Raw genomic sequence first — 57,671 nt, forward strand, 5'->3', positions numbered from 1 at the left:
GGCGTACAGCGCGGTACCCACGGGAGCAAGAACGGAGCGAGGGAACCCCGGAGCGAAGCGTAGGGGCCGTATGAACGGAGCCGAACGGTTTTGCCGACTTTTGCCAAGACAAAAGTCGGCCGCCGTAAGGGCGGAAAGGTGACTAAATGTCGATATCGTCTACGAATACGCACACAAAACCAAAAACAATCACCCTCAAGCCCCAGCGACACCTTTATGCGCCAAAACACTATAAATGCACGGTAAAACAAACAACGTAAACAAAGTCCCCACCGACATCCCGGTAGCAATCACCATCCCGATATCAAACCGGCTGACCGCCCCGGCCCCGGTTGCCAAAATCAAGGGCACCATGCCAAACACCATGGCCGCCGTGGTCATCAGCACCGGCCGCAGGCGAATCGCAGCGGCTTCTTCGATCGCCTCACGTACCCCAAGCCCCCGCTCGTCCCGTAGCTGATTGGCAAACTCGACAATGAGAATCCCATGCTTGGTAATCAGCCCGATCAGTGTCACCAACCCCACCTGGGTATAGATGTTCATGCTCGAGACCCCAAGGAACAGCGGCAAGAGCGCCCCGCAGATGGACAACGGCACGGTCACCAGAATCACCAGCGGATCGCGGAAACTCTCGAACTGCGCCGCCAGCACCAGGAAGATGATCGCCAGCGCCAGGCCGAAGGTCACCCACAACGCGCTACCCTCCTGGACGAACTGCCGCGCTGTCCCGGCATAGTCCAGCGAAAAGCCTTCCGGCGCCTCTTCGCGGGCAATGGCGCGCACGGTTTCCAGTGCTTCACCCATGCTCACCAGCGGAACGCCCTGGATGATCGCCGAGTTCAGCTGCTGGAACTGGTTGAGCTGTCGCGGTCGGGCCCGGTCGCTCAGGGTGATCAAGGTCGATAATGGCAACAGTTGGCCTTGCTCGTTCTTCACGTAATAGTTGTTCAGCCAACCGGGGTTGGCGCGGTAGGGCCGTTCGACCTGGGCGATGACCTTGTAGCTGCGGCCCTCCAGCGTGAAGCGGTTAATCTCGGCCTCACCCAGCAAGGTCGCCAGGGTGCTGCCCAGGGTGTCCATCGACACGCCCATCTGCGCCGCCTTGGCGCGGTCGATGTCGATCACCACCTCGGGTTTGTCGAAGGCCAGGTCGATGTCGAGGAAGGCGAATTTGCCCGAGGCCTGGGCGCGCTCCTTGACCCGTTGCGCCACCTCCAGCAGCGCCGGGTAGTCACCGGCGGTGTTGATCACCAGCTGGAACGGCAGGCCCTCGCCAGTGCCGGGCAGCGATGGCAGGTTGAAGCCGAAGATCTGCAGGCCGCCGATCTGTTCGAGCTCGGCCTGCACCAGTGGCAGCAGCTGCATCTGCGTGCGCTCGCGTTCGTTCCAGGGTTTGAGCAGGAAGCCGCCGATACCGCTCTGCACGCCGTTGAAACCATTGATCTGGAATGACGAGTAGTACTCGGGGAAGCCCTTGAAGATCGGCGTGAACTGGTCGGTGTAGGCATTGAGGTAGTCCAGGTTCGCGGTCTGCGGTGAACTGCTCATCATGAAGATCACCCCCTGGTCTTCCTCCGGGGCCAGCTCGTTGCGGGTGAACATCAGCAGCACCGGGATCAGGCACAAGATCAGCACGGCGAATACCAGCACCACCGGGCGGCTGTTCAGCGTGCCGTGCAGCAGGCGCTGGTAGCGCACCTTGAGCGATTCGAAGATCAGGTCCAGGCGGTGGGCGAGACCGCTGGGGTTCTGTTCGTGGCGCAGCAGCACGGCGCACATCATGGGGGAGAGAGTGAGGGCGACGACCCCGGAGATGACCACGGCACCGGCCAAGGTCAGGGCGAACTCCTTGAACAGGGCGCCGGTCAGCCCGGTAAGAAAGCCGATGGGGGCGTACACAGCAGCCAAGGTGATGGTCATCGACACGACCGGCAGGGCGATCTCGCGGGCACCCTCCAGGGCCGCTTCGAAGGGCGTCTTGCCTTCTTCGATATGGCGGTGGATGTTTTCCACCACGACGATGGCGTCATCCACCACCAGGCCGATGGCCAGTACCATCGCCAGCAGGGTCAGCAGATTCAGCGAATAGCCCATCATCTGCATGAAGAACAGCACGCCGATCATCGACAGCGGGATGGTCACCACCGGGATCACCACCGACCGCAGTGCGCCGAGGAACAAAAACACCACGACGATGACGATCAGCACCGCTTCGCCGAGGGTCTTGATCACTTCGTCGATGGAGGCCTGGATAAACAGGGTGGCGTCGTAGGCAATGGACACCTTCAGACTGGAGGGCAGTTCTTCTTCGAGCTGCGGCATGATCCGCCGCACTTCCTTGATCACCTCCAGCGGGTTGGCCGCCGGCGTGGCCTTGATACCGATGTACACCGAGGGCGTGCCGTCGAACGAACTGACCGTGTCGTAGTTTTCCGCGCCCATTTCTACCCGGGCCACGTCACCCAGCAGCACCCGGCTGTCACCGCTGGTCTTCACCGGCAGGGCGGCGAAGGCCTCGGCAGACTTGAGCTCGGTGGTGGCATTGATGCTGGTGACCACATATTCGCCCTTCACTTCGCCTGCCGCGGAGAGGAAATTGTAGCGGCGCACGGCGTTGGTCACGTCCACCGCCGATAGGCCGAAGCCGGCCAGCTTCACCGGGTCGATCCAGATACGCATGGCGAACACCTGGTTGCCGAGGATCTCGGCCTCGGCCATGCCCGGCAGTGTGGCCAGCTTGGGCTGGATGACCCGTGACAGGTAGTCGGTGATCTGCGGGTTGCTCATTTCCTTGCTGTAGAAGCTGATGTACATCAGTGCCGAGGCGTCGGCGGCCTCCTTGCTCAGTACCGGATCCTCGGAGTCCTGGGGCAGCTTGTTGCGCACCTCGTTGGCCTTGGCCAGCAACTGGGTGAACAGGCGGTCGGTGTCGGCGCCGATCCGCGCGTAGACCGAAATGATCGAGAAGTTCTGCCGGCTCACCGAGGTCATGTAGTCGATGCCGTCGGCGCTGGCCAGGCTCTGCTGCAGCGGCTGGGTGATGTAGCCCTGGATGGTCTCGGCGTTGGCCCCGGGGTAGGCGGTGGTTACCGTGATCAGGGCGTTTTCCATCTGCGGGTACTGGCGGATCTGCAGCTTGCTCCAGGCCTGCAGGCCCAGCAGCAGGATCAGCAGGCTGACCACGCAGGCCAGCACCGGGCGGCGGATGAACGGGTCGGTGAATGCCATAGGCGCCTCCCGTTCACTGCGCGCCGGGCGCGGCGGGCTTCAGGGCTGAATCGGCGCTGATGCGGATCGCCGCGCCCGGGCTCAGCTTGAGCTGGCCGGCGGTGACGACCTGGTCGCCGGCCTGCAGGCCCTTGAGCACCACGACCCAACCCTCGCGACGTTCGCCGGTCTGCACGGTGAGTTGTTCGGCGATCAGTTGCGGCTGATCGTTGGCATCGCGCAGCGGCTGGCCGTCCTCGCCCTTTTTCGGGCTGATGCGATACACCGAGTTGCCATAGAGGGTGTAGGTGATGGCGTTTTCCGGCACCACGACCTGCGGTTGCGGGTTGGGCAGCAACAGTTGCAGGCTGGCGAACATGCCCGGCAGCAGCTTGCCCTCGGGGTTGGCCAGGGTGGCGCGGACCAGCAGGTTGCGCGTGCTTTCCTCGACCTTGGGGTTGATCGCGCTGAGGCTGGCGGGGAAGGTCTGGTCAGGGTAGGCGGCCACCTGGGCCAGCACCCGCTGGCCGAGGCTCAGGTGCGGTAGGGCCTGCTCGGGCACATTGAAATCGACGTAGAGGCTGGACAGATCCTGCAGGGTGGCGATCACCGTACCGCTGGGCAGGTAGGCGCCGACGTCCACCTGGCGGATGCCGATGGTGCCGCTGAACGGGGCGCTGATGCTCTTTTTCGCCAGCGATGCCTTGAGCTGGTCGACCACGGCCTGGTTGCGCCGGTACTGGCTGGTCAGGCGGTCGTACTCGCCACGGGAGATCGCCGAGTCGCCGACCAGCTGGCTGCCACGGCCGAAGTCGACCTTGGCCAACCCCAGGTCAGCCTGGGCTGTGCCGAGCAGGGCGGTTTCCTGGTCGCTGTCCAGCTGCAGCAGCAACTGACCAGCCTTGACCTGCTGCCCGGACTCGAAATGCAGCGACTTCACCGTGCCGGCCACTTCCAGGCCCAACTCAACACCCTGGTAGGCCTTGAGGCTACCGACCGCTGGCAGGCGCTCCTGCCACTGGCGTAGCTCGGCCTGGGCCGCGGCAACGCTGACCGGGGGCCTGGGCTGCGAGAACATCTGCACTTGCCGGTAGATGGAAAAGGCCTTGATGCCCCCCAGGATCAACACGATCAGCAGGACGACGGCCAACATGATCAGCATGCGGCGGCGCAACATGGTCCGGTTCCCTGGAGGTGGATTTTGTTGTTCGTCGGGCACGACCACGGGCGATCCGGCCCACGTGCGATGGGGCAAGTATTGTCGGTTTTCTGGAAAAGGGGAGGAGATAGATTGCCTGTTGTGGCCTCATCGCCGGCAAGCTGGCTCCCACAGGAGGGTGTTGCTGGTGTGGGAGCCGGCTTGCCGACGATGGGGCCGGTGCAGGCAATAGAACGATCAGACCAGGTGCAGATGGTTATCCCAGAAGCCTGAAGGCAGGTCCATCGGTTGCCCGATCAACTGCGCCTGGCGGCAATCATAGAAGCGGCAGCGGCCTTGCCCGGAGGTGACGACGAAACCGTCCTTCACCGCTCCGACCCCGGCGCAATCGGGCATCGGCGCATCAAGTTTGACTGCGCCGCTGTCCAGGTCCCAGATGAACAGGCGGTTGGCCCGCGGCGCGGTCAGCGCCACCAGGCGCAGGTCGCTGTGGATGGCGACGCTGGCGGTGTACTGGGCCATCGATTGCAGCTGGCGCTCCGGCACCGGAAAGGCCTGGAACGGCTCGCCCGGGCGCTTGATCGCCAGCAGTTCGGCGGTTTCTTCCGAGCCGCCCATGAACTGCTGGCAGGCGGCGATAGTGCCATCATCGCCAACTGCCAGGTGACGCACGCTGTTCATCTGCTGGGCCAGGGTCTCCTTGCTCAGCAGCGTGCCGTCACGCTGCATCAGCACCAGGCTCGGCTCCATGGCGTCGAGGTTCATCTCCACCCGGCTCTCGGCCTCGGTGCGGATGCCGCCATTGGCCACCACCAGGGTCTCGCCGTCGGGCAGCCAGGCCACTTCGTGGGGCCCGATGCCGTGGGTGGAGAGTTCGCCGCTGTGCACCAGGCGCTCGCCCTCGAAGCGGTAGACTCCCAGTACGCCACGGCCCGGGTCGCTGGTGTCGTTCTCGGTCGCATACAGCCACTCGCCACCCTTGTGGATCACCGCGTGGCCGTAGAAGTGCCGGCTGGGCTGGGAGGCGAGGGTCTGCAGCAGGCGCCCGTCACGCAGGTCGACCAGATAGCTCTCGGTACCGGGCCGGCGGGCGACAAACAGCGCGATCGGCAGCGTCGGGTGGTTGATGATCGCATGGCAACGCTGGGCCACCTCGGTGCTGAACACCTGGCTGCCGTCCAGGCGAAAGCCGACGGCGTAGTGCTTGCCGTCGCCGTCGTCGCGGGCCGAAAGCAGCAAGGGTTCGCTGCCTTTGCCGCGGAACAGGCTCCAGCCACCCAAGGTCAGGGCGCTGAGCAGAACGCTACCGAGTTTCAGGGCCTGGCGTCGCAGCATGATCAGTCACCGTCGTTGGCGTTGAAGCCCAGCTGGATGTTCAGCGCCTTGGCCAGCTCACCTTCGTGCAGGCGGTGGACGACGTTGAGGGCATCGTAGATCTGGTTGAGGGTCTGCTTGCCGGCGTCATCGGCCAGCAGTTCGCCGAGGGTCTTCTGGTTGTCGGCCAGCAGCTTGAGCGCAGCAGCATAGGCGTCGTCGATCTTCTGTGCCAGTGCCGCCTGGTCCTTGCCCAGCAGTCCGCGCAGGCCTTGGTTGTCGACCCCGACCCAGACGGTCTGGGCGGCCTTGAGCGAGGCTTCCAGGCTCTTGATCGAGGAGTGGCTGCGCCAGGCCTCGGCTTGCAGCGGTTGGGCAATGCCCTTGCTCTGCCGGCCCATCGGCGCGCCGAGCTTTTTCTTCAGGCTGTCCAGGGCGGTGACCTGGGCACGCAGTACGTCGGCGATCGCCTCGTGGGAGTCGGCGTAGCGCTGGTTGGGGAACTTGGTCATTTGCGACAGCATGCCGTCGGTGCTGTTCCAGCCTTTGAGGATTTCTTCGGCCAAGGCCTTCTGGTGTTCGCCGATGGCGACCAGCAGCGGGCAGTAGCGGGCTTTCTGTTCGGCGCTGGCGATGTCCGGCTTGCTGTCGAACAGGATGTATTCGTAGGCGGACAGGCCACGGACCACGACGCTGGCCTTGCCCAGCGATTCGACGGTGACTGCCTGCTCGCCGTTGACCAGTTGCTCGACCTGGCGGCCGACCAGGTTCTTCTTGTCAGGCCAGAACTGCACCTGCCAGGCACGGTTGCCTTCGGCCAGCGGGCCGACCAGCAATGGCTGCAATTCGGCCCAGGCTTTTTGCGCGCTGAGGAAGTCGGCGCGGGCGGTCTCGAGGTCCTGCTTGCCCTCACAGTAGGCCAGGGCGCTGGCGGCCAGTTGCCGGTCGGCCTCGACCCAGCGGCTGTAGGTCGGCAGGATCACCTGCTTGGCGATGGCCGCGGAGGTCACTGCCTGTGGGTCTTGTGGCGAGCAGGCGCCCAAGGCGAGTGCGGCGAGGCTGGTGAACAACAGTTTGGGTCGGAACATGCCCGGCTCCTTGTGCGTTTAAAGTGAATTCAGGAACGCCAGCAGCGCGGCGCGCTGCTCGGCATTGAAGGTCAGTACATGGTCGCGCGCCGCCTGGGCTTCGCCGCCGTGCCAGAGCACGGCCTCGAGCAGGTTGCGGGCGCGGCCGTCATGCAGGAACTGGCTGTGGCCGCTGACGGTTTCGCTCAGGCCGATGCCCCACAGCGGTGGGGTGCGCCAGTCCTGGCCGTTGGCGGCAAATTCGGTGCGCTCGTCACTCAGGCCCGGGCCCATGTCGTGCAGCAACAGGTCGCTGTAGGGGCGGATTACCTGGTTGGCCAGTTCCGGCTCGGCCGCATTGGCGGCGGTGGTGAATTGCGGGGTGTGGCAGCCCTGGCAACCGGCCTGGTAGAACAGGTTCTTGCCGGCCAGTACCTGCGGCGCATCGACGTTGCGCCGGGCCGGCACGGCAAGGTTGCGGGTGTAGAAGGTGACCAGGCGCAGGATATTGTCACTGACCTCCTTTTCGCCGCCCTGGCCATCGCCATTGGGCGCGGTCAGGCAGTCGACCTGCGCTGCGGTGCAGTCGTCCTTGGGCAACAGGGTGGTGGTCAGGCCCATGTCGCCGGCGAAGGCGTGCACGTTCTGCTGGTTGACGTTGGGCTGTCCTGCCTTCCAGCCGAAGCGGCCGACCACGGTCTTGCCCTGGGCATCGTCCCACACTCGGTTGGCGCGGCCACGGATGCCGTCGCGGTTGTGGTCGTCCGGGTCCTCGTTGGCCAGCAGGTCGGCTTCGGGAATGGCCTCGAGCAGGCCCAGGCCGATCATCGGCGGGGCGACCCGGGCGGAAAAGCGGGTGTCCGGGTGCAGCGGACCGTAGCCGAGCTGGCTGATCTGCAGGGTCGGGCGGCGTAGCTCGACCTGGTGGCCGTCCGCGAAGGCGACGCTGTGGTTGTCGTAGGTCACGCGGACCTTGCCTTCCGGGGCCACGCCGGGGATGGCCATGTCCTGCAACTGGGTACCGTAGACGGGCTCTGGGACCACGCCCAGGCGCTCGATCACCTGGGCGTAGTACGGCTGGTCGGGGATCGACAGGCGCACCAGCATCGACACCGCGTTGCTGTCGTCTGGCTCCGGTGGATGGCCGCGACCGTCGCGCACGTGGCAGTTCTGGCAGGCGTTGGTGTTGAACAACGGGCCGAGGCCATCGCGCGCAGTGGTGGTGGAAGGGGCGATCACCCAGGGGTTGCGGAAGAAGCTGTTGCCCACGGCGAAGTCCAGGCGTCGTTCGGGCGTGAGATTGGCCGAGGGCAGCGAGTAGGCGTTGCGATCGCTGCGCTGCACCGTCGCCTTGCCGCCCGAGAGCGCCTCGCCGGGCTCGGCCTGGGTGAAACGCGGGGCGTCGTCACAGGCGGCGAGGGCGAAGGCCAGCAGCAGGGGGCTTAGGCGGAGCAAGGACATCGACAATCCTGGGCATGGGCGAAAAACCGGCGTGCAAGCTTATCAGGCCGGGGGTGATTGAATAAGAGCAATTTGCAATTGCCAGATGAAATTGGCTTTACCTGGAAATGTCCGCGCCCGCCCATTTCGCTCCCGGAGGCGCATGACACGGAAATGAAAAAGGCGGCCCGAAGGCCGCCTCTGCTGAACCGCAACGCTGATCAGAATTCGTGATCGGCGGTGTCCGGGTTCAGGTTGTCGATGCCCAGCTTGCCCGCGGCCTGCTCGATCGCGCCGGTCTGCTTGACCAGGGAGGCGATGGCGTCACGCACGATCTGGTTGCCGGCGGCGTTGTCGGCGGCGATCAGTTGGTCGTAGTGCTCGCCCTTGAGAGCGTGGTCGACGATCACCTGGATCTTGGCTTCGGTGGCTTCCAGGTCGGCCTTGAGGGTAGCGTCGGTGGCCGGGTCGGCCTTGGCCACCAGCGACGACAGGCTCGGGCCGCTCAGCTTGCTGCCGTCAACACGGGTGTACTCGCCCAGGTAGACGTTGCGGATGCCCTTGGCGTCGTAGAAGTGCGAGTAGTGGGTGTTGTCGCTGAAGCAGTCGTGTTCGTCTTCCGGCGAGTTGGCTTCCAGCGAGACCTTCATGCGCTCGCCCGCCAGTTCGCCCAGCGACAGGCTGCCCATGCCGAACAGCATCTTGCGCAGGCCATCGTTGGCCGGCTCTTTTTCCAGGCTGGCGCGGTAGTTGTCGGCGACGTTCGGCGCCCAGTTGCCGACCATTTCCTCGAGGTCCTTGACCAGCAGGTCGGTGGCCGCCTTCAGGTAGGCACGACGACGGTCGTTGTGCCCGCCGGTGGCACCTTTGCCTTCGAGGTAGTCGGAGGCCGGGCGGTTGCCCGCGCCTGGGCCGGTGCCGTTGAGGTCCTGGCCCCAGAGCAGGAATTCGATGGCGTGGTAGCCGGTGGCGACGTTGGCTTCTGAACCGCCCAGCTCGTTCAGGCTGGCCAGCTTCTCGGGGGTGATGTCCTTGACGTCGATCTTGTCTTCGCCGACCTGGATCTCGGTGTTGGCGATGATGTTGGCGTTGGCCGCCGGGTTGCCCAGGGCGTGCTCATAGCTCTTGTCGACGTAGTCGATCAGGCCTTCGTCCAGGGGCCAGGCGTTCACCTGGCCTTCCCAGTCGTCGATGATGGTGTTGCCGAAGCGGAAGACTTCGCTCTGCAGGTACGGTACGCGCGAGGCGACCCAGGCGTCCCGGGCGGCTTTGAGCGTCTGGTCATCGGGCTTGGCGAGGAAGGCGTCGACGGCGGTCTGCAACTGCTTGGCGGTGCTCAGCGAGTCGCTGTACACGGCATGGACCATCTCGGCGTAGTGCTTGACCACGGCCTTGGCGGCGGCTTCATCGACAGCCCCTGGTGCCGCGGTGGTGGTGGCAGCGGCAGGTGCCTGGGCTTGCGGTGCGGCGGCCTTGTCGTCCTTGCCTTCGCCGCAACCGGCGAGGGCGATGGCGATGGCGAGCAGACTGGCGGAGGCCAGAGGCATTCGAATCATTGTTGGTTTCCTGCGTCGTGTGGTTGGACCATGGGTGGACCGTGCGCCGTGGCACGCGAAACCGCAACATCATGCGAAAGATTTGCATTTGCTGTAAAGGGGCGGGCGCGCATTTCATGCAAACGCCCGTTTGCGCTGCTTGGCCAGGTTGGCGTGGGGTTACAGCGCGGAAACCTGGTTGCGTTGCGCCTGCTTGAGGAAGTTGGTCAGTTCGCGCGCGGACAACGGTTTGCTGTAGTGGTAGCCCTGACCCTCATGGCAGCCCTGGGCGATGATGTAGGTCTCCTGTTCGGCGGTTTCCACGCCTTCGGCGATCACCTGCATGCCCAGGCTCTTGCCCAGCTGGATGATGGCGCGAACGATGGTGGCGTCGTCATCGTCGTCGAGCAGGTCCTGGACGAAGCTCTTGTCGATCTTGATCTTGTCCAGCGGCAGCGACTTCAGGTAGCTGAGCGAGGAGTAACCGGTGCCGAAGTCGTCGATGGCGATCAAGGCCCCGGAGCGGCGCAGGCTCAGCAAGTGCTGGGCGGCGGTGCTGATGTCTTCCATCAGGCCGGTCTCGGTGACTTCCAGCTCCAGGCTGCGCGGTGGCAGGCGGTAGGCCTGCAGCAGATTGTTGACTACCCGCGGCAGCTCATTGTGGTGCAGTTGCACGGTGGACAGGTTGACCGCCATGCGCAGTTCGCTGAAGCCCTGGTCGTGCCATTCGCGCAACTGCCGGCAGGCCTGGTCGAGCACCCACTCGCCGATGCTGATGATGCTGCCGTTCTGCTCGGCCAGGGGGATGAACTGGTCGGGTGGGACCATGCCCAGCTCAGGGTGCTGCCAGCGCAGCAAGGCTTCGACGCCGACCACGCGGTGGTCGCGGTAGCTGATCTGCGGCTGGTACACCAGGTACAGCTGGTTGCGCGGCAGGGCTTCGCGCAGGTCTTTTTCCAGTTCGCGGCGGCGGCGCATCTCGCTGTCGACGCTGGCGATGTAGAACTGGTAGCGGTTGCGCGAGCGGGCCTTGGCCAGGGTCATGGTCTGCTCGGCCTTTTGCAGCAGCTTCTCGGTGCTGTCGCCGTCCTCGGGGAACAGGGTGATGCCGATGGTGGCGCGCAGGCGGATCTGCTGGTGGTCGAGGTCGAAGGGTGCCTCGAGGTCGTCAAGGATGCTCTGGGCCAGCTCGGCGGCTTCGTAGGGTTGCTCGATATTGGCCTGGACCAGGGCGAACTGGTCGCCGCCCAATCGGGCCAAGGCGCCGAGGCGGCCGCTGTGGGCGCGCAGGCGGTCGGCCAGGGCCAGCAGCAGTTGGTCGCCGACCTGGTAGCTGAACTGCTCGTTGATGCCCTTGAAGTCGTCGAGGCCCACGCACAGCACGGCGACACGGCGTTGCAGGCGGCCACCGTCGACGAGGATCTTGTCCAGTTGCTGTTGCAGTTGCTGGCGGTTGGGCAGGCCGGTGAGGAAGTCGTACTGGGCCATGCGCTGCAGGCTGTTCTCGGCCTCGTGGCGCAGGTGGGTGTTGCGTTCGATGGAGGCCAGCAACTGGTTGGCGGTGTTGACCCAGATGCCCAGTTCGTTGCGCTCGTGCCCCTTGAGCAAGGGGATCTGGTGCTGGCTGGGGCGGTCGGGGTTGATTTGCGTCAGGTGCTCGATGATCTTCGACAGCGGCTTGGTCAGCAGCCAGTGGTACACCAGGTACAGCACCAGGCCCATGGCCAGGGCGCGCAGCACGCCGGAGATGAAGATGATCACCGCGTTGACCAGGAAACCCTCGCCATAGGCGGAGGTGTCGAGGGTGATGCTCAGGTCGCCGTAGTATTCACTGTAGGGGCCGCGGCCGACCAGTTGCGTGGTATAGGTGCGCTCCTGGCCGAGGATCAGGTCGGTCAGCCAGCGCATGGACATGTCCTGCAGTGGCCGGGACTTTTCCGCGAGCATGGTTTCGTTGGGGTGGCCGATGGAGGCCATGCGCACCGAGCCGTCCTGGAACAGGCCTTCCATCACCTGCATGCCCATTTCCCGGTCGAGGCTGTACACCGCCTGCGTCGAGGGGTCGCGGAACATGTCGAGGATGCGCTGGGCGTCGTTGTTCACCGACTGGCGGGTCTTGTAGGCGTCATAGACGATCTGCGCACAGCTGAGTACGACGCCGACAGCCAATGCCGAGAGCAGTACGACCCGCAGCAACTTGACCGATAAGCTGTTTCGGAATTCCAGCTTCAATGGGGTTTCCTTAATCCATGCGCATGCCATTATTTTGCCATCAACCATGGCGACAGACTATCGACCGAATGCCCCGGCAGGCAACACGTCCGTCGACGGATCTGCCCTTGGCTCTATATCGGTTGAGCGGTCATGCGACTTGAGTGCGCTGCGTCAACTTTCCAGAAGGTTGATGTTAGCGCGCTATGCGGGCTGAGCAAGAGCGCGCGGATGGGTTGCAGGCAATTCTGTCAGGTTGGCCCTGGTGGCAGCGAGCTTGCTTGGCGCTATCGTCATGCCAGGCAACAAAAAACCCGGCACGAGGCCGGGTCTTTTTGCAGGCTTGGCGAACAATCAGGCCGTGAAGACCTTGCCTTCGAACTGCTCGGCAACGAACTTCCAGTTGACCAGGTTCCAGAACGCCTCGACGTACTTCGGACGCAGGTTGCGGTAGTCGATGTAGTAGGCGTGTTCCCAGACGTCGCAGGTCAGCAGCGGGGTGTCGCCGCTGGTCAGCGGGCAGCCGGCGCCGATGGTGCTGGCCAGGGCCAGGGAACCGTCAGCCTTTTTCACCAGCCAGCCCCAGCCGGAACCGAAGGTGCCGACCGAAGTCTTGGTGAACTCTTCCTTGAACTTGTCGAAGGAGCCGAAAGCAGCGGTGATGGCGTCAGCCAGGGCACCGGTCGGCTGGCCGCCGCCGTTTGGCGACAGGCATTCCCAGTAGAAGGAGTGGTTCCAGATCTGAGCGGCGTTGTTGAAGATGCCGCCCGAAGAGCTCTTGACGATCTCTTCCAGGGTCTTGCCTTCGAATTCGGTGCCTGGGACCAGGTTGTTCAGGTTCACGACATAGGTGTTGTGGTGCTTGTCGTGGTGATACTCCAGGGTTTCCTTGGAGATGTGCGGCTGCAGGGCATCGTGGGCGTATGGCAGCGGCGGCAATTCAAAAGCCATGGTGGATCTCCTGATTCAGGTCTGTTCGCGGTATGCGCAAGGCCGATCACGGGCGGCCCGGTGAGCGTCGGCGAGTTTGTACTCTTTGCGACGCAAGGGCTGGATCATAGCACCGGCCTCGGCGCTTAACCACGCAACATCTATAGGGAATAGAGGTTCCAGAGCGGTTGGCTGGGGCCGACAGGTGGGCTGCGTGACTGTCGAGGCCCAGCGTGGCATACCCGGTTTTTTCGCGGCGTCAGTTGAAGATCAACTGCGCCGCCACCGCGAACATCATCACCGCCACCATCAGGTCCAGCATGCGCCAGGTCGCCGGACGTGCCAGCCAAGGCGCCAGCCAGGCGGCGCCGATCGCCAGGGTCGAGAACCACACCAGCGAGGCACTGGCGGCGCCGGCCACGTAGGCGCCGGGCACGGTCTGCTGGGCGCCGAGGGAACCGATCAGCAACACGGTATCGAGGTAGACGTGCGGATTGAGCAGGGTCACCGCCAGGGCGCTGAGCAGCACCGCGCGGCGCGACCGCATGCCCTGGCCTTCCTGATGCTGCAGGCTCTGTTTCGAGCAGGCGCTGCGCAGGGCCTTGGCGCCGTACCAGATCAGGAACAGCGCACCGCCCCAGCGGGCCACGGCCAGTAGTGTCGGGTTGTGCGCCAGCACCGTGGCCAGGCCGAATACCCCGGCGGCGACCAGCAGCGCATCGCAGACGATGCACAGTGCCGCCACTGGCAGGTGGTGTTCACGGCGCAGACTTTGTGCCAGGACGAAGGCGTTCTGCGCGCCGATGGCCATGATCAGGCCGAAGGCCACCAGCATGCCGTTGAGATAGCTTTGCCACATAGCGGGAACACTCCACTGGCGCCGATGCAGGATCGGCGCGGGTTGCCAAGAAAGATGTGGCTATTGTGGCGGCTGAGGCGCTATAAGAAAAACAAATAGAGCTGATCAGTCATTAGAGAAATCGATGTTCGATTACAAACTGCTCGCTGCCCTCGCCGCGGTGATCGAGCAAGGTGGTTTCGAGCGCGCGGCCCAGGTGCTGGGGTTGTCGCAATCGGCTATCTCCCAGCGCATCAAGCTGCTCGAGGCACGGGTTGGCCAGCCGGTACTGGTGCGCGCCACGCCACCGAGCCCGACGGAAGTCGGGCGCCAGTTGCTCAACCATGTGCAGCAGGTGCGCCTGCTCGAGCGCGACTTGCAACGCCAGGTGCCGGCACTGGACGAGGAAGGCATGCCCGAGCGCCTGCGCATCGCCCTCAACGCCGACAGTCTGGCAACCTGGTGGGCCGGTGCGGTGGGGCCGTTCTGTGCCGAGCAGCAGGTGCTGCTCGATTTGGTGGTCGAGGACCAGGACGTCGGCCTGAAGCGCATGCGCGCTGGTGAAGTCGCGGCCTGCCTGTGTGGCAGCGAACGGCCGGTGGCCGGAGCGCGCAGCTTGCCGTTGGGCTCGATGCGTTATCGGGCGCTGGCCAGCCCCGCGTTCATGGCGCGTTACTTTCCTAACGGGTTCGCGGTCGAGCGCCTGGCCCGAGCCCCGGCAATCGTGTTCGGGCCGGACGATTTCCTGCAGCATCGCTACCTGGCGTCGTTGGGTGTACAGGAGGGCTTCCTGCATCACCTGTGCCCCTCGTCCGAAGGTTTCATGCGCATGACCGAGGCCGGCCTCGGCTGGGGGCTGGTGCCGGAGCGGCAGGTGGCCAAGCAGCTGGCACGTGGCGAGTTGGTGGAAATCTGTGCCGATACCCCCATCGATGTGCCGCTGTACTGGCATCATTGGCGCAACGGCGGGCAGTTGCTCGCCCAGTTGACCGACCACCTGCGCCATTCGGCGCGGGACTGGCTGGTGCCCTTGTAGGCACTTCAAGCGTCAGCTGCATCCGAAATAGAGCAAGGCGGAGTCTTACATGCGAATTCTGGTCACCGGCGCGAGCGGCTTCATCGGCGGGCGCTTTGCGCGTTTTGCCCTGGAGCAGGGCCTGGATGTGCGGGTCAATGGCCGGCGGGCAGAGGGTGTGGAGCATCTGGTCAAGCGTGGGGCGCAGTTCATCCCCGGCGACCTGGGCGACGCCGAACTGGCCCGGCGCCTGTGTCAGGGCATGGATGCGGTGGTGCACTGCGCCGGTGCCGTGGGGACCTGGGGTCGCTATCAGGACTTCCACCAAGGCAACGTGGTGCTCACCGAGAACGTGGTCGAAGGCTGCATCAAGGAGCATGTGCGGCGCCTGGTACACCTGTCGTCGCCGTCGATCTACTTCACCGGCCGCTCGCACCTGGACATCCGCGAAGACCAGGTCCCACGCCGCTTCCATGACCATTACGCGCTGACCAAACACCTGGCCGAGCAGAAGGTGTTCGGCGCCCAGGAGTTCGGCCTGGAGGTGCTGGCGCTGCGCCCGCGCTTCGTTACCGGTGCCGGCGACGCGAGCATCTTCCCGCGGTTGATGCGCATGCAGGCCAAGGGGCGCGTGGCGATCATCGGCAACGGCCTGAACAAGGTCGATTTCACCAGTGTGCATAACCTCAACGAGGCACTGCTCAGCGCACTGTTCGTCGAGGACCAGGCCTTGGGTCAGGCCTACAACATCAGCAACGGCCAGCCACTGCCGCTGTGGGATGTGGTCAACTATGTGATGCGCCGCATGCAGCTGCCCCAGGTGACCCGCTATCGCTCACCCGGCCTGGCCTACAGCCTGGCGGCCCTCAACGAAGGCGCCTGTCTGCTCTGGCCCGGGCGCCCGCAGCCGACCCTGAGCCGTACCGCAGTGCAGGTGATGAGCACGGATTTCACCCTTGATATCAACCGCGCGCGCCAGTATCTGGACTACCGGCCCGGCACCGATGTGTGGACGGCGCTGGATGAATTCTGCAGTTGGTGGCAGGCGCAACCCGGGCAGCGCTGAACCTGTGCGTGGGATGATGGTCATCAGTGCGCCGCCCTGGCGGTTTATACTCATGCCTCTTTGCTACTACCGCGGTTGAATGCACCCATGCGTAACGACGCCCACGATGATTTCGATGATGTGCCGACCCTTCGTGCCGGCACCCCTGATGACGATGAATTGCTGCCTGCCCATGTGGCCCGTAGCCGCCAGAAGGCGGTGCGGCCGCGTAGCAATGGCCCGCTGTGGACATTGCTGGGCGCCTCGTTCATCGCCCTGGCCGGGCTTGGCTGGTGGAGCTTCCAGCAGATCACCCTGATGGAGCAACAGCTGGTCGCGACCCAGGAAAGCTTTGCCCGTATCAGTGAAGAGGCCGCCGGGCGCCTGCAGGTGATCAGCGGCAAGGTCGATGCCAGTGAATCCAGCAACAGTACCGGCAGCGAGGCATTGAAGTTGCAGATTCGCCAGTTGCAGGCTTCCCTGGCCGAGCAGGGCAAGCAGCAGTTGGGCGTCGCCGGGCAGGCGGGAGACCTGGGCAAGCGCCTTGAACAGGTGCTGGCCGATACCCGTGAACAGCAGAAGGCCGTCACCGAACTGCAAAGCCAGTTGCAGGCGCAACTCAAGGCCGTCAATGCCGAGCTGGCTGCTCTCAAGTCGGGGCAGGTGGATGGCGGTAAGCTCGATGGCCAGCTCAAGAGCCTGAGCAACGACGTGGCGGCTTTGAAGAAACAGGGCAACCCGAGTGCCGCCATCGAGAGCCTGGAGCAAGATATGCTGGTGCTCAAGAGCCAGGTGGACAATCGCCCGGCGCCCACGGCCGGCGGCGCCTCGGTGCAGGAATTCGATGCCTTCCGCGGGCAGGTAACGCGCAACATCAGCACGCTGCAGAGCCAGATCCAGAACCTGCAGCAGCAGATCAACACACGCCCGTGAGCCAGGTAGCTGTTTGCCTGCCGGTACGTCTTTTCCTGATGTGACGGAGCCCTATAGCAGATCGCTCAGCCTTCCGGACTGCGCTGTCGCAAAGGGCGCAGCGTTGCAAGCATCACTAGCGTGGGAGCGGGCTTGCGCCGCAGTGCGGCGTTCCGACAAGCCCGCTCCCACAATGTATCTGCGCTGCCTAGCACTGTACTCGCGAACGCCACGATATGTTTGAGTGGAGTGTTCAGGCATGCAGTGGATCGAATAGCCCTCTCAATGCGTGCCTCCTGTCAACTACAGACACGCGTAGCCTGCCACCTAGCATTTTTGCCAGGTGCCGAATGTTTCCAGGTTTGTTAAATCTATTACAGCACGTCGACAGTACTAAAAGTAAAGGTCGAGTGTGAAGACCTATATAGTCGATTGGGTGGTCGTACTAGCCTGATGGTCGATTATAGATGCGTGGTTCTTTGTTTCTTGGAGTGTATCGGTTCGGGAGATTTTTATGAATAAGCCTGTGTCCGCTCAAGACAGTGAACAACTTCGTAAATCATCAAGGGTACTCCAAAATCTCTCCGTGGCTGTGTATCCCCGCGGCGTGCCCTTGGTGGATACCTATAATCCGTTGGAAATTCCCATTCTGATCCCGGAAGATCCCGATGCCGTCCCGGGAACACCCGGCGTAGTTCTGCCCGTAACAGAGCAGGGCAATAACCTGGCAACGGAAGTCGTTATTTGGGGAAACGCGGTGGCAGGTCAGACTATCGCTCTGCTTTGGGATGGGGAGCGGTTGTTGGATGATGATGATGAGAACACCTCCTGGCACGATGTACTTCCGGGGGAGGCTGCAGATAATACATTCAGGTTCCATCTCTCAGTGCCCGTCAAGCACCTGGATGCCATTCTCCCAGGAACGGAGAGAACGGCCATGCTGGGGTATTCAGTCAGGCAAATCGGCTCTGATGACTGGGTCAATGCCCCCAGTCGGCCAGTGCGGATCGACAAGCATGCCCCAGGGGGGAGTGCGGGTACCCTGGCGCAGATAAAGTTCTCTGATGCAATCGAGGCCAGGGGATATATTCTGAAATCGGACTTTGTTGCAGATGTGTTGAAGGCAACCGTTCAGGGATATACGACGCAGCGGCAACATGACGCGATTGCCGTGACCATCACTGATGGCCCAAAAACGAGCCCGCCACTGGAAGCCAAGGTTATTAGTAGTAGTGATGCGACGGACGTGCAGTTGCCATTGGTGGCATTTGACGAGTTGGCAGATGCAGTGTTGGTCACCTTTTCATATGTCGTGACGGACCGAGCTGGTAATTCTTCCGTTACTTCCGTGCCGCATAAAACTTTGAAGCTCTTTCTGAAGGATGTCCCGGTCGCGCTTGATAAATTGAAAGTTCCGAGGTTTGGCGATGAAGAGGCAACGCCTCAGTTGTTGCTCGACAAGGATGCCCGGGCAGGGGTTAAAGTTGTGATACCGGAGATTACAGGCATTCACGAGAAAGACGAAATTGTCGTGCTGTGGCACGGGAAAGAGTCCAAAAAACACACAGTACCGTTTCCACCACCTGTAGGTGATCTGTTGCCGATCAAATTGTCGTATGCGCTTACCAGTCGTGGCCCGGAGAACGGTGCGGTCAACCTCGGCTACCAGTTGTGGCGCGCAGGCTACAAGATCGCCGAAACAGCGACCCCGAACGTGATCAATGTTGACCTGCGACTGCCTGGCGGGCTTGACCCTGATCCGGAAAATCCGGGGCACGGTAAGCTGAAACAGGCGGTTCTGACGGGCAAGGTCTCGGGCAAGGATAATGAAGTAACGCCAGAGGATTTTGTTGCGGGCGGAGGGGCCACCTTGAGCATCCCTTGGGACGATTCGACTGGCAGCCGTCTGTTGCAGGAAGGTGACAACCTGGGGTTTGTCTTCGGCGACTCGGTTGACGCCGATAACAACTTCGTCAACGTCCACGTTCTTCTTCCCCCTGTGACCGCAGCCGAAGCAGCAGCCGATGAAAACGTAGTACGCGACCTGGACCCGGACTGGCTGGATGACTTGCCCAGTGGCCAGGTGCCAACGACCTATACCGTCAGCCGTGATTTTGATGCGGATCCCGACACTGAAGACAACCCTGCGTTCCCCCGCTTTAAAGATGTCAAGGTCACTCGCCCCGGAGACCTGCCAGGCGACGGTGATGATCTTGATGCCCTTGAATTTACTCGCCTCAATAGCCGTGGCGCGATCGACCGAACTGCTGCCAAGAATGGCGTGCCGTTTCGCATCAAGCTTTTTAAGGGGGCGAAGGAGAACGACAGGATCAAGATTCATCTCGCGGCGGATGATGGTTTGGGCGCGGACCCTGGCAACCCGATCGATGCATCTGGGCCGGAGGTCCCTGAGCATAAACTCAGTTCCGAAGATCTGGCCCGTGGGGAGATCACAGGCACGATCGCTGAGGAGTGGGCTTATAAGGTCTGCCTGGGCTCCGCGATGGTTAGCTATGTCGCATACAACGCAGTTGGGGAAAAGGCGTCTAGTCCACGCCGCACATTGGTAGCGATCAGAAAACCAAGCGAAGACTCCTGCCCGTTCCCTGAGCTGCGTTCCAGCGCCCGGAAGCGACGCTAACGCGGCAGTTGATTGCCACCTCGACAAGCCAAGAGACAACGATCCGTGGAGGGTGAGCGCATGGCAGGAGCTACTGAAACTGGGACGCTCGCACTCCCGGATCTGGTTGTCGATTTGCTGGAAGACGGTCATGGAAACGCCGAACTCCTACCTGTCGAACGGCAGGAGGAGCCCCTCATGGTGGGAGTACCTTGGTGGGATCATGTCGGCGCTGGCAACGTCATCGCACTGAAATGGGATGGCGTTATTCTTGAGGATACAGAGGGGGCCTATCATGTTGTCACCGAGGATGAAGCGAATCCTCCTACCGAGCCCGACTTTGTTTTCATCCTCGCTATACCTCCCGATTGCTGGGATAGCGTCGCCATAGGCAAGGACGAACGATTCCTGCTTGGCTACGGGGCCCGGCAGTTTGGCAGTGATGACTGGGAATTCGCCGAGAAAGACGTTTACGTTCGTATCGACAGGCAGGCACCAGGCGGCTCGGAAGGGGCTCTGGCCAAGGTGGTGTTCCCTGGCGACGTGGAGGCGCGAGGGCATATCCTTGAGTCCGATTTCGTCGGCGGCAAGCTTACGATAAGCGTCAGTGGTTACGTCGGTCAGCAGTTGGGTGATCAGATCATCCTCACCATCACCGACGGTGTCGAGTCGGTGATCGAAGGCCCGTTCGAGGTCGAGAGCGAGACCGATCCCACCGAGGTCACTCTATCGTTGACGAACTTGCAGGCCTTGTTCGACAGCATCCCGATCAGCTTCACCTACCAAGTGCAAGACCTTACAGGCAATGTGTCCGTGGTCTCGCTTGCCCATGATTCACTGACCCTGCGCCTTACTGAGACGCTGCCTGCGCCCAAGGTAGAGGGCGTCAATGAGCGCGATGAGCTCGACTTCAATACGCTGGGCGATGCACCCGTCAAGGTCATCGTCACGCCCGACTCCGCCTGGCTTGGCAAGACGCTGGAGTTGATTTGGGATGGTCTTACCGCCAATGGCACCCTACTGCCTCCAGTTTGTTACAAAATCGAAACGCTGACGGAGGAAAATCTCGCTTCTGATCTGGAGTTCGAGCTGGACAACAGCCACGCGGCGCAGGCACTGCAGGGCAGCGCCACGATGCTCTATCGCATCAGCGGCGCGCCCTGGCGCACGTCAGACGCCTATACGGTCGAGGTGACCGGAACCTTCGTGCTCCAGGCGCCCGAGATCGTCGAGGCTCAGGGGGGGTGGCTTGATCCCCGGGACGTGCCCAAATCGGGTGCCACTGTGCAAATCCAACCCTACAAGCACATGGTGGCAGGTGATCGTCTGTTGCTCGTGTGGAAGGGGACTAACGGTGTCGGCAAGCCTGACAACCACAAATGGCCGCTGGTGGTCGATGATGTCGGCGCCGTCAAGCATGTGGTGTTCACGGAAAGGGTCGAAGCATTACGGGGCGGCGACCTGAGGCTGTACTACACATTGGTCACTGCGGGCGGGGCGAAATCCCATTCACCAGTAAGCCACTGGCAAATAGCCAAGGTATTGCGCCGACCGGAAGTCGAGAAGGCATCTGGTGACGACAAGGACCAGTTGGATTTTCATCGCGACTTCATTGATGCAACCCATGTGAAGGTCACCGTGGCCCAATACCTCGGTATGAACGAAAGCCAGGAGGTTGCCGTTCGCTGGGTTGTTGAGGAGGGCGAGCGCAGGATTTGGGCACGCGTCGTCAGCTGGGTGCGCAAGTCGATACTCAAACGTACGGGTCTCACTTATCAGTCGCCCTGGAGGAGGGTCACGGAGCCGGCTGCGCTGGTGTTCGAGGTGCCCATTGGCGTGCTGATGGACTCCATCGGCAAGACGGTGTCGGTCAGTTACCTGGTCAAGCCGGCTGAAGGCGGGGACGAAGAACCTTCCGATGCACTTGCTCTAAAGGTGTGCCCGCAAGAACGCGACGATCTGCAGGCGCCGCGGTACATGTCGTTCGGCGGTAAGGCGCCCAAGTTCTCCCTGCGCTACGACGGCATCAAGGCCAACGACAAGATCGACATCCATTGGCAGGTTGAAGGTGGTGAGTACAGGAAAGCAACCGTTGAGGTCTACCAGGACGGTCGGTATTTCCTGGTCCTCGTCGACAAGGCCTGGGCTGAGGCCGACCGCAGGAAAACCGTATTCGCCAACTACTCCTTCCTCGTGGACCCGAGCAAACCTGAAACCAGACAGTTTTCGCCAGCTTCGAGCTTTCAGCCCGACTAGGAAAATTCGGCGTATTTCGCTCGTTTGAAGAAAAGTCCTACAGAAGTTCCTTGGCTTCTTGCCGACACTGCGCGCTCTTTTTCGCGGTGCCGAGATCGACCGATCGCCCACCGCTCGGTTAACGATATCAACAGGAGAGCAATATGAAATCGATGATTTCAGCGATGCCGTTGAGTGTTGCGGTGGGCCTGTTCAGTGCCATGGCCGGGACGGGGCTGGCCGAGGCGAAGGATCTCGATGGTCAGGATGAAGAGGTGAGTACGCCGGTTTCTGAAAATTACAACCTGAAAAATGGATCGAACCTGGTGGTCACGGCCAGTGGTAGTACTAGGGAGATCATCGCGTCGAGCGGTTCGACCGTCGCAGTGAACGGTGGGCAGGTAACGGCTTCCGGTGGGGGAACGGGCATTGCAATGCGCGAAGGCACCCTCGCGGCACTCGACGGAGCGACGGTCACCGCCGGAGCGTCCGGCTACGGGGTCAGTGGGATCAATGCCTCCACCATTGTCGCGAAGGGCAGCACGATCAGTGGCGGTAGCGGCACGGCACTCAGCCACGGTAGCGTGCTTGGGCTCGTCGGCAGCACACTGACCGGCACCCGGCAAATGGGCGCCTACCTCAATGGCTCAACCCTGATCGCCACCGGCGGTAGCGTCATCAGCGGTAAGATCAATGGCCTGAATGTCACTCAGGACCGGGCTGCCGACGGAGGTGGCGGTTCGGAGGTGACGCTGGATGGTTCCAAGGTCATGAGCGAAACCGGAAGCGCCATACTGGTTCGGGCTGCCTTTGACGGGACCACCGGCACGGCAACCATCGAGGTAAACAATGGCAGCGAACTGGTCGGCGGCAACGGCACCATCCTTGAGGTCACCGGGGGCATGACCGCCGATTTCTCCGCCGATAACAGCCAGTTGTCAGGCGATGTGGTGGTCGATGACAGCAGTAGCGCCAACCTGCTCCTGCGCAACAACGCCTCGCTCAGGGGCAACCTGGTCAATGTGCAGAGCCTGGCCCTGGAGAGCGGTGGCCGCTGGACCATGACCCAGGATGCGCAGGTGGGTGACCTCGTGCTGGACGGCGGCACCGTCGACTTCACCGACCGCGATACCACGGCCGGCTTCAAGACGCTGACGCTCGACAGCCTCAACGGTTCGGGCGTGTTCATGATGGACATCGACCTGGCCAGCGGCACCGGCGATCTGCTGAAAGTCACTGGTGTGGCAGAGGGCAATCATCAACTGAGCATTGCCAGCACCGGCGCCGATCCGGTCAAAGGGCAGGCTCCGCACCGTATCGTCGAAGTCGGTGGCGGTGATGCGGCCTTCGGCCTGCTGCACGATATCGATTTCGGTACCTACACCTACACCCTGGAAAAAGGCGAGGGCGAGGACAACTGGTACCTGGTGCAGAAGTTCGACGACAGCGGCAATCCTATAGTGACGCCGAGCGCCCGCGCGGTGCTGGGTATGTTCAGTGCCGCGCCGACCGTCTGGTATGGCGAGCTGTCCTCGTTGCGCAGCCGCATGGGTGAATTACGCCTGGGGCATGGCCAGGGCATCTGGATGCGCAGCTACGGTAACCGTTACAACCTTTCGGCTAGCAACGCCGTGGCCTACCAGCAGGACCAGAACGGCGTGAGTTTCGGTGCCGACGGCGCGGTGCCGGGCCACGGCGGGCGCTGGCTGCTCGGGGTAATGGGCGGTTACAGCGAGTCCGACCTGGACTTCAGCCTCGGTTCATCGGGCAAGGTCAAGAGCTACTACGTCGGTGCCTACAGCACCTGGATGGCCGACAATGGGTACTACGTTGATGCCGTGCTCAAGTACAACCGTTTCCGTAATCGCAACGACGTGGTGATGAGCGATGGTCACAAGACCAAGGGTGAGTATCACAATGACGGCCTCGGGGCCTCGGTGGAGGTCGGGCGGCACTTCAAAATGGGCGATGGCTGGTATGTCGAGCCGTTCACCCAGCTGTCCACGTTGTGGGTCGATGACGACAGCTATACGCTGGACAATGGCATGCGCGCCCAGAGCGATGGCGCCAACTCGGTGCTCGGCAAGGTCGGTGCGCAGGTCGGGCGCAGCCTGGCGCTGGACAACGGCAGCATCCTGCAGCCGTACCTCAAGGTTGCGGCGGCCCACGAGTTCATCAACAGCAACAAGGTGAAGATCAACGATAACCACTTCACCAACGACCTGTCCGGCACCCGTGGCGAGGTGGCGGTGGGCCTGGTGGCGCAGGTCTCGGAAGTGCTGCAGCTGCACGGCGAGTTCCAGTACAGCAATGGCGAGCATATCGAGCAGCCGTACGGGGTCAACCTGGGGTTGCGCTACAACTTCTGATCGCCCGCCGGCATCCACTTGCTGGAGCCTGTTCCTACAGGCCCAGCATTCGCTTACATCCGTGGGTAGTCGATGTACCCAACTGGACCTTTGCCATAGAACGTCTCCGGATGCGGCACATTGAGCGGTGCATCGGCGGCCAGGCGCGCTGGCAGGTCGGGATTGGCGATGAACGGAATGCCGAAGGCCACCGCATCGGCCTCGCCGCTGGCCAAGCCGGCATTGGCGCTGGCCTTGTCGAAGCGCTCGTTGACGATGTACGGGCCGCCGAACGCCGCCTTGATCAACGCGCCGATGCTGTCGTCGGCTTGCTTCTCCCGCGAGCAGATGAAGGCGATGCCGCGCTTGCCCAGCTCCCGTGCCACGTAGGTGAAGGTCTCGGCACGGTCGGCGTCGCCCATGTCATGGGCATCGGCCCGTGGCGCCAGGTGCACGCCCACGCGGCCGGAGCCCCACACCTCGATGGCGGCATCGGTCACTTCCAGCAGTAACCGCGCGCGGTTCTCCAGCGAGCCGCCATAGCGGTCGGTGCGCAGGTTGGTGCTGCTCTGCAGGAACTGGTCGAGCAGGTAGCCGTTGGCGCCGTGGATCTCCACGCCATCGAAGCCGGCGGCCTTGGCGTTCTCGGCGCCGCTGCGGTAGGCCTCGACGATGTCGGCGATCTCTTCGGTTTCCAGCGCGCGTGGGGTCGGGTAGTCACTGAGCGGGCGCACCAGGCTGACATGACCCTTGGGCTGGATGGCGCTGGGGGCCACTGGCAGTTCGCCGTTGAGGTACGACGGGTGGGAGATGCGCCCGACGTGCCACAGTTGCAGGAAGATGCGCCCGCCCGCGCCGTGGATGGCCTTGGTCACGTTGTGCCAGCCGCGCACCTGCTGGTCGTTCCAGATCCCGGGGGTATCCGGATAGCCGACGCCCATTGGCGTGACCGAGGTCGCTTCGCTGAGAATCAGGCCGGCGCTGGCGCGCTGCACGTAGTACTCGGCCATCAGCGCGTTGGGCACGCGGCCTTCGTCGGCGCGGCAACGGGTCAGCGGGGCCATGATGATGCGGTTGGGCAGTTCCAGGTCGCCCAGGGTGATCGGGTCGAACAACGTAGTCATGTGTGAAGCCTCGCTTGGATCAGGTCAGAGCTCTTGGCTCATTTGCTCGAGGAACGCCTTGATGGTCGCCTCGTTGCGTTTGAAGAAATGCCATTGGCCGATCTTCTGGCTGCTGATCAGGCCGGCGCGCTGCAGGGTGGCCAGGTGAGCGGACACGGTCGACTGCGACAGGCCACAGCGTTGGTCGATCTGCCCTGCACACACACCGTGTTCGGTGCTGTGGTGCTGCTCGGGGAACTGCGCGGCCGGGTCTTTCAGCCAGTTGAGGATGTCTCGCCGGACCGGGTGGGCCAGGGCTTTTATTATTTCGTCGAAATCGATGGGCATGGTTGGGCTCGTGGCGTGTAGCGGTATATCGCGATGAAACGAAATATAAATCGCTGCATCGCGATATACAAATATGAAGTGGTCATAAGGCAAGTCTTGATAGCTATATCGTCTTGTGACGATATAGCTATCAGCGGTGCTAGACTGGCGCCATGAATTATCTCGCGCACCTTCATCTGGGCGGCTCCGCGCCGCAGCAACTGCTTGGCAGCCTGTATGGCGATTTCGTCAAGGGCGAGCTTGCGGGGCGCTTCCCGCCTGCGCTGGAGGCTTCTATTCGGCTGCACCGACACATCGATCGCTACACCGACAGCCACCCACTGGTGCTGGCGGCGCTGGCGCGTTTTCCGCGCGAGCGGCGGCGGTTCGCCGGGATCGTCGTGGATGTGTTCTTCGACCACTGCCTGGCGCGGCACTGGGCGGCGTATGCCGAGCAGCCGCTGGCGCAGTTCACCGATGATTTCTACAAGGTATTGCTCGCCGAGCCGGAGTTGCCGGGGCGGTTGGCGCGCATCGCGCCGTTGATGGCGGCGGACGACTGGCTGGGAGCGTATGGCGATTTCGCCACCCTGGAGCAGGTGTTTGCCGGGATTGCCCGGCGCCTGTCGCGGCCTGAAGGGATGGCAGGGGTGATGGTGGAACTGGAGCGGTTGTACGAGCCGTTGTTGGCGGACTTTCGCGAGTTCTATCCGCAATTGCAGGCATTTGCCCGGGCACAGCAATCGGCTTGAGTCCGCAATCGCGGACTCAAGCTGCCCGAGCCTGTCGCCTCAGCGCCACTTCGACGTTCTCGGCGCCGAACAGCGCCAGATGGACCGCCTGTTGCGCTTCGAAAGCCAGTACCGCGCGTTCCTTGCCCGCACTGCCGATTGGCGGCAACAGGTGGATCAGCACTTGTCCGCGGTCTTGCGCGAACAGCCGCATCAAGTGGGAAACCAGGTCGTCCTCGCCAATGAACGGCGCGATCGGATCGGGCTGGCCCGCGCGCAGGTACTGGATTGCCACAGGCTGTAGTGGCGTGGCCTGGTCGATCGCCCCGGCCAGCAGGCGCCCATGGAAGGTGCGCAGGCTGCGACCGTCCGTGGTGGTGCCTTCGGGGAAGATCAACAGGGGGCGTTGTTCGCCCAATTGTTCGCTGATCTGCTCGCGCAGGCGCTGTGCATCGCCGCCGCCGCGACGAATGAACAGGGTCCCGGCCTTCTCGGCCAGCCAGCCGGCCAGCGGCCAGTGGCGCACCTCGGCCTTGGACAGGAACGACAGCGGGGTGAGCATGCCCAGCAGCGGGATGTCGGTCCACGACACATGGTTGCAGACCCACAGCATTGGTTGTTGCGGCAGCTCGCCCTTGACCTGCACTTCGAAGGGCAGGGCGGCGACCAGGCGCCCCATGAACATCCGAGTCCAGCGTTGGCGCTGTTCTATCGAGGCATTCAGCCCAATACGCTCGCCCAAGGCGATGACACTGGCCATGGCCAGCCCCAGGGCCAGTATCAGGAACAGCCGCAGCAGGCGGGCAGCGGCCCGCAGGCGCGGCATCAGACCGCCGCCTTGAAGTGACGGGCGTAGCGTGGGCAGAGGTCGTCGCGCTTGAGCAGGATGAACACGTCGGCGACCTGGAAGTCCTCGTCCCAGCACGGCTCGCCGCAGATCTTCGCGCCCAGGCGCATGTAGGCCTTGAGCAGCGGTGGCATTTCGGCGATGACGTTGTTCGGCAGCGGCAGGCTGGGCAGCGGGTTCTTCGGTTCGGCACGCAGGTGCTCGGTGCACAGGTAGCGGTCGCGCAGGCGCTGCATGATCGCGTGGGCCTGCACGCCGCCGTCCTGCATGGGGATGCTGGCGCAGCCCATCAGGTAGCTGTAACGGCCCTCGTTGAGCACTTCGGCCAGTTCGCTCCAGAGCACGGCGATGGTGCCGCCGTTGCGGTAGGCCGGGTCGACGCAGGTACGGCCCAGTTCGAGGATCGGGCCCTGCAACTGCAACAGACCGTGCAGGCTGAACTCCTCTTCACTGTAGAAGCGGCCGAGGCTGCTGGCGGCCTGGTGATCGAGCAGGCGGGTGGTGGCGACCAGCTGGCCGGTGGCCAGGTCACGCACGCCGATGTGGCGGCAGTGGATGTCGTAGTCGTCCATGTCCAGGCCGTGTTCGGCGCCCTTGAGCTTGGCCTTGAATTCGGCGCTGAACACCTTGAAACGCAGGGCCTGTGCTTCCTGCAGGGCCGCGGCGCCGACCAGGCGTTCGGCTTGCAGACGGCGTTCAGTACTGGTGTCGCCAGAGCGAGCGATCCGGGTCATCGTGAGTCTCCATAAGCCAGCCAAAGGGTTGCGGCCGGTCGGCTTTGTTGTGCAAAGTCAGCCTAGGTACGCCCGGTGTCACCCCCGTGAATCTTTGGTGATGCTTGCGTGACACCCCTGAAAGGAGCTTGCGATGGCCTGGTTGCAACGACTCAACGACCCCTTGCGCCACCCGCTGGCGGCGACCCTGGGGGAAACCTATGCGGCGGTGCTCGAGCGCTTGGGCGCGGTAATGCCGTTCGAGCTGGCGGTGCTGGGCGGGCGCGCCATGGCCACTCCCGGGCTGGCGTTCCTGCTCGGCTACCAGGCGGCGCTGCGGGTGCTGTGGCCCAGCGCGCCGGCCAGCCTGGGCGCGTTGTGTGCCACCGAGCGGCGCAGCGTGCGCCCGGCGGATATGCACACCCGTCTGGACGGCCTGCGCCTGACCGGCAACAAGGACTTCGTCACCGCTGGGCTGGATGCTGAATGGCTGTTGGTGGCGGCGCGCCACGAAGGACCGGGCGAGGCGCCGCGCTTGCAACTGGCGGTGGTCTATCCGGGTGAGCCCGGTGTAAGTCTCGAGGCCTTGCCGACCCTGCCGTTGATGCCCGAAGTGGGGCATGGCCGCCTGCAGCTCAAGGACGCCGCGTGCGAGTTGCTGGCCGGTGATGGCTGGGATGCCTACGTCAAGCCGTTCCGCTCTCTCGAGGACTTGTATGTGCTCGCCGCGCTGTTGGCCTGGCTGCATGGCGTTGCCCAGGAGTGCGCCTGGCCGCAGGCCCTGCGCCTGAAGCTGATCGGCCTGCTCGCCGGGTGCGCCGAGGGCAGCCGGCAATGCCCGGACAGCTTGGCCTGCCATTTGCTGCTGGGAGGCCTGTTTGCCCAGTTCCAGGACTTGCGGGGCGAGATCGACCAGGCGTTGGCCGCAGGGCCGGAGCACTGGGCACAGTTGTGGCAACGCGACCAGGGCCTGCTGGCGCTGGCCGGCGCCGCCCGTGACAAGCGCCTGGCCAAGGCCTGGAGTGCCGCCGGACTGTCATGAAAGCCTGAGAGGCTGGATGGTCTTTGAACCTCCACGCAGGCCTCCCATGAAGTCACTGTTCCTTGCCTTTGCCCTGGCTGTAGTTCCAGCCTGGGCCGAAGACTGGCCTGCGGCGCAGTGGCCGGTCGACAACACGCTCATCGACTGGCAAGCTGTAGACACCTACGCCTTCGCACCACGCGATACCGAGCGCGGCGGCATTCGCACCGATGCGTTGTTGATCATCCGCGACGGGCGCATCCTCCATGAACGCTACGTCGAGCCAACCCGTGCCGACACTGCGCACCTGACCTGGTCGGTGAGCAAGAGCGTGCTGGCCACGGTCATGGGCGTTGCCTACGGCGAAGGGCGCTTCCAGCTCGAAGATCCGGCTTCCCGCTATTACCCGGCCTTGCAGGCGCACCCAACGTTGCGCCTGGCCGACCTGCTGCATTGGGCCAGCGGCCTGGACTGGCAGGAAGATTACGAATACGCGCCGTTGAAGTCGTCGGTGGTGGCCATGCTCTACACCCGTGGCCGCACCGACATGGCCGCCTACACGGCGGCCAGGCCCGCCGCCCGTGCGCCCGGCACGCAGTTCGTCTACTCCAGCGGCGACAGCAACCTGCTGGCCGCCAGCCTGCGCGGCATGCTCGCGCCTGAGCGCTATGCCGACTATCCCTGGCAAGCCCTGTTCACCCCGCTGGGGATCGACAGCGCTGTCTGGGAGCGTGATGGCGCGGGCACTTATGTGGGCTCCTCGTACCTCTATCTCAGTGCTCGCGATCTGGCGCGCATCGGCCTGTTGATGCAGCGTGAAGGGCGCTGGCGCGAGCAACAGTTGCTGCCGGCCGAGTGGGTGGCGTTCAACCGTACCTTGTTCAGCGCCGCGCAGCCTGTGCCGGGCGAAGCCAACCCCGGCGGGCACTGGTGGCTCAACCGGCCATTGCCCGGCCAGCCGGTGCCGTGGCCGGATGCGCCGAGCAATACGTTCGCCGCACTCGGCCACTGGGGCCAGGCGCTCTATGTGCTACCCACGCAAAAGCTGGTGATCGTGCGCTACGCCGATGACCGCGATGGCAGCTTCAGCCACAACGAACTGCTCAAACGGGTGCTGGCCGCCGTGGCCGGGGAGGGCGCATGAAGCGGGTAGTGCTCCTGCTGCTACTGGCCCTGTCTGCCTGGGCCTGGTACGAGCGCCAGGCGTTGGCGGACTTCCCGGGTATCCTTTCGGCCTACTCGGCGAAAGAGTACTGCTCGTGCCGGTTCGTGATGGGTTTCCCTGAGGCCTATTGCCGGGGCTATGTGCGCCAGTACCTGCCCTTGGGCCTGCTGGAAGAGGACAGCCCCCGGCGCCTGGTCACTGCCGAGGGTCTTGGTCGGAGCAACCAGGCGGCCTGGCAGGGCAACCGCGAAGGCTGCCGCTTGCTGCCGTGAAACCGTGCGGGTAAGGTTGACGGCCTTGATTCACAGGATTTCACATGTTCAAGCCGTCCCGTCTGCTGCCCGCCCTCCTGCTCGCCCTGTGCCTGCCCGCCCATGCCAACTGGCACCTGGATGGCGAATCCTCGCGCCTGTCCTTCGTCACCGGCAAGAATGGCAATATCGCCGAGGTCAACCGTTTCCTGGTGCTGCATGGCAAGGTCGATCGCAAGGGCGCGGCCGAGGTCAGCATCGAGATGGACTCGATCAGCAGCGGCATCCCGCTGCGTGACGAGCGCATGCGCGACGGCCTGTTCGCCTTCGAGCAGTTCCCCGAGGCCACGGTGCAGGCACAGATCGACCTGCGCCCGATCAACGACCTGGCCAACGGCGCGCAGCTGGAGCTGCGCTTGCCGGTGAGCGTGACCCTGCACGGCCAGACCCGCAGCTACAACACCCTGCTGCTCGCCACGCGCCTTGACGAGCGGCGTTTTCAGGTGGTGACCCTGGAGCCACTGATCCTGCGCGCCTCGGAGTTCGGCCTGCTGCCGGGCCTGGAGAACCTGCGCAAGCTGGCCGGGCTCAAGTCGATCAACCCCTCGGTGCCGGTGAGCGCGGTGCTGATCTTCACCGCCCGCTGACATGCCGGGGCCGGTCTTCCCCTGGCGGGATGGCAACCAGTTCGAACTGCTGATCGACGGCCCCGAGTTCTTCCCGCGCATGCTCCTGGCGATCGTGCGTGCCGAGTATCAGGTCGACCTGGAGCTTTACCTGGTCGAGGCCGGGGCGTGCGCCGAGGCGGTGGTCGAGGCCCTGGAGCAGGCCGCGCAGCGTGGCGTGCGGGTGCGTTGCCTGTTCGACGACTATGGCTCGCTGGCCTTCACCTCCGCCTTGCGTGAGCGCCTGCTGGCGGCGGGTGTCCAGCTGCGCTGGTACAACCGCCTGCGCTGGCGCCGGGGCCTGCGCAACCTCTATCGCGATCATCGCAAGCTGTTGCTGGTGGACGAGCGCTGGGCGGTGGTCGGCGGTACCGGGGTTACCGACGAGTTCTGGACACCTGAAGCCGACACCAGCGAGTGGCACGAAGTGATGGTGCGCATGGAGGGGCCGGTCGTCACCGACTGGCAACTCTTGTTCGACCGCCAGTGGCACGCCAACCAGCGCCGCACCGCCTGGCGCCCGCCCGAGGGCTTCGGCCTGCCGCGCCTGCCCCAGGTGCCGGCGCAGGGGCAGGGCATGGGCCGGGTAGCCTATGCCGACGCCCGCCAGTACAAGGACATCCTGCATGCGCTGGTGCGCGCCCTGAACAGCGGCCAGCGGCGCATCTGGCTGGCCACGCCGTACTTCCTGCCGACCTTCAGCGTGCGGCGCTCGCTGCGGCGGGCCGCGCAGAAGGGCATCGACGTGCGCCTGCTGCTCACCGGCCCGCGCACCGACCACCCGGCGGTGCGCTATGCCGGGCACCGCTATTACCCAAGGCTGCTGCGTGCCGGGGTGCGGATCTTCGAGTACCAGCCGTGCTTCCTGCACCTGAAGATGGTGCTGGTGGACGACTGGGTCAGCGTTGGCTCGTGCAACTTCGATCACTGGAACCTGCGCTTCAACCTCGAGGCCAACGTAGAAGCCATCGATCCGCCGCTCAGTGCTGCTGTCGCCGCCAGCTTCGAGCGCGATTTCGCCCAGAGCCTGGAGGTCGATCTGGCGCGCTGGCATGCCCGTCCACTGTGGCGTCGGGTGCAACAGCGCCTGTGGGGCTGGCTGGACCGGCTGGTGGCCAATCTGCTGGATCGCCGCGACTAGTGACGTATATCGCCGTCACGCAAAGCAGACTATCGTGCTGGAACTGTTCCGAGACAACCGATGGAGTGGATGCGATGACGGCGAAGAAGATTCTCATGCTGGTGGGCGACTATGTGGAGGACTACGAAGTGATGGTGCCGTTCCAGGCCCTGGCCATGGTCGGCCATACCGTCCATGCCGTGTGCCCGGAGAAGATCGCCGGGCAGACGGTGCGCACGGCGATCCACGATTTCGAGGGCGAGCAGACCTACAGCGAGAAGCCCGGACACAACTTCGCCCTGAACTACGACTTCGTCCAGGTGCGCGCCGAGAGCTACGACGCCTTGCTGATCCCGGGCGGGCGGGCGCCGGAATACCTGCGCCTGAACGACAAGGTGCTGGAACTGGTCAGGGCGTTCGATCATGCGGGCAAGCCTATTGCCGCGGTGTGTCATGGCGCGCAGTTGCTGGCTGCGGCCGGGGTACTGGAAGGGCGCGAGTGCAGTGCCTACCCGGCGTGCGCGCCTGAAGTGCGTCTGGCGGGTGGGCAGTTCATCGATATCGCGGTGGACCAGGCGCATGTGGACGGCAACCTGGTGACGGCGCCGGCCTGGCCCGCGCATCCGGGGTGGCTGGCAGCATTTCTGAAAGTGCTGGGAACCCGTATTTCCTGATCGACTCGGTTTAGCTTTATAGGAGCGGCCTTGTGTCGCGAAAGGGCTGCGCAGCAGTCCCAGGGGACGCCAAGGCCGCTTTGCGGCTTTTTGCGACACAAGACCGCTCATGCATGGGCCGAGCATTTGTAGCGGTCACGGAGAAGTACCTGTCGCGCAGGGGAAAGGCCGTGGGGCAGGGCGGATGCTAGGGTGGATCCCAGTCATAGTCATCGACAGGACGCCCGACCCGCATGGAAATACGCCTGCTGCATGGCGCGGCCATCGCGCCTTACATCGATGAGCTCGCGCGCTTGCGCCTAACGGTGTTTCGCGAGTTCCCCTACCTTTACGACGGTTCACTGGCGCATGAAGTGAACCACCTGGCCAGCTACGCCGACTCGGGGCGTAGCCTGGTGGTGCTGGCACTGGACGGCGGCCAGTTGGTCGGAGCCGCTACCGGCCTGCCACTGGTGGACGAAATGCCCGAGTTCCAGCAGCCGTTCCTGAGCCAGGGACGCGATCCGGCATCGGTCTATTATTTCGGTGGATCGGTCCTGTTACCGGCCTATCGCGGCCAGGGCCTGGGCGTGCGCTTTTTCATCGAGCGTGAGTCTTATGCCCACAAGCTGGTCGAGTTCGAGGCGTGCGCCTTTTGTACCGTGGAGCGCCCGGCCGGGCACCCGCAGCGGCCGGTGGATTACAAGCCGCTGCAAGGGTTCTGGCGCAATCGCGGCTTCCTGCAGGAGCCGTCGCTACGCACGGTCCACCACTGGCGTGACCTCGACGAGCAGGAACAGTCGACCAAGGTCCTGTCGTTCTGGCTCAAGGGGCTACCTGTGTGAACGACGACGGCTCCGCGCGGGGCCGTCGCTGTTCCAGGTTTCACTTGGCTTGATTAGCTGGCGCCGCTCGAACGCAACGGGTTCAGCGCTTCAGCTGGGATGATAGAACCGTCCCGTCGCATGCTCATATTTGGGGTGATCGGAAAAGGCGCTTCGTTCTCCCATGAGACGACGCATGAACGGGATTTTGTGCGTGGGGGCGGTGGTCCAGACATTCGAATGGGCGAAGGTTTGCGAAGGTTTCAGGTCATAGACAGCAATCACCTTGTCGTAGCCATAAACCGGGCGCCGCAGGATATCGGCGAGCCTCTGTGCTGCCCCGCTTGAACCGCCCTCACAGGCGACCAGGAACAACGGTTCCGCCGGATCGACTCCTTGGAGCCTCGGTGCGATTTCCTTGACTGCCAATTTTACCGGATCGACCATTTTGCCTTGGGCATTCATGAGTTGCCCATTGCTTGCGCCATGGGTCTCGAGTGCCCTGTAGCGGCCCAGGAAGCGCTCGTGCCAGACCACATCATGGGTGGGGCGACCGTTCACCCATTGTTCATACAATGCTTCGCTTTTGCCCGCCGATCGCACAGGTGCACTTTGCGGCGATGAACGGGTGGCGTTACGTCTGCCTCTGTCGGCTATCTTTTGCCCCCGACCCGGTAAACGCATGCCGCTCAGTCGTGAGGCTCCAGTGCTGAGCATCGCGCCGGTCACCATGCTCGCGGCGCCGGTGCCTATGGAGATCCAGCCTAGAATGCTGGCGGCATTTTCATCCTTGCCACTGATTTGCATGGCCATGGCCGCCACCCCGGTCGCCAGGGAAACCGTGTTCAATGCGGCCGCGGCGACTGCCATCGCTCCGCTGGCACTGAGCCCTCCAGCGGCCAGAAGGGCGGGCAGTGCGGTACCCATGCTGGCGACGGTAGCGATCACGCCGATGGCAATACTGGAGCCGGCCAGGACCCAGCTCTGCCAGCTGTGACCATCAGGGTCGGAGCGGTTGATCGGGTCACCTGCGCAATACGCGTACGGGTTGATGCCGCCGCGGCCAAAGGGGCTTTCGCTGTCAGGGGCCAGGAAGCACATCAGCAATGGATCGTAGGGGCGATAACCCGCTGGGATGATCCAGCCGGTAAGCGGTTCGTGGCGCTCGGCGCAATAGCCAAAAGGAGTCTGTCCGGCGTGTCGGGGTTCGGCTCCATAGCAGGTGTAGCGGCGGCTTTGCACCTCGCTTCCGGCCTCCAGGCGGACACTCCCCTGACCATCACAACCGAGCAGAATGCTTTGGCGTATCCCATTTGTTACCCGGTTCACGGCGAACAGGGTCGTGCCATCACCGACAAGTTCCAGGCGCTCACCCTGCTGTTGTTCATGGGTCAGTTGTGAACTGCTGTGGAAACTGCGAGTGAGATTGTCGTCGATTACCCGGTCGCACAGTTGGCCACTAGGGTTGTAACGATATTGGCAGGTGCTTCCCAAGTAGCTGACGCTGGCCAGGCGGTCCTGGTTGTTCCAGGTCATCTGGCGACCGAGGCTGTCCCTGACCACACGGCCGCAGGCGTCGTAGGTCAGTTTGATCTCAGCTGGCCAACTGGGATGAGTGTGGCTGATCGAGATGATTTGTGTCGGGTCGCTTTCGGCGTAGCGGAAGGTGGCGATGTCAGTGCTGCCGTCGGCGAAAGTGCTGAGTACTTCGCGTAGTCCATCCACGGCGTTGAAGGTGAAGCGCTGCTCGGCGACTGCATTGCCGAACGGATCCTGCGCGGCCGCGTCAGTATTGGCAATGTAATGCACCAGGCGGCCGCGCAGATCGTAGGTGAAGTGTTCCTGTGCCTGCTGGCCGGCTTCTTCCCAGGTGCGGGAAACCAGTTGATCCAGATTGGAGTAAGCCAGTGTCTGGACAAATGTGTGGTTCTGTCCTGCTTCGCTGACGCTGAAAGTACACCGGGTCTCCCGACCGAGACTGTCGTACTCCAGGAATTTGCTCAGGGTCTTGCCGCTGACCAGATCCTGGGTGGTGATGTTCGAGGGGCGTGAAAAAGCATCGTAGGAGAATGTGCTGTACACCTCGCCGGCCTGGATACGACAGAGCCGACCGAACTCATCATGCGTGCGCTGATGTTTGACACCGGCAACATCGGTGAATCCAAGTGGTTCTCCGAGCAGCGAATGACGCCAGTGGGTGCTGTGACTCTGACCGTCCACTAGCCAGCTCTCACGTATCATCTGGCCGGATGGGGCGAAATGCCATTGTTGTTCGTCGCGTGTGCCAATGGCCTGAAATGGCCGGCAGAGTTGTTTGTGATAGTTCAGGCGTTCGCTGGCTTTGCCATCGACCTGGATGGCCAGCACAGCATTGCCCAACTGAGGCTCGTAGGTGTACGCCACGCGTTTGCCGTCGGGCAAGGTATTGGCGGTTGGTGGCAATTGGCCCGGCTGGTAGTGATAGCGGGTGGTGCGGCCGGCCACGCTGACCGACCGCTGACGCCCCAGGCCGTCGTAGTTCTGGCGCCCTATTTCGAACGATTCGGCGGTCATGGCTGGTGCTCCTTTGCAGGGGTGACGGTGATGGACTCGATATGCTCGGCATCGCTGTGGGCGGCGAATGTCCAGGACAGACGGGTGCCATCGGCCTGGGTGTTCTGGGTCACGCGTCCGTAGTGGTCATACTCGGTAAAAGTGATGATGGAGGGGGTTCCAGCGGCCTCGATGCGTTCCTCTATGACCCTGCCCAGGCCATCACGCACCTGCTTGTGGCTGCGGACCAGTTTGCCGTCTGCCGTCAAGTGTTGCTGCTCGATTGGGGCACCCGCGGTATCGCGTATTACCACGAGCTTTGGCCCGATCAATTTACCCGCCGATTGCCATTGCTCACTGCGTAGGGAGATTGGGTCGCTATGTTGATGGTTGCTGATGCCCTCAGGGCTGATGCTGAGCACGGGTTGGCCCCAGTTGTCGTAAGCCGTCGTGCTGGTCAGGGTGACCAAAGCCCTGTCGTCTTCGCCGAGCCAATCCTGCTGGGTCTGGCTGACTTGGCGGCCAAGGGCGTCGTAGGCCTTGTACAGGACTGCGCGGAAGGTGCCGGGGGCATGATCGAGGTCCTCACGCTCCTGCCGCAGGAGGCGGCCGTCACCATCGAGCCACTGTCGCTGGCGGCACCCGGTGGCGTCGGTCTGTTCGACCATGACCGGGTTGTCCTGAGGGGTGGCGCGATCCGTGCGCGCCAAGGTGTCGTTCAGATGATAACGGGCGGTTTGTTCCGTTTGGTAGGGGCTGCCCACGGCGTTAACGGTGCGCGTGATGCGGCCCATGGCGTCATATTCGTGACGGGTGCAGACGCCGGCGCGGTCACGCACCCAGGTGGTCTGGCCACTTAGCAGAGACTGCGCGCGGCTATCGCTGGCACGATTTTCATCGTCGTTCTCGAAGCCGGAGATAGTAGTGGTGCTGACCAGTTCGTCGTTGCTGACTACGTATTGATAGCAGGTGGTGGTGGCTTTGCCGTTTAGCTCGGTGATGCTTCGGGCTTCGCGGCCGTAGGCGACGCCGGGTATCTTGATGTAAGACAGGCGGGTCTCCTCCAGCACACGATCACTCTGCTCGTCCAGCAAGCGTTCACTGACAACCAGAATGTGCGCAGGTGCCCCCTCGATCAGCGAGGGTAGCAATTCGTAGGTGTAGCCCGTACTCAAGGTTGGCGCGTTGCCAGGGGCGTTGGCTGGTTTGGTGATCTTTTTCTTTAGGGACCGCACCATGCCCAGGGGATCCTGCGGGCAACCTTCTGCACCTTCGGCTGGATAGTAGATGTTGAATTCTTCGATGCCGCTCGGGTGGCGGGTGTAGGTGATGTTGCCGAAATCGTCGTAACGATAGGTCGTTGTTTCTGTGCGCGTGGCGCCGAGCCGGGCATGGTCGACCCAGGTGGTGGAGACCTCGTGAGGTAGCTGGCAGCAAGGTGGTTGCTGTTCCCAGGTCAGCTTCGGGTCGACCCCGTAGTGGGTGTCCTTGCGGATTTCGTGGTTGCCCAGACGCGTCATTTCACTGATCAGCAGGTGATAGCGGTCCCATATCCTTTCGGTGCTGCCAAGTTCCCGCCCATTGGCGTCAGTAAGCGTTTCGATGCATTGGTACTTGTACTCGCTCTCGACCTGGTAAAGATTGTCCCGCCCTGTCTGCCAGATAAATGCCTGTTGGCTACCGAAACCAAGGTAGTTAGTCGTGCCGACCCATTGGTAATGGTGCACCCGTTCAGTACTGGATGTTCCGGCGCCATGGATCCATGACTCGACCCGCGGCAGATGGGAGAACGGAGCGCCAGCCGGGAGCTGATGGCCGTCGGCCCCGGTCGCCCACTTGATGGTGTCATGAGCACCCAGCGGGCTGTGCACGGTGGTGGGCAGCAGCAGGCGAGCGCCATTGTCCAGGTATAGGTCGTCATACTCGATTGCGAAGGGACGCTGGATGCCAGGCACGTGGATTTCGCTGAGTCGGTCATTGCTCAGCGCAAGGCGCAACGTGAGTGCTTGCGGGGTATCCGGGTTGACGATGAGATGGACTTCGTCCTCCAGCTGATCCACATTCAGCAGCGCGCGCTGTTCATCACTGATTTGCTGAAGAATGAAATGGCCGTCATTGCCGTAGGGCGCCCAGTCGATGAACAGGCGATGGCCCTCCGGGGAGTGCATTTCCTCAACCAGATAGCGTCCACTGTCTTCCTGCTCGCGCAGGATTTCGCGTTCTCCGGACTTCTTGTCTACCCGGAAATCACCGTTGTGTTGTGGGATGACTCGCAGCGTCGGGAGTTTTTGATCGCTGAAGGTCAGCGGCGTATCGGCTGCGAACGTGGAGGCATCTTGATCTACGGCGTACTGCTCGCCAGAGGCGAGCCTCAGGGTGTTCCCGTCGAGTTCGGATAGCCCGAGGGTCCAGCCTAGTCCGTAGCCTTTGTTGACATTTGAGCCCAGCATGCTGAAGGCCAGGGTGATCGAGAGCGCCGGCCCACTCAGCTGGTTGGCGGGTGGGAGGGGCAGGGCGATCGCTAGGGTGAACTGGCCGGTGCGATTGTTCACGCCGGTTTTCATGAAGTCGAGAAAGTTGCTGGCTTGGGTATGTATCGAAGACATTGGGTGTTTCCTGTCGCAGGGAGAGGTCGGTGCCCCTGTTCGCGGGCACCGAGTTTCCAGGAAGGTCAGGCCTGGCTCGCACTTACCTTGAAGGACACGTGTTTACCTGCTTCTGCGACGAAGAACTCGACTTCATAGTCATTGCCATGCTGGTCGATCACCTTCCAGATGCTGCGCTTCGTCTGGGAGGTGCTGTAGTGACGGTTATAGAAGCGTTTGGCGTACAAATGGATAAGCATGTGAGCAGGACGCTGGTGATGGGCTCGGTCCGACTCTGGAGATTGCAACGTGAATGGCTGGCCCACCTCATACACCGTCACCTTGCGGTGCTGGCTGTAGTCATTGGTGAGTTGGAATGAGATCAATGCGTGATCCCAGCTGTTCATTTCATAGATAGATTGAGACGAAGGTGTGGCCAGCGCCTCGCTTTGGACCATCCTGGTCCTTGGATCGGCAAATCCGAAGTAGCTGACGGATTCTTCGAACTCATCATCCCAGTAGTTCAGATTGATACTTGGGAGCTTGTACGTGAGGGCCGGCTCGCTGCTCAATTTGAAGAGCTCATTAGAGGGCGGTACAGGCGCAATGGACTCAATGACGACCGAGGATTTGAAGGGGTCGGCATTCGTCACGAAATAATGATCTTCATCCTTCCAGATCAATGCATAAATTTGACTGAGTGTGCCACCAGGACGCTTCGAGCTCACATAAAAGCGACGGCGAATGGACTGGGGGGATTGCGCCATCAGCGCACTAGGTGCGGTGCCGGAAGCGCTATGGTAGACAAATCGCTCGTCGCGCTCGGAGTGCGCATACAGGTGTGGATGATCCAGCACTCGAGGATTGCCTTCGTCATCGATCTGGACCAAGGTCAGTGAGTCGAGGCTCTGCTGAGAAATCGTCTCGTCCTTGCGAGGTTCGAGTGTGACGGTGATCTCCACCTGTTGGCGGCCATTGGCATAAACGCGACGGGAGTTGGAGGTGATATCCAGTTGGAAACGGCGTAGCCATTGATTGGCTTTCAAGGTATTGCTCATGAGGTCTGCCTCTGCAGGAGATGAGGCCTCATTTGAGTCGGAAATTACGCTTTGAGAGCGGTGCATATTGCTGGCTGTAGGAGCCAGCATCAATTTCCTGCGAGCAAAAAAAACCGCTCCTCAAGGGAGCGGCTTATTTCCTACTGCGGTGTAGACGTTACTTCACTTCCACCGCCAGGCTTTCGGCGATCTTGCTCTGCCACAGCGCAGGGCCGGTGATGTGCACCGATTCACCCTTGCTGTCCACCGCGACGGTGACCGGCATGTCCTTCACTTCGAACTCGTAGATCGCTTCCATGCCCAGCTCGGCGAAGGCCAGGACCTTCGACTTGCGGATGGCCTGGGCCACCAGGTAGGCGGCGCCGCCGACGGCCATCAGGTACACGGCCTTGTTGTCCTTGATCGCCTCGATGGCGGTCGGGCCACGTTCGGACTTGCCGATCATGCCCAGCAGGCCGGTCTGCTCTAGGATCTGGCGGGTGAACTTGTCCATCCGCGTGGCGGTGGTCGGGCCGGCCGGGCCGACTACTTCGTCACCGACCGGGTCGACCGGGCCGACGTAGTAGATGAAGCGGCCTTTGAGATCCACCGGCAGCTCTTCGCCACGGTTGAGCATTTCCACCATGCGCTTGTGCGCGGCGTCGCGGCCGGTGAGCATCTTGCCGTTGAGCAGGATGGTCTCGCCCGGCTGCCAGCTGGCGACTTCTTCCGGGGTGATCGCGTCCAGGTTCACGCGGCGAGCGCTTGGGCCGGCTTCCCAGACGATTTCCGGGTAGGCGTCCAGCGACGGCGCTTCCAGCTCGGCCGGGCCGGAGCCGTCGAGCACGAAGTGGGCGTGACGGGTGGCGGCGCAGTTGGGGATCATGCACACCGGCAAGGAGGCGGCGTGGGTCGGGTAGTCCATGATCTTGACGTCGAGCACGGTGGTCAGGCCGCCCAGGCCCTGGGCGCCGATGCCCAGCTGGTTGACCTTGTCGAACAGCTCCAGGCGGATCTCTTCGAGGCGGTTCTGCGGGCCACGGGCTTTCAGCTCATGGATGTCGATGGATTCCATCAACACTTCCTTGGCCATCACCGCGGCCTTCTCGGCGGTACCGCCGATGCCGATGCCGAGCATGCCAGGCGGGCACCATCCAGCCCCCATGGTCGGGACGGTCTTGAGCACCCAGTCGACGATCGAGTCGGACGGGTTGAGCATGGCCATCTTCGACTTGTTTTCCGAACCACCGCCCTTGGCCGCGACATCCACCTCGACCTTGTCGCCCGGGACGATCGAGTAGTGGATGACGGCTGGGGTGTTGTCCTTGGTGTTCTTGCGGGCACCGGCCGGGTCGGCCAGGATCGAGGCGCGCAGGACGTTCTCGGGCAGGTTGTAGGCGCGGCGCACACCTTCGTTGATCATGTCGTCGACGCTCAGGGTGGCGCCGTCCCAGCGCACGTCCATACCGACGCGGATGAACACGGTGACGATGCCGGTGTCCTGGCAGATCGGGCGGTGGCCGGTGGCGCACATGCGCGAGTTGATCAGGATCTGGGCGATCGAGTCACGCGCGGCAGGCGACTCTTCACGCAGGTAGGCCTCGTGCATCGCCTGGATGAAGTCGACGGGGTGGTAGTACGAGATGAATTGCAGGGCGTCGGCGACGCTCTGAATCAGGTCGTCTTGCTTGATCACGGTCATGCAGCGCGCTCCTCTTAAAGACGGGAACATTCGAAAAGGCATTCCGACAGTGCACACCTGTATGTCAGGAACGCCTGGCAAGGCGCCGGCTGGTCGGGCCGGCACAAAAAAGGCGCGGCAGTATACCGTGCCCCGCCTGCGGAAACACCTGCACGTGGTCTGGACCAAGGTCGGCAGGGAAGGGGCATCCTTTTTGCTGATGACATGCGATGCTGTTGTATCGGGAGCGTTTCGCCGGCAATGCACAGCCCCCTGTGGGAGCCGGCTTGCCGGCGATGGGGCGCCAAGCGCCTCTGGAAAACCTTGAATCGAATGAGAAACCTGACCATGCCCGAACTTTGCGTGGGCGAGCGCCAATGGGTAGTGCCAAGCGGCAGCAATCTGCTCGATGCCCTTAACGAGGCAGGCCTGAATGTGCCCTATAGCTGCCGCGCCGGCAGCTGCCACGCCTGCCTGGTACGTTGCCTCGATGGCCTGCCCGTGGATGCCAGGCCCGAGGCCCTGAATGCGGCCCAGCGCGACGAGGGCTGGCGCCTGGCCTGCCAGTGCTCTGTGGCCGGCGACCTGCGGGTGGCGCTGTTCGACCCGCTGCACGATGGCCTGCCGGCCACGGTGGTTGCACTGGATTGGTTCGACGACGTGCTGCGCCTGCGCCTGCGCCCAGGCCGGACGCTGCGCTACCAGGCTGGCCAGCACCTGGTGCTGTGGTGCGGCGACGTGGCCCGCCCCTACTCGCTGGCAAGCCTGCCGGGAGAGGATGAGGCGTTGGAGTTTCACCTGGATTGCAGCCGCCCCGGCGCGTTTTGCGACAGGGCCCGGCAGTTGCACGTAGGCGATGCGTTGAGGTTGGGCGAACTGCGCGGCGGGACGCTGCACTACGACCCTGACTGGCAGGCGCGGCCTTTGTGGCTGCTGGCGGCTGGCACCGGGCTGGCACCCTTGTGGGGCATCCTGCGCGAGGCGCTGCGCCAGGGGCATCAGGGCGAGATTCGGCTGCTGCATGTGGCGCGCACGCCAGCCGGGCACTACCTGGCCGAGGCGTTGCAGGCGCTGGAAGGGGTGAGCGTGGAGTTGGTGCTGGCCGAACAGTTGGATGAGGCGCTGGCCGGTTTGCGCCTGGCGTCGCGCCAGACCATTGCATTGCTGTGCGGGGCGCCGGGGAGTGTCGAGCGGTTCGCCCGTCGACTGTTCATTGCCGGGGTACCGCGGAATCAGGTGTTGGCGGATGTTTTCAGCGAACACGCCTGAGGCCTGAAAGCATCGCGGGGCAAGCCGCTCCCACACAAGTGGGAGCGGGCTTGCCCCGCGCTGGCTTTTGTTGGCAGATCAGCCGACCAGCGGATCACCGACATGCAGGATCTTCATGCCGTTGGTGCCACCGATGGTGTGGTAGCTGTCACCCTTGGTCAGGATGACCCAGTCGCCTTGCTCCACCAGGCCGCGCTTGAGCAGCTCGTCGACCGCCGCCTGACTCACCTTGTCGGCCGGCAGCGAGGCCGGGTCGAAGGCGATCGGGTAGACGCCGCGGAACATGTTGGCACGGGCCTGGGTAGCGCGGTGCGGCGACAGGGCGAAGATCGGCACGTGCGAACGCAGGCGCGACATGATCAGCGGGGTATAGCCACTTTCGGTGAGGGCGATGATCGCCTTGACGCCGGGGAAGTGGTTGGCGGTATACATGGCCGCCAGGGCGATGCTCTCGTCGCAGCGTTCGAATGTGGTGTGCAGGCGGTGGCTGGACTTCTGGCTGGTCGGGTGCTTCTCGGCGCCCGAGCAGATGCGGGCCATGGCCTGGACCGCCTCGATCGGGTAGCTGCCAGCGGCGCTTTCGGCCGAAAGCATCACCGCGTCGGTGTTGTCGAGCACGGCGTTGGCCACGTCGGACACTTCGGCGCGGGTCGGCATCGGGTTCTGGATCATCGACTCCATCATCTGGGTCGCTACGATCACCGCCTTGTTGTTGCGGCGGGCGTGCTGGATGATCTTCTTCTGGATCGCGATCAGTTCGGCGTCACCGATTTCCACGCCCAGGTCGCCACGGGCCACCATGACGGCGTCGGAGGCGAGGATCAGCTGGTCGAGGGTCTCGTCGTCGGCCACTGCTTCGGCGCGTTCGATCTTGGCCACCAGCCAGGCGCTGCCGCCGGCTTCGTCACGCAGCTTGCGGGCGTATTCCATGTCGCTGGCGTCGCGCGGGAACGACACGGCCAGGTAGTCCAGGTCCATTTCCGCGGCCAGCTTGATGTCGGCCTTGTCCTTCTCGGTCAGGGCCGGTGCGGTCAGGCCGCCACCTTTGCGGTTGATGCCTTTGTGGTCCGACAGCGGGCCGCCGATGATCACCACGCAGTGCAGGGCATCTGCGGTGGCCGTTTCGACGCGCATGACCACGCGGCCGTCGTCGAGCAGCAGTTCGTCACCGACGCCGCAGTCCTTGACCAGGTCGGGGTAGTCGATGCCGACGATATCCTGGTTGCCTTCGGTCAGCGGGTGAGCGGTGGAGAAGGTGAACTTGTCACCGACTTTCAGTTCGATGCGCTTGTTGGCGAATTTGGCGATGCGGATCTTCGGACCCTGCAGGTCGCCCAGCAGCGCGACATGGCGGCCGTTCTTGGCGGCGATGTCACGGATCAGGCGGGCGCGGGCCTTGTGCTCGTCCGGGGTGCCGTGGGAGAAGTTCAGGCGTGCCACGTCCAGGCCGGCGAGGATCAGCTGTTCGATCACTTCCGGCGAATTGCTGGCGGGGCCAAGGGTGGCGACGATTTTGGTACGGCGGATGGTCATGCACAGACTCCTATAGTGAAGCGCAGCGAAAGGCTACTCCTCAATTGCGCTGTAGTCATTGTTCCGTTGCACTACCTGTACGGTTGCGAGGGTGGCGTTTGAACGGTCGCGGTATGCTTGCAAAAGGCTGTGAAGATTTGTCGTGAAAGGCCGATACAGTGCCCATCAAAGGAGAGTTCCCATGCGCACCCTGATCGTTTTGACCATGGCGGCCAGTGTCGTCGGCTGCACCCGCTGGTCCATGGACCACCACCTGAACAATGCCTACCGCGCCTATGACCGTGGCGACTGCGCCAAGGTGATGCTCGAGCTGTCGCAGGTCGACCGCACCAGCCGTGCCCGGCCGTTCATCCACCCGGAAGTGTCGCTGCTGCGTGGCCAGTGCCTGGAGCGCCAGAAGCTCTACGTCGACGCGGCGCAGACCTACCAGTACCTGATCCAGCAGTACCCGCGCAACGAATACGCCTACCGCGCCCAGGCACGCCTGCAGACACTGGAGAAGCTCGGCCACCTGCGCGGCAGCGAAGCGGCGGTGGCCAGCCCGGTGAACACTACACCTTGGCGTTAATCCCAAGGTGTCGATGATTTCATGTAGTCCGTCCGTCGGACTGGGCTAATCTGTTGGAGAGTTGTAACGATCATCGCCAGTACCTTGTCTTCCTGGCTCCAGGTACAGGACTTCACAGCGATCATGTTTATCGAGCGACATATTGAACGTCATCAACTGCCTTGCGTGCTCAAGGTCTTCAACCGCTGCACCGACCAGCAGATCGGCTACCTGGGCAACGCTTCCGAAGACGGCCTGATGCTGATCAGCCAGTTGCCGGTGCTGGTGGGGCCGGACTTCGAGCTGCAACTGCGTGTACCCCTTGCCGGCGGTGGCCTGCAGTTCATCAACCTGACTGCCAGTTGCCTGTGGTGCCGCGAAGATGAGACGCCCGGGCATTTCGATGCCGGTTTCATGCTGTTGCAGGCGCCGCAGGAATACGACGGCTTTGTTCGCTCGCTGCGCGATTTCTTCAGCTTCCGGCCCATGAACGCCTCTGCGTGAGGCTGGCCCAGCCCTCACGCGTGCCGTTAGACTCTGGTCGACCTTGTTACAGGAAGACCCCGTGAGCTCCAGCATCTTCTGGCACGACTACGAAACCACCGGCATCAATCCACGCTGCGACCGCCCGCTGCAGGTGGCCGGCGTGCGCACCGACCTCGACCTCAACGAGATCGAGGCGCCTATCAATCTCTATTGCCGCCCCTCCGACGATATCCTGCCGCACCCGGCGGCCTGCCTGGTGACCGGCATCACTCCGCAGCAGTTGGCCAGCCAGGGGCTGTGCGAGGCCGAATTCATGACGCGGATCCATGAGCAGCTGGCCCGGCCCGGTACCTGTGGCGCCGGCTACAACACATTGCGTTTCGACGATGAGGTCACCCGCTACAGCCTCTACCGCAACTTCTTCGACCCCTATGCCCGTGAATGGCAGGGTGGCAACAGCCGCTGGGACTTGATCGATGTGGTGCGTACCGCCTATGCGCTGCGCCCGGAGGGCATCGTCTGGCCACAGCAGGATGGGCGCACCAGCTTGCGCCTGGAGCTGTTGAGCAAGGCCAATGGCATCGACCATGGCCATGCCCACGAAGCGCTTTCCGACGTGCGGGCGACCATTGCCCTGGCCCGGTTGATTCGTGACCGGCAGCCCAGGTTGTATGACTGGTTGTTCCAGTTGCGCAGCAAGCACAAGGTCATGGAGCAAATCCGCCTATTGCAGCCGTTGGTACATGTATCCGGACGTTTCTCGGCCCAGCGCAACTATATCGGTGTGGTGTTGCCATTGGCCTGGCACCCGCGTAATCGCAACGCGCTGATAGTCTGCGACTTGCAACAGGATAATTCGCCTCTGCTCCAGGAGAGTGCGCAAGCATTGCGTCAGCGTTTGTACACGCGGCATGAAGAGATGGCCCAGGGCGAACTACCGGTGCCGCTGAAGTTGGTGCATATCAATCGCTGCCCGGTGCTGGCGCCGCTATCGGTACTGCGCCCAGTCGATCAACAACGGTTGGGGCTCGAGTTGCCGGTGCTGCAGGCACAGGCGGAGCAGTTGGCCAACCAGCAAACTGTTTGGCGAGACAAGCTGGACATCATCTATCAGGAAGAGGGCTTTGCACCCTGCGAAGACCCGGAACAACAGTTGTATGACGGTTTCCTCGGTGAGCGGGACAAACGCCTGAGCGAGCAAGTGCGCTGTTCCGATCCGGCGCAATTGGCCAAGGGCCAGTGGATGTTCGATGATCCGCGCTTGCCGGAATTGTTGTTCCGCTATCGGGCGCGAAACTTTTCCGACACCCTTGATGAGCAAGAGCGTGCACGTTGGCATGCGTTCTGTCAGCAACGTCTTACAGACCCTACCTTTGGTGCGCCTAACACCCTGGCCAATTTCGAGCAGGCATGTCAGGCCAGCCTGGCAGACGCCAGCGAGGCGGGACGCCAGGTACTGGAAGCCTGGCAGGGTCATATCCGACAACTGAAAGTGCAATACCAGCTTTGAAATGTGCAGATAAACAAAAACGCCGGCAAGTGCCGGCGTTTTCATGTTGAAACCAATACGTCCGTTAAGCGTATCAGTCCAGCAGGGTAGCCCAGCTTTCGACGACGTCGCCGCCCCACTTGGCTTTCCACTCTTTCAGGGTCTTGTGGTTGCCACCCTTGGTTTCAATAACCTCGCCGTTGTGCGGGTTCTTGTATTGCTTGACCTTGCGTGCACGCTTGGTGCCGGTGGTCTTGACTGCGCCGCGCGGGGCTTTGCTCAGTTTGCTTTCCGGATCGAGCAGGGCGATCACGTCACGCAGCGACTTGCCGTTTTCGGCCATCAGCTCGCGCAGCTTCTTTTCGAACTCCAGCTCTTTTTGCAGTTTGCCGTCTTGCGACAGGTTGGCCAGACGGGCCTGAAGTTCCTTGATAGCTTCTTCGGTGGCGCGGTACTCGTTGATCAGGGACATGGTGTGTTCCTTAGTGCATGTTCAGAGAGAGAGACAGTGGGGCAATAATAGACAGACGATACTCTCAAGTAAACAATTTAAAATTGAAGACTCAATTAATAGTAGGGCATGACTTCACGGTCATTAGGTTAAGAAAAATTTACAAATTTCTTGGGGCAATGCCGATTACCCCTTGGGAAAAAGGCTATGGACCTGTGTGATCGAGCCCTCCAGGCAAGGCGCTCAGGTAAAGATGATTACTGCGTTTTCCCCGGCAGGCCGCTAGAATATGCGCCTTTGCGAAGTTCTGGAGTCTCTCTCATGCGCACCTATCGACTGGTGATTGCCTGCCCCGACCGTGTCGGCATCGTGGCGAAAGTCAGTAATTTCCTGGCCCTCTACAATGGCTGGATCAACGAAGCCAGCCACCATTCCGACGAGCAGAGTGGTTGGTTCTTCATGCGTCATGAGATCCGTGCCGAGTCCCTGCCGTTCGGTATCGAGGCTTTCCGCGAGGCGTTCGCGCCGATCGCCGAAGAGTTCTCCATGACCTGGCGGATCACCGATTCGGCACAGAAGAAGCGCGTGGTGTTGATGGCCAGCCGCGAGTCGCACTGCCTGGCAGACCTGCTGCACCGTTGGCACACCGACGAGCTGGACTGCGAGATCCCATGCGTGATCTCCAACCACAACGACCTGCGCAGCATGGTCGAATGGCACGGTATTCCGTTCCACCATGTGCCGGTCGATCCGAAGGACAAGCAGCCGGCGTTTGCCGAAGTCTCGCGTCTGGTCGAGGAGTGCGGCGCCGATGCCGTGGTGCTGGCGCGCTACATGCAGATCCTGCCGCCGCAGCTGTGCCAGGCATACGCGGAAAAGGTGATCAACATCCACCACAGCTTCCTGCCGTCGTTCGTGGGCGCCAAGCCTTACCACCAGGCGGCGCTGCGTGGCGTGAAACTGATCGGCGCGACCTGCCACTACGTGACCGAGGAGCTCGACGCCGGCCCCATCATTGAGCAGGACGTGGTGCGTGTCAGCCATGCCGACAGCATCGAGGACATGGTCCGCTTCGGTCGTGACGTGGAGAAGATGGTCCTGGCCCGTGGCCTGCGCTATCACCTGGAAGACCGCGTGCTGGTGCATGGCAACAAGACCGTGGTGTTCAACTGAGTCGAGGGCCGGCATATGGCCGATCCACGTGACAAGGCCGGCGCTTCGGCGCCACCGACCTTGGGCGAGGGCTGCCTGGCCCGTTTCGACCCCGATGCGTTGAGCGATGAGGACGGCACCGAGTTTGCGGGTGCCGCCGAACTCTGGAAGCGGCTCAACCCGTCTGTCGACGGCGACGTTCCAGCAATGGACGCGCCAGCAGACAAAGGAACACCGGCCCCCCGGCCAGCAGGTAGAAGTAGTAGGTAACCGCGCGCCATATGAGGATCGCCGCGGCTGCCGTCGAACTCCCCACCAGCGGTGACAGCAGGGCCGCCGAGGTCAGCTCCGCCGCACCCGCGCCGCCTGGCAGCAGGCTGAACTGCCCCGCACTGAGCGACAGCATCTGCACCAGGAAGCTCGGAATCCACGCCAGGTCGACGCCCAACCCGCGCAGCACCAGGTACAGCACGCTGTAGCGCAGGCACCAGTGCGCGCAGGTCAGGATGAACACCAGCGCCAATGTACGCCGTGGCATGCGCCAGGTATCGGCCAGGGCATGGACGAAGCGCAGCACTTTGCGTGCCCAGCGTCGCCGCCGGGCCGGTGACATGCCCAGGTGCCGCAGCAGCCGGCCATTGCCGCGCATTACCCCGCGTCGATAACGTAGCAGCAGGAAGATTCCCGCCAGCGCGGTGCACAACAGCAAGGCGCTGCCCAGCAACATCTGCGCCTGGCTATGGCCGAGCCTGTGGAACAAGGCGTACGCGGCAATCGCCAGCATGGCGCAGAAGAAGAACAACAGGTCGTTCAACTGATCCATGGCGAACACCGCGCCGCTGCGCGAAGGCGCGATACGCTCGCGTGCCAGCAGGGTCATCAGCGTCAGTGGGCCGCCCGTGCCGCCTGGGGTGGTACAGATGGCGAACTCGGTGGCCATGACCACTCCCAGGCTGCGGATACGGCCCACGCGGGCGCCCTGGTCGCCGAGCAGCAAGCGCAGGCGCAGGGCATTGAGCGTCCAGCACAGCAGGATCATGCCCAGCAGCAGCGCCATCAGGCCGGGAGCGAAGGATTGCAGGCGTGGGAGCAGATCGCGGCCGCCAAGCAGAGCGGGCACCGACACTGCCAGCAGCAATGCCAGGCCCAGCCAGCCCAGGCGATTCATGGCGCGGCCTGGCGCTCCAGCCAGGCCGACTTGGTCAGTGGCTCGCGGCCTTGCGCCAGCAGTTGCTGCAGGGTCTCGAGCCAGTAGTTGCGCGCGCTGGCGTGGCGCATGTCCACCGGATGCAGGCCCAGGCGCAGGGTGTCGGCCTCACGCCAGCGCCGGCACTGCCAGTCGCTGACCACTCTCGACAGCCCGCGGCGCCATGCGCTGCGAGCGCTCCACACCAGCCCAGGGGCATCGAAGGCAGTGAAGTCCGGCAGCCGGTACAGGTGCCGTGGTGTGCTGGTGTAGCGTAGCGGCAGCTGGCGCAGCGCCTGGCGCGTGCCTTCGCTCATCAGCCAGGCGGGGGCGACGAAACCCGTCACTGGCCAGCCCTGTTGCCCGAACAACGCCAGCCCGGCGTGCAGACGCTGCAGCGCGCTGGCCTGGTCCAGGCCGTGGAACTCGCCTTCGTGGGTGTAGATCCTGCGCATGAAATATTCGCCCGGCCCGCGTGGCGGGGGACCGTCATCGGCGTGGTAGTAGCCGTGCAGGGCCAGTTCGTCGCCACGGGCCAGGCGCCGTTCGAGCAGCCGGCAGAAGGTGGGCGAACGCGTGAGTGGATTGCGGTGGTGAAAGTCCGGCACCACCAGCCAGGTCATGGGCACGCCACCTATGTCGTCGATCGCCTGGACGAAGGGTTGGTAGTCCGGCCAGGTCTCCGGCGCGACATCGTGCAGCACCAGCATCAGGCTGCGTCGGGTGGCGGCGGGCTCAGCCATGGGCGCGCACCGGCAACGAGTGCCCCAGCACCGCCTGGTAATGCTGGAGCAGGCCACTGACCACGTTGTCCCAGCTGTAATGGCGTTCCACGTGGCGACGCGCCTGACTGCCAAGCTGGCGTACGCCGTGGTCGAAGACTTCGCGCACGGCGGCGGCCATGGCGCGGCCATCGTTAGGTGGGCATAGGCGACCACAATGCTCGTTGACGATTTCGCCGAAGGCGCCAGCGTGCACGGCCACCACGGGCGTGGCACTGGCCATCGCCTCGAGAATGACCAGACCGAAGGTTTCCTGGTCGCCGGCATGCACCAGCAGGTCGGCGCTGGCCAGTAGCCGGGCGACCTCCTCGGGTGGGCAGAAGTGGTCGATCACGCTGACATTGTCTGGCACGCCGATCGGCATGTTCGATCCGACCAGAAGCAGGTGATAGGGCTGTCCGAGTGCCTGCATGCAGTCGAGCAGGACCGGCAGGTTCTTCTCCCGCGAGCCGCGGCCGGCGAATACCAGCAGTCGGCTGGTATCGGCGATGCCCAGTTCGCGACGCAGGCCGGGGTCGCGCTTGTCGGGGTGAAATTGCACCAGGTCCACGCCCAGGCGTTGCACGTGCACATTTTCGACCCCCAGCCTGCGCAGCTTGTCGGCCATCACCTGGCTGGGCGCCAGTACCCGGTCGAAGTGCCCGTAGAGCTTGCTGACATAGGCCTCGACATTGGGGGTGAACCAATTGCCCATGCGATTGCTCACCAGCAGCGGCAGGTCGGAGTGATAGAAGCCGATCACTGGCACATCGAGCTTGCGCCGCGCCTCCAGGGCCGCCCAGGCGGTGAGATAGGGGTCGCCGACCTCGATCAGGTCGGGTTGCAGGCGGCGCAGTTCCTTGCACCAGGGGGCCAGGCGTACCGGGAAACGGTAGCCGTTGCCGAAGGGCAGTGGCGGCGCGGGAACATGATAGACGCCGTTGACCTGGCTGGCGCTGGCGCCGGGGATCAGCAGGCTGTGGCGAACGCCGGGCATGGCGTCGAGGCGGCGGTGTTTGGCATCAAGATAGGTTCGTACGCCGCCGCTGGCCGGGGCATAGAACATGGTGATGTCGGCGATGTGCACGATCAGCATCCCTCCGGGATCGTCCTCGGGTGTGTCATCAGGCGGTAATGGACCGGCGATGACGCGCCTTAGGGTTGACCTTGTTGAAGGATAGTTTGTTCGATCAGGGTTTGGCGGGGCCCGCTCCCACGCAGAGGTGGGAGCGGGTGGGGGTCAGATGCGGAAGCTGCCGACCAGATGCTTGAGGCGACCGGCCTGCTGCTCCAGGTCCGAACAGGCGCGCAGGGTGGCCTGCAGGTTCTCGACGCCTTCCTGGTTGAGCATGTTGATCTCGTTGATGTCCATGTTGATCGAGTCGACCACGGCAGTCTGTTCTTCGGTGGCGGTGGCCACCGACTGGTTCATGCCGTCGATCTCGCCGATGCGCTGGGTGACACTGCCCAGGCGCTCACCGGCCTGGTTGGCGATGTCCATGCTGTCCTGACTGTGGCGCTGGCTCTGGCCCATGGTGTCGACCGACTCGCGGGCGCCGACCTGCAGCTCCTCGATCATGGTCTGCACCTGTTGCGCCGATTCCTGGGTGCGGTGCGCCAGGTTGCGCACCTCGTCGGCGACCACGGCGAAGCCACGGCCGGCCTCGCCAGCGCGGGCCGCCTCGATGGCGGCGTTGAGGGCAAGCAGGTTGGTCTGCTGGGAAATGCTGGTGATCACCTCGAGGATCTGGCCGATGTTCACGGTCTTGTTGTTCAGCGTCTCGATATGCTCGCTGGAGGTGACGATCAGGTCCGAGAGGCGGTTCATCGCATCGATGTTGCGCTGCACCACCTGCTGGCCTTCCTCGGCCAGCAGCCGCGCGGAGCTGGCATGTTGCGAGGCCTGGGCGGCATTGCCGGCGATCTCCTGAGCGGCGGCGCCGAGCTGGTTGATGGCGGCGGCGACGCTGTTGGTGCGATTGGACTGCTCGTCGGAGTTGGCCATCGACGAGTTCGAGGCGCTGATCACCCGCAGCGCCACTTCGTTGACCTGTTCAGTCGCCGAGGACACCTCGCGGATCGAACCATGGATGCGCTCGACGAAGCGGTTGAAGGCGGTGCCGAGGGTGCCGAATTCGTCGTGGTTGTGGATTTCCAGGCGGCGGGTCAGGTCGCCTTCGCCTTCGGCGATGTTCGACATGGCACGGGTCATGGTGTGCAGCGGCTGCATCAGCACGCGGATCAGCAGGCCGAGCAGGGCGATGATGATCACCACCGCCACCACTGTGGCGATCACCGCCGAGGTGCGGAAGGTGCTGAGCATCGAGAAGGCCTTGTCCTTGTCCACCGACAGGCCGATGTACCAGTTGGCCGACGGCAGGCCTTTGACCGGGGTGAAGGTCAGCAGGCGGGTTTCGCCGTTGAGGGTGACTTCGGTCAGGTCGCTGGACAGGCGGGGGGTGTTCTGCGGGAACAGGTCCGACAGCGACTTCATCACCAGGTTCTTGTCCGGGTGGATCAGGATCTTGCCCTGGTCATTGACCAGGAAGGCATAGCCCATGCCGCCGAAGTTCAGCGAGTTGATGATCTCCACCAGGCCGTCGAGGGCCAGGTCGCCGCCGACAACGCCGACCGAGCGCGAGGCGGTGCTGATGATCGAGATGACCATCTTGTTGGTGGCCATGTCGATGTAGGGCTCGGTGAGGATAGGGCCGCTGGCGTTCAGGCCATCCTTGTACCAGGGGCGCACGCGCGGGTCGTAGCCGTCAGGCATCTTGGTGTCCGGGCGCACGGTGAAGGTGCCATCGGGCTGGCCCAGGTAGATGGTCAGGAAGCTCGAGGTGAGAGCGTTCTGGCCCAGCAGGGTGCCGGTGTTCTGCGGGTATTGGGCGAGGTTCTGGGCAACGTTGTCGACCAGCTTGATGCGCCCTTCGAACAGGTTGCGGATGTTGGTGGAGGTGGACTCGCCCATCTCGGCCAGGTAGTTCTCCAGGTCTTCGCGAATGGCGTTACGCTGGAGGTAGTCGTTGTACAGGGTGAACAGACTGAAGGCGAGGATCACGATCAGTGATGCCGCCAGAAGAATCTTGTGGCTGAAACGAAGGCTTTTATTCATAACGTGATCGTGTCCGCTAAGGTTTTTTATCGGGTCGTTCGCACAAAGCACGGCTGGAAAACAGTGCAACAATTCCCGTGGGTCCTTTTCGGGTTGTTACTGTCTTTCTGGTTAGAATCATTTTGAAATATCGGCTGTCACGCGGCAGAACTTGAGCAGGGGATGAAAGAAGATGTCAGATTCCTTACGAATGGTTGTAGGAGCAGGGCCGGATGGTCAGCCGGTATCCCAGGCCATGCGCCTGGCCAACCGGCATGGCCTGGTGGCCGGGGCCACGGGCACCGGCAAGACGGTTACCCTGCAGCACCTTGCTGAGCTGTTCAGTGACGCCGGGGTGGCGGTATTCGCCGCGGATGTGAAGGGGGACCTGTGTGGCCTCGGTGCGGCGGGCGCGCCGCAGGGCAAGGTAGCCGAGCGGATCGCCGGCATGCCGTGGCTGAATCACACGCCCCGGGGCTACCCGGTAAGCCTGTGGGATGTCGCGGGGCAATCGGGGCATCCCTTGCGCACCACGATGAGTGAAATGGGGCCGCTGTTGCTGGGCAACTTGCTGGAGCTTACCGACAGCCAGCAGGCTGCCTTGTATGCGGCGTTCAAGGTGGCTGACCGTGAGGGCCTGCTGCTGCTCGATCTGAAGGACCTCAAGGCCCTGCTCGCGCACCTCAAGGACAACCCACAATTGCTGGGCGAGGACAGCGCGTTGATGACCAGTGCATCCACGCAGGCGCTCTTGCGCCGGCTGGCGATCCTGGAGCAACAAGGGGCCGAGGCATTGTTCGGCGAACCGGCACTGCAGCTCGAAGACCTGCTGCGCCCCGACGGCGACGGGCGCGGCCGCATCCACCTGCTCGATGCCAGCCGCCTGGTACATGATGCCCCCAAGGTCTATGCGACGTTCCTGCTGTGGCTGCTGGCAGAACTGTTCGAGCAGCTACCGGAGCGCGGCGATGCCGACAAACCTGTGCTGGCGTTGTTCTTCGATGAGGCGCACCTGCTGTTCAACGGCACGCCCAAAGCGTTGCAGGACCGCCTGGAGCAAGTGGTGCGGCTGATCCGCTCCAAGGGCGTGGGGGTGTATTTCGTCACTCAGTCGCCGGGGGATCTGCCGGATGCGGTATTGGCCCAGTTGGGCTTGCGCATCCAGCATGGCCTGCGCGCCTTCACCGCCAAGGAGCAGAAATCATTGCGTGCAGTGGCTGATGGTTTCCGGCCGAACCCGGCGTTCGACAGCTTGGCGGTGCTTACTGAGCTCGGTATCGGCGAAGCCCTGGTCGGCACCCTGGAAGAGAAGGGCACGCCAGCCATGGTTCAGCGGGTGTTGATCGCGCCGCCACAGTCGCGGATCGGACCCTTGAGTGCGGCTGAGCGCAGTGCGCTGATCGCGGCGTCGCCGTTGGCAGGGCGTTATGACAAGCCGATCGACCGTGAGTCCGCCTATGAAATGCTCACGCAGCGCAAGGGCGCGCCGGTGGAGCCGGTACCTCAGGCCAAGGCCGGAGAAGACAGCTTCGCCGACAAGGCCGGCGAGTTCCTGCAGAGCGCGGCGGGGCAGGCGATCAAGTCGGCGGTGCGCCAAGCGGCCAATCAGTTGGGGCGTCAGTTGGTGCGTGGGTTGATGGGGTCGCTGCTGGGTGGGAAGAAACGTTAAACCTCGATGGCCTATCTCGGGAAAAATCGCATCGGCGCACCGCCGCTCCCACGAAAAAGGCGCCCTGCAAGGGGCGCCTTTTTCAGTACTGCATCAGCACTCAGCTAATGGCCTTGGTGGCCAGCCAGAACAGGCCGGCCGCCAGGCCCATCGACGCCGGCAGGGTGAGTACCCAGGCCAGCAGGATGGTCTTCACGGTGCCGCCCTGCAGGCCGCTCTTGTTGGCGACCATGGTGCCGGCGACACCTGACGACAGCACGTGGGTGGTGGACACCGGCAGGCTGAACACGTTGGCCATGCCGATGGCGCAGGCCGCGGTGATCTGGGCCGACATGCCCTGGGCATAGGTCATGCCCTGCTTGCCGATCTTCTCGCCAACGGTCAGCACCACGCGCTTCCAGCCGACCATGGTGCCCAGGCCCAGGGCCAGGGCGACAGCGACGATCACCCAGAACGGGGCGTATTCGGTGGTGGCGGTCAGGTCCTTGCGCAGTTTATCCAGGTCAGCCTTTTCACGAGGCTCCAGGCCTGGCAGCTTGCCGACCTTCTTCGCCGTGTCGTCCAGGCACAGCAGGTAGCGGCGCACTTCGACGCGCTTCTCGGCGCTCAGGGCGCGATAGTCGGTCACACCGGCGAGCGACGATTGCAGCGCGGCGATGGTCGGCTCGGTCTGCTGCGGATTGCAGCTGAACTGCTCCGGCAGGTCACTTGCCTGCGCCTTGCCCAGTGCCAGGAACTCGCCAAGAGTGGCGGCGTTGCGCTGGTAGAACTGGCTCAGGTGCAAGGTGGCGTCACGGGTACGCTCGATCTGGTAGGTGGTGCTGTTCAGGTCGAGGACGAACTTGGCCGGGACGATACCGATCAGTACCAGCATGATCAGGCCGATGCCTTTCTGGCCATCGTTGGAGCCGTGCACGAAGCTCACGCCCATGGCCGAGATCACCAGCACCAGGCGGTTCCAGAACGGCGGGTGCTTCTTGTCGTCAAGCTTGCGGCGCTGGTCAGGGGTCTTGTGCATCTTCGACAGCGGGCGCCACCATTTCAGGCCGATCAGCACCAGGGCGGCGACAGCAAAGCCGGCCATTGGCGAGAGCACCAGGGACATGGCGATATCAATGGCCTTCTGCCAGTTGACGCCGTCACCCAGCGGAATGTCGCTGAGCAGGGCGTTGGCCAGGCCGACGCCGAGGATCGAGCCGATCAGGGTGTGCGAGCTGGACGCCGGAATGCCGAAGTACCAGGTGCCCAGGTTCCAGGTGATGGCGGCGGCCAGCAACGAGAAGACCATGGCCAGGCCGTGGCCGGTGTTCACATTGATCAGCAGTTCGACCGGCAGCAGGTGGACGATGGCATAGGCCACCCCGACACCACCGAGCAGAACGCCGAGGAAGTTGAACACGCCAGAGAAGAACACGGCGAGGTGCGGTGGCATGGCCTTGGTATAGATGACGGTGGCTACCGCGTTGGCGGTGTCATGAAAGCCATTGATGAACTCGAAGGCGAGCACGAAGGTCAGAGCGAGCGTCAGGCTCACGATAACCCAGGCATCCAGTCCGCTGAATAAATCGATCATGAAGGTTGTCTGGCGGTCTTAGGGGGGGCGGATTATGCCAGAAAACGATGGCAATCGATGCACCTGCGGCTGACCGATGGCAGGCAAATGCCGACATGGCACAAGCAGTCAGGTGCCGGGTAATCGCAAAAAAACGCCGCTAAAAATCGATAAAATTCAGAAAAATCAGCTATTTGAGGTGATTTTTACTGGACTTGCGCAATTAAAACGACTGTATGAAATTTGTGTGATTCCATTTCATATCACAGGTTTTCCCCGGCATACCTCGCCGCAAACCCTTCCTGGGTGATGGCGCATTGGCATCGATCGGCTTCAGTTGTCGTCGCTGCGCAGTTCCTTTTCGATCTTCTCGATTTCCTGGGCGAACGCCTGGTCGAGAATGCTGGCACGTTTACGCCAGGGCTTGCGTTCCGGATCGGGTTGCGCGGCATAGGTGGTGACTTCACCACCGTAAACATCCTTGTAACGTTCAGCCTGGCGCTCGAGTTCCGCGCGCAGTTCTTCTTTCGTCACAGTAATACCTGAATAGGTTGAAGTTGGGCGTCAGCCTTTAAATACACACGCAGAATGCGGATATGTCGGCAAGCCGAACAATTCATTGCACCGAAACCGAAATGGCAATGTGTGAGTTGGCAAGCTGCGGTGCAGCGCACGGCAAGCCACAGCAAAGACAGGGGCTGGCAGTCGCAAGGCAACGAAAGTGCGTCGATTGGATCCGTTAAACGGTGCTTGCAATCAACACCGGCAATTATAGCAATCGCCCGGTTGAAGGCTATCGTTCTTTACCTGCAACTGACAATAGACCTGAAGTTTGTTGTGCAGCCTATAAACCCTTTGTCGTGCAGACATTCAAAAGGTTCAAGCCGATGTGCCAGCAAAGTTCGCCGGGCACTGTCAGAAATGAAAACGGCCTCGCTGAGGGGCGAGGCCGTTGCCTGGGACTTCTACGGTGGGTACCTGACCAGTCTCTCCAAAGAAGCCACATGTGGCAGGGGAAAGGTATAAGCAAAAGTGTCAGCGGTCAATTGCGATTATCGGCCGTTCGTTCGATAATCGCACGAGGTAGCGATTTTTTTGAGGCATGTCCATGAGCGAAGAAACCAGCGGCCAGTCAGCCAACGAGCCCGCACGCAGTAGCAGCCCCACCCTGGCCCCGCCGATCGTGGCGTCGGCGGCCAAGCGCATCCAGGCATTCACCGGCGACCCCGACTTCATGACCTCCCTGGCCCGTGGCCTGGCAGTGATCCAGGCCTTCCAGGAGCGCAAGCGCCACCTGACCATCGCCCAGATCAGCCACCGAACGGAGATCCCGCGGGCCGCGGTGCGGCGC

47 protein-coding genes and 1 pseudogene (1 of these 48 running past the window's edge) are annotated in these 57,671 nt (G+C 62.9%); 22 read left to right on the forward strand and 26 right to left on the reverse strand.

Annotated features, from left to right (window positions below; translation table 11 throughout):
- Positions 1-195 precede the first annotated feature (195 nt).
- From ACODS9_RS06835 to ACODS9_RS06875, 9 genes are all read right to left on the reverse strand, one after another.
- Entirely contained in the window at positions 196-3,228 is a 3,033-nt protein-coding gene (locus ACODS9_RS06835; RefSeq protein WP_489093564.1) for a multidrug efflux RND transporter permease subunit, read from the reverse strand.
- 13 nt (positions 3,229-3,241) lie between these two features.
- Positions 3,242-4,384, reverse strand: coding sequence for an efflux RND transporter periplasmic adaptor subunit (locus ACODS9_RS06840; protein WP_489093565.1), 1,143 nt, complete (start codon positions 4,382-4,384; stop codon positions 3,242-3,244).
- A 219-nt stretch (positions 4,385-4,603) separates the two neighbouring features.
- Positions 4,604-5,701: a DUF1513 domain-containing protein gene (locus ACODS9_RS06845; RefSeq protein ID WP_489093566.1), complete on the reverse strand. Its 1,098-nt coding sequence runs from the start codon at positions 5,699-5,701 to the stop codon at positions 4,604-4,606.
- A 2-nt stretch (positions 5,702-5,703) separates the two neighbouring features.
- On the reverse strand, positions 5,704-6,768 hold the full coding sequence (locus ACODS9_RS06850) for an imelysin family protein (protein ID WP_046856958.1): 1,065 nt from the start codon (positions 6,766-6,768) through the stop codon (positions 5,704-5,706).
- 18 nt (positions 6,769-6,786) lie between these two features.
- Entirely contained in the window at positions 6,787-8,214 is a 1,428-nt protein-coding gene (locus ACODS9_RS06855; protein ID WP_401104657.1) for a di-heme oxidoreductase family protein, read from the reverse strand.
- 194 nt (positions 8,215-8,408) lie between these two features.
- On the reverse strand, positions 8,409-9,743 hold the full coding sequence (locus ACODS9_RS06860; RefSeq protein WP_046856956.1) for an imelysin family protein: 1,335 nt from the start codon (positions 9,741-9,743) through the stop codon (positions 8,409-8,411).
- 159 nt (positions 9,744-9,902) lie between these two features.
- Positions 9,903-11,954, reverse strand: coding sequence for a putative bifunctional diguanylate cyclase/phosphodiesterase (locus tag ACODS9_RS06865; protein ID WP_046856955.1), 2,052 nt, complete (start codon positions 11,952-11,954; stop codon positions 9,903-9,905).
- A 333-nt stretch (positions 11,955-12,287) separates the two neighbouring features.
- The gene (locus ACODS9_RS06870) at positions 12,288-12,884 is read right to left on the reverse strand and encodes a superoxide dismutase (RefSeq protein ID WP_046856954.1); all 597 of its coding nucleotides are present in this window, start codon (positions 12,882-12,884) and stop codon (positions 12,288-12,290) included.
- A gap of 238 nt (positions 12,885-13,122) precedes the next feature.
- Positions 13,123-13,722 carry a LysE/ArgO family amino acid transporter gene (locus ACODS9_RS06875; protein ID WP_038705505.1) on the reverse strand — a complete coding sequence of 200 codons (600 nt, stop codon included), beginning with the start codon at positions 13,720-13,722 and terminating at the stop codon, positions 13,123-13,125.
- 124 nt (positions 13,723-13,846) lie between these two features.
- On the opposite strand from ACODS9_RS06875, the gene ACODS9_RS06880 reads away from it, so the two are divergent.
- The 6 genes from ACODS9_RS06880 to ACODS9_RS06905 all read left to right on the forward strand — a co-directional run bounded on the left by ACODS9_RS06880 (position 13,847) and on the right by ACODS9_RS06905 (position 23,897).
- Entirely contained in the window at positions 13,847-14,737 is an 891-nt protein-coding gene (locus ACODS9_RS06880) for a LysR family transcriptional regulator ArgP (RefSeq protein ID WP_489093567.1), read from the forward strand.
- A 49-nt stretch (positions 14,738-14,786) separates the two neighbouring features.
- Positions 14,787-15,782, forward strand: a complete 996-nt coding sequence (locus tag ACODS9_RS06885; protein WP_489093568.1) for an NAD-dependent epimerase/dehydratase family protein — start codon at positions 14,787-14,789, stop codon at positions 15,780-15,782.
- Between the two features lie 87 nt (positions 15,783-15,869).
- Positions 15,870-16,694, forward strand: a complete 825-nt coding sequence (locus tag ACODS9_RS06890) for an ATPase (RefSeq protein WP_489093569.1) — start codon at positions 15,870-15,872, stop codon at positions 16,692-16,694.
- Between the two features lie 493 nt (positions 16,695-17,187).
- Entirely contained in the window at positions 17,188-19,314 is a 2,127-nt protein-coding gene (locus ACODS9_RS06895) for a hypothetical protein (protein ID WP_489093570.1), read from the forward strand.
- A gap of 60 nt (positions 19,315-19,374) precedes the next feature.
- Positions 19,375-21,549 (forward strand): hypothetical protein, encoded by a 2,175-nt coding sequence (locus tag ACODS9_RS06900; protein WP_489093571.1) that lies wholly within the window; start codon positions 19,375-19,377, stop codon positions 21,547-21,549.
- A 143-nt stretch (positions 21,550-21,692) separates the two neighbouring features.
- Positions 21,693-23,897: an autotransporter outer membrane beta-barrel domain-containing protein gene (locus ACODS9_RS06905; RefSeq protein ID WP_489093572.1), complete on the forward strand. Its 2,205-nt coding sequence runs from the start codon at positions 21,693-21,695 to the stop codon at positions 23,895-23,897.
- Positions 23,898-23,950: 53 nt separating this feature from the next.
- Here ACODS9_RS06905 and ACODS9_RS06910 read toward each other — a convergent pair whose 3' ends face one another.
- Together ACODS9_RS06910 and ACODS9_RS06915 are read right to left on the reverse strand one after the other, a co-directional pair.
- Positions 23,951-25,000: an alkene reductase gene (locus tag ACODS9_RS06910; protein WP_489093573.1), complete on the reverse strand. Its 1,050-nt coding sequence runs from the start codon at positions 24,998-25,000 to the stop codon at positions 23,951-23,953.
- A 24-nt stretch (positions 25,001-25,024) separates the two neighbouring features.
- Complete coding sequence (locus ACODS9_RS06915) at positions 25,025-25,327, reverse strand: ArsR/SmtB family transcription factor (RefSeq protein ID WP_401104636.1); 303 nt, start codon at positions 25,325-25,327, stop codon at positions 25,025-25,027.
- A gap of 152 nt (positions 25,328-25,479) precedes the next feature.
- On the opposite strand from ACODS9_RS06915, the gene ACODS9_RS06920 reads away from it, so the two are divergent.
- A complete protein-coding gene (locus ACODS9_RS06920) occupies positions 25,480-26,058 on the forward strand; it encodes an acyl carrier protein phosphodiesterase (RefSeq protein ID WP_401104633.1) in 579 nt (192 codons plus the stop codon).
- 16 nt (positions 26,059-26,074) lie between these two features.
- Here the strand turns inward: ACODS9_RS06920 and ACODS9_RS06925 are convergent, their stop codons facing one another.
- Positions 26,075-26,863: a lysophospholipid acyltransferase family protein gene (locus ACODS9_RS06925; RefSeq protein WP_401104630.1), complete on the reverse strand. Its 789-nt coding sequence runs from the start codon at positions 26,861-26,863 to the stop codon at positions 26,075-26,077.
- Positions 26,863-27,618 (reverse strand): L-ornithine N(alpha)-acyltransferase, encoded by a 756-nt coding sequence (olsB, locus tag ACODS9_RS06930; protein ID WP_046856944.1) that lies wholly within the window; start codon positions 27,616-27,618, stop codon positions 26,863-26,865. Before olsB ends, ACODS9_RS06925 begins: the two co-directional genes overlap by 1 nt.
- A 133-nt stretch (positions 27,619-27,751) precedes the next feature.
- Here olsB and ACODS9_RS06935 point away from each other — a divergent pair, with 133 nt between their 5' ends.
- From ACODS9_RS06935 to ACODS9_RS06965, 7 genes are all read left to right on the forward strand, one after another.
- The gene (locus ACODS9_RS06935; protein ID WP_489093574.1) at positions 27,752-28,639 is read left to right on the forward strand and encodes an acyl-CoA dehydrogenase middle domain-containing protein; all 888 of its coding nucleotides are present in this window, start codon (positions 27,752-27,754) and stop codon (positions 28,637-28,639) included.
- A 46-nt stretch (positions 28,640-28,685) separates the two neighbouring features.
- A complete protein-coding gene (locus tag ACODS9_RS06940) occupies positions 28,686-29,762 on the forward strand; it encodes a serine hydrolase domain-containing protein (protein WP_401104624.1) in 1,077 nt (358 codons plus the stop codon).
- A complete protein-coding gene (locus tag ACODS9_RS06945) occupies positions 29,759-30,055 on the forward strand; it encodes an amidase (RefSeq protein WP_401104622.1) in 297 nt (98 codons plus the stop codon). The genes ACODS9_RS06940 and ACODS9_RS06945 overlap by 4 nt, the downstream gene beginning before the upstream one ends.
- 44 nt (positions 30,056-30,099) lie before the next feature.
- A complete protein-coding gene (locus tag ACODS9_RS06950) occupies positions 30,100-30,681 on the forward strand; it encodes a YceI family protein (RefSeq protein ID WP_023632820.1) in 582 nt (193 codons plus the stop codon).
- 1 nt (position 30,682) lies between these two features.
- A complete protein-coding gene (locus ACODS9_RS06955) occupies positions 30,683-31,840 on the forward strand; it encodes a phospholipase D-like domain-containing protein (RefSeq protein ID WP_489093575.1) in 1,158 nt (385 codons plus the stop codon).
- A gap of 74 nt (positions 31,841-31,914) precedes the next feature.
- Entirely contained in the window at positions 31,915-32,493 is a 579-nt protein-coding gene (locus ACODS9_RS06960) for a DJ-1/PfpI family protein (RefSeq protein ID WP_489093576.1), read from the forward strand.
- 233 nt (positions 32,494-32,726) lie between these two features.
- A complete protein-coding gene (locus ACODS9_RS06965; RefSeq protein ID WP_401104610.1) occupies positions 32,727-33,317 on the forward strand; it encodes a GNAT family N-acetyltransferase in 591 nt (196 codons plus the stop codon).
- Positions 33,318-33,407: 90 nt separating this feature from the next.
- On the opposite strand, the gene ACODS9_RS06970 is transcribed toward ACODS9_RS06965, so the two are convergent.
- The 4 genes from ACODS9_RS06970 to ACODS9_RS06985 all read right to left on the reverse strand — a co-directional run bounded on the left by ACODS9_RS06970 (position 33,408) and on the right by ACODS9_RS06985 (position 41,152).
- Entirely contained in the window at positions 33,408-35,849 is a 2,442-nt protein-coding gene (locus ACODS9_RS06970) for an RHS repeat domain-containing protein (protein WP_489093577.1), read from the reverse strand.
- Positions 35,846-38,434, reverse strand: coding sequence for a hypothetical protein (locus tag ACODS9_RS06975; protein ID WP_489093578.1), 2,589 nt, complete (start codon positions 38,432-38,434; stop codon positions 35,846-35,848). The genes ACODS9_RS06970 and ACODS9_RS06975 overlap by 4 nt, the downstream gene beginning before the upstream one ends.
- A 65-nt stretch (positions 38,435-38,499) precedes the next feature.
- Positions 38,500-39,471 (reverse strand): hypothetical protein, encoded by a 972-nt coding sequence (locus ACODS9_RS06980; RefSeq protein ID WP_401104603.1) that lies wholly within the window; start codon positions 39,469-39,471, stop codon positions 38,500-38,502.
- Positions 39,472-39,628: 157 nt separating this feature from the next.
- Positions 39,629-41,152: a fumarate hydratase gene (locus ACODS9_RS06985; RefSeq protein ID WP_046856937.1), complete on the reverse strand. Its 1,524-nt coding sequence runs from the start codon at positions 41,150-41,152 to the stop codon at positions 39,629-39,631.
- A gap of 327 nt (positions 41,153-41,479) precedes the next feature.
- Here ACODS9_RS06985 and ACODS9_RS06990 point away from each other — a divergent pair, with 327 nt between their 5' ends.
- A complete protein-coding gene (locus tag ACODS9_RS06990) occupies positions 41,480-42,400 on the forward strand; it encodes an iron-sulfur-binding ferredoxin reductase (RefSeq protein WP_489093579.1) in 921 nt (306 codons plus the stop codon).
- A 78-nt stretch (positions 42,401-42,478) separates the two neighbouring features.
- On the opposite strand, the gene pyk is transcribed toward ACODS9_RS06990, so the two are convergent.
- Positions 42,479-43,933, reverse strand: a complete 1,455-nt coding sequence (gene pyk, locus ACODS9_RS06995) for a pyruvate kinase (protein WP_023631128.1) — start codon at positions 43,931-43,933, stop codon at positions 42,479-42,481.
- Between the two features lie 181 nt (positions 43,934-44,114).
- Here pyk and ACODS9_RS07000 point away from each other — a divergent pair, with 181 nt between their 5' ends.
- The 3 genes from ACODS9_RS07000 to sbcB all read left to right on the forward strand — a co-directional run bounded on the left by ACODS9_RS07000 (position 44,115) and on the right by sbcB (position 46,476).
- On the forward strand, positions 44,115-44,501 hold the full coding sequence (locus ACODS9_RS07000) for a tetratricopeptide repeat protein (RefSeq protein WP_023631127.1): 387 nt from the start codon (positions 44,115-44,117) through the stop codon (positions 44,499-44,501).
- A gap of 123 nt (positions 44,502-44,624) precedes the next feature.
- Positions 44,625-44,984 (forward strand): PilZ domain-containing protein, encoded by a 360-nt coding sequence (locus ACODS9_RS07005; protein WP_046856935.1) that lies wholly within the window; start codon positions 44,625-44,627, stop codon positions 44,982-44,984.
- A 61-nt stretch (positions 44,985-45,045) separates the two neighbouring features.
- On the forward strand, positions 45,046-46,476 hold the full coding sequence (gene sbcB / locus ACODS9_RS07010; RefSeq protein WP_401104595.1) for an exodeoxyribonuclease I: 1,431 nt from the start codon (positions 45,046-45,048) through the stop codon (positions 46,474-46,476).
- Between the two features lie 73 nt (positions 46,477-46,549).
- Here sbcB and mvaT read toward each other — a convergent pair whose 3' ends face one another.
- Positions 46,550-46,927, reverse strand: coding sequence for a histone-like nucleoid-structuring protein MvaT (mvaT, locus tag ACODS9_RS07015; RefSeq protein WP_028690229.1), 378 nt, complete (start codon positions 46,925-46,927; stop codon positions 46,550-46,552).
- Between the two features lie 300 nt (positions 46,928-47,227).
- On the opposite strand from mvaT, the gene purU reads away from it, so the two are divergent.
- A complete protein-coding gene (purU, locus tag ACODS9_RS07020; RefSeq protein ID WP_046856933.1) occupies positions 47,228-48,079 on the forward strand; it encodes a formyltetrahydrofolate deformylase in 852 nt (283 codons plus the stop codon).
- 15 nt (positions 48,080-48,094) lie between these two features.
- On the forward strand, positions 48,095-48,328 hold the full coding sequence (locus ACODS9_RS07025) for a hypothetical protein (RefSeq protein WP_401104593.1): 234 nt from the start codon (positions 48,095-48,097) through the stop codon (positions 48,326-48,328).
- On the opposite strand, the gene gpgF is transcribed toward ACODS9_RS07025, so the two are convergent.
- The 5 genes and pseudogenes from gpgF to ACODS9_RS07050 all read right to left on the reverse strand — a co-directional run.
- Entirely contained in the window at positions 48,234-49,226 is a 993-nt protein-coding gene (gene gpgF, locus ACODS9_RS07030) for a glucosaminyl phosphatidylglycerol flippase (RefSeq protein ID WP_489093580.1), read from the reverse strand. The genes ACODS9_RS07025 and gpgF overlap by 95 nt on opposite strands.
- A complete protein-coding gene (gene gpgD, locus ACODS9_RS07035; RefSeq protein WP_401104589.1) occupies positions 49,223-49,987 on the reverse strand; it encodes an N-acetylglucosaminyl phosphatidylglycerol deacetylase in 765 nt (254 codons plus the stop codon). Before gpgD ends, gpgF begins: the two co-directional genes overlap by 4 nt.
- Complete coding sequence (gene gpgS / locus ACODS9_RS07040; RefSeq protein ID WP_401105011.1) at positions 49,980-51,092, reverse strand: N-acetylglucosaminyl phosphatidylglycerol synthase; 1,113 nt, start codon at positions 51,090-51,092, stop codon at positions 49,980-49,982. Before gpgS ends, gpgD begins: the two co-directional genes overlap by 8 nt.
- A 153-nt stretch (positions 51,093-51,245) precedes the next feature.
- Positions 51,246-52,010 (reverse strand): methyl-accepting chemotaxis protein, encoded by a 765-nt coding sequence (locus ACODS9_RS07045; RefSeq protein WP_371041571.1) that lies wholly within the window; start codon positions 52,008-52,010, stop codon positions 51,246-51,248.
- A gap of 93 nt (positions 52,011-52,103) precedes the next feature.
- Positions 52,104-53,120, reverse strand: a pseudogene (locus tag ACODS9_RS07050) (HAMP domain-containing protein); the annotation flags it as partial.
- A 172-nt stretch (positions 53,121-53,292) separates the two neighbouring features.
- Between ACODS9_RS07050 and ACODS9_RS07055 the strand changes: the two are divergent.
- Positions 53,293-54,768, forward strand: a complete 1,476-nt coding sequence (locus ACODS9_RS07055) for a helicase HerA-like domain-containing protein (RefSeq protein WP_401104588.1) — start codon at positions 53,293-53,295, stop codon at positions 54,766-54,768.
- A gap of 100 nt (positions 54,769-54,868) precedes the next feature.
- On the opposite strand, the gene ACODS9_RS07060 is transcribed toward ACODS9_RS07055, so the two are convergent.
- Both ACODS9_RS07060 and ACODS9_RS07065 read right to left on the reverse strand, forming a co-directional pair.
- Positions 54,869-56,341: an inorganic phosphate transporter gene (locus ACODS9_RS07060; protein ID WP_023629967.1), complete on the reverse strand. Its 1,473-nt coding sequence runs from the start codon at positions 56,339-56,341 to the stop codon at positions 54,869-54,871.
- A gap of 312 nt (positions 56,342-56,653) precedes the next feature.
- Complete coding sequence (locus ACODS9_RS07065) at positions 56,654-56,854, reverse strand: hypothetical protein (RefSeq protein ID WP_401104586.1); 201 nt, start codon at positions 56,852-56,854, stop codon at positions 56,654-56,656.
- 574 nt (positions 56,855-57,428) lie between these two features.
- Here ACODS9_RS07065 and pcaR point away from each other — a divergent pair.
- Positions 57,429-57,671, forward strand: the 5' portion of a protein-coding gene (pcaR, locus tag ACODS9_RS07070; RefSeq protein ID WP_367856974.1) for a pca regulon transcriptional regulator PcaR. Its footprint extends 627 nt past the window's final position; only the first 243 of its 870 coding nucleotides appear in the window; its start codon is at positions 57,429-57,431; its stop codon lies off the right edge, out of view.

This window comes from Pseudomonas sp. FG36 (genome assembly GCF_057809275.1).

Coding starts and splice junctions, on each gene's coding strand:
- ACODS9_RS06975 (WP_489093578.1), bottom strand. CDS start 38,434: ATGTCTTCGATACATACCCAAGCCAGCAACTTTCTCGACTTCATGAAA.
- ACODS9_RS06840 (WP_489093565.1), bottom strand. CDS start 4,384: ATGTTGCGCCGCCGCATGCTGATCATGTTGGCCGTCGTCCTGCTGATC.
- gpgF (WP_489093580.1), bottom strand. CDS start 49,226: ATGAATCGCCTGGGCTGGCTGGGCCTGGCATTGCTGCTGGCAGTGTCG.
- ACODS9_RS06925 (WP_401104630.1), bottom strand. CDS start 26,863: ATGCCGCGCCTGCGGGCCGCTGCCCGCCTGCTGCGGCTGTTCCTGATA.
- mvaT (WP_028690229.1), bottom strand. CDS start 46,927: ATGTCCCTGATCAACGAGTACCGCGCCACCGAAGAAGCTATCAAGGAA.
- ACODS9_RS06850 (WP_046856958.1), bottom strand. CDS start 6,768: ATGTTCCGACCCAAACTGTTGTTCACCAGCCTCGCCGCACTCGCCTTG.
- ACODS9_RS07005 (WP_046856935.1), top strand. CDS start 44,625: ATGTTTATCGAGCGACATATTGAACGTCATCAACTGCCTTGCGTGCTC.
- ACODS9_RS06950 (WP_023632820.1), top strand. CDS start 30,100: ATGTTCAAGCCGTCCCGTCTGCTGCCCGCCCTCCTGCTCGCCCTGTGC.
- olsB (WP_046856944.1), bottom strand. CDS start 27,618: ATGACCCGGATCGCTCGCTCTGGCGACACCAGTACTGAACGCCGTCTG.
- purU (WP_046856933.1), top strand. CDS start 47,228: ATGCGCACCTATCGACTGGTGATTGCCTGCCCCGACCGTGTCGGCATC.
- ACODS9_RS06890 (WP_489093569.1), top strand. CDS start 15,870: ATGCGTAACGACGCCCACGATGATTTCGATGATGTGCCGACCCTTCGT.
- ACODS9_RS07060 (WP_023629967.1), bottom strand. CDS start 56,341: ATGATCGATTTATTCAGCGGACTGGATGCCTGGGTTATCGTGAGCCTG.
- ACODS9_RS06870 (WP_046856954.1), bottom strand. CDS start 12,884: ATGGCTTTTGAATTGCCGCCGCTGCCATACGCCCACGATGCCCTGCAG.
- ACODS9_RS06910 (WP_489093573.1), bottom strand. CDS start 25,000: ATGACTACGTTGTTCGACCCGATCACCCTGGGCGACCTGGAACTGCCC.
- ACODS9_RS07055 (WP_401104588.1), top strand. CDS start 53,293: ATGTCAGATTCCTTACGAATGGTTGTAGGAGCAGGGCCGGATGGTCAG.
- gpgD (WP_401104589.1), bottom strand. CDS start 49,987: ATGGCTGAGCCCGCCGCCACCCGACGCAGCCTGATGCTGGTGCTGCAC.
- pyk (WP_023631128.1), bottom strand. CDS start 43,933: ATGACCATCCGCCGTACCAAAATCGTCGCCACCCTTGGCCCCGCCAGC.
- ACODS9_RS06835 (WP_489093564.1), bottom strand. CDS start 3,228: ATGGCATTCACCGACCCGTTCATCCGCCGCCCGGTGCTGGCCTGCGTG.
- ACODS9_RS07000 (WP_023631127.1), top strand. CDS start 44,115: ATGCGCACCCTGATCGTTTTGACCATGGCGGCCAGTGTCGTCGGCTGC.
- ACODS9_RS06980 (WP_401104603.1), bottom strand. CDS start 39,471: ATGAGCAATACCTTGAAAGCCAATCAATGGCTACGCCGTTTCCAACTG.
- ACODS9_RS06945 (WP_401104622.1), top strand. CDS start 29,759: ATGAAGCGGGTAGTGCTCCTGCTGCTACTGGCCCTGTCTGCCTGGGCC.
- ACODS9_RS06885 (WP_489093568.1), top strand. CDS start 14,787: ATGCGAATTCTGGTCACCGGCGCGAGCGGCTTCATCGGCGGGCGCTTT.
- ACODS9_RS06905 (WP_489093572.1), top strand. CDS start 21,693: ATGAAATCGATGATTTCAGCGATGCCGTTGAGTGTTGCGGTGGGCCTG.
- ACODS9_RS06940 (WP_401104624.1), top strand. CDS start 28,686: ATGAAGTCACTGTTCCTTGCCTTTGCCCTGGCTGTAGTTCCAGCCTGG.
- ACODS9_RS06985 (WP_046856937.1), bottom strand. CDS start 41,152: ATGACCGTGATCAAGCAAGACGACCTGATTCAGAGCGTCGCCGACGCC.
- ACODS9_RS06880 (WP_489093567.1), top strand. CDS start 13,847: ATGTTCGATTACAAACTGCTCGCTGCCCTCGCCGCGGTGATCGAGCAA.
- ACODS9_RS06960 (WP_489093576.1), top strand. CDS start 31,915: ATGACGGCGAAGAAGATTCTCATGCTGGTGGGCGACTATGTGGAGGAC.
- ACODS9_RS07045 (WP_371041571.1), bottom strand. CDS start 52,010: ATGGCCAACTCCGACGAGCAGTCCAATCGCACCAACAGCGTCGCCGCC.
- ACODS9_RS06920 (WP_401104633.1), top strand. CDS start 25,480: ATGAATTATCTCGCGCACCTTCATCTGGGCGGCTCCGCGCCGCAGCAA.
- ACODS9_RS06915 (WP_401104636.1), bottom strand. CDS start 25,327: ATGCCCATCGATTTCGACGAAATAATAAAAGCCCTGGCCCACCCGGTC.
- ACODS9_RS06845 (WP_489093566.1), bottom strand. CDS start 5,701: ATGCTGCGACGCCAGGCCCTGAAACTCGGTAGCGTTCTGCTCAGCGCC.
- ACODS9_RS06965 (WP_401104610.1), top strand. CDS start 32,727: ATGGAAATACGCCTGCTGCATGGCGCGGCCATCGCGCCTTACATCGAT.
- ACODS9_RS06900 (WP_489093571.1), top strand. CDS start 19,375: ATGGCAGGAGCTACTGAAACTGGGACGCTCGCACTCCCGGATCTGGTT.
- ACODS9_RS06955 (WP_489093575.1), top strand. CDS start 30,683: ATGCCGGGGCCGGTCTTCCCCTGGCGGGATGGCAACCAGTTCGAACTG.
- ACODS9_RS06990 (WP_489093579.1), top strand. CDS start 41,480: ATGCCCGAACTTTGCGTGGGCGAGCGCCAATGGGTAGTGCCAAGCGGC.
- ACODS9_RS07025 (WP_401104593.1), top strand. CDS start 48,095: ATGGCCGATCCACGTGACAAGGCCGGCGCTTCGGCGCCACCGACCTTG.
- ACODS9_RS06860 (WP_046856956.1), bottom strand. CDS start 9,743: ATGATTCGAATGCCTCTGGCCTCCGCCAGTCTGCTCGCCATCGCCATC.
- ACODS9_RS06970 (WP_489093577.1), bottom strand. CDS start 35,849: ATGACCGCCGAATCGTTCGAAATAGGGCGCCAGAACTACGACGGCCTG.
- ACODS9_RS06875 (WP_038705505.1), bottom strand. CDS start 13,722: ATGTGGCAAAGCTATCTCAACGGCATGCTGGTGGCCTTCGGCCTGATC.
- ACODS9_RS06895 (WP_489093570.1), top strand. CDS start 17,188: ATGAATAAGCCTGTGTCCGCTCAAGACAGTGAACAACTTCGTAAATCA.
- ACODS9_RS06935 (WP_489093574.1), top strand. CDS start 27,752: ATGGCCTGGTTGCAACGACTCAACGACCCCTTGCGCCACCCGCTGGCG.